This window comes from Methanolacinia paynteri, from assembly GCF_000784355.1.
GTDB classification, from domain to species: domain Archaea; phylum Halobacteriota; class Methanomicrobia; order Methanomicrobiales; family Methanomicrobiaceae; genus Methanolacinia; species Methanolacinia paynteri.
This window is the reverse complement of sequence record NZ_KN360940.1, coordinates 61243-114540: the sequence shown is the minus strand read 5'-3', so window position 1 is coordinate 114540 and position 53298 is coordinate 61243. Positions and strand designations below refer to the sequence as shown.

General features: G+C 44.0%; 47 protein-coding genes. 22 read left to right on the top strand and 25 right to left on the bottom strand.

The window, feature by feature from the left end:
- Nucleotides 1-228: 228 nt before the first annotated feature.
- Nucleotides 229-459 (top strand): hypothetical protein, encoded by a 231-nt coding sequence (locus tag METPAY_RS11515; protein ID WP_048152697.1) that lies wholly within the window; start codon nt 229-231, stop codon nt 457-459.
- 67 nt (nt 460-526) lie between these two features.
- Here the strand turns inward: METPAY_RS11515 and METPAY_RS11510 are convergent, their stop codons facing one another.
- Nucleotides 527-844, bottom strand: a complete 318-nt coding sequence (locus METPAY_RS11510) for a hypothetical protein (RefSeq protein WP_048152696.1) — start codon at nt 842-844, stop codon at nt 527-529.
- A gap of 303 nt (nt 845-1147) precedes the next feature.
- Here METPAY_RS11510 and METPAY_RS11505 point away from each other — a divergent pair, with 303 nt between their 5' ends.
- Nucleotides 1148-2269, top strand: a complete 1122-nt coding sequence (locus METPAY_RS11505; protein ID WP_048152695.1) for an ORC1-type DNA replication protein — start codon at nt 1148-1150, stop codon at nt 2267-2269.
- Between the two features lie 41 nt (nt 2270-2310).
- On the opposite strand, the gene brxL is transcribed toward METPAY_RS11505, so the two are convergent.
- Genes brxL through METPAY_RS11470 form a run of 7 tightly spaced genes read right to left on the bottom strand, consistent with a single transcriptional unit; the run spans nt 2311 to nt 16297 of the window.
- Nucleotides 2311-4347, bottom strand: coding sequence for a protease Lon-related BREX system protein BrxL (gene brxL / locus METPAY_RS11500; RefSeq protein WP_084600852.1), 2037 nt, complete (start codon nt 4345-4347; stop codon nt 2311-2313).
- Between the two features lie 15 nt (nt 4348-4362).
- Complete coding sequence (pglZ, locus tag METPAY_RS11495; protein ID WP_052418796.1) at nt 4363-6987, bottom strand: BREX-1 system phosphatase PglZ type A; 2625 nt, start codon at nt 6985-6987, stop codon at nt 4363-4365.
- 55 nt (nt 6988-7042) lie between these two features.
- Entirely contained in the window at nt 7043-8707 is a 1665-nt protein-coding gene (gene pglX, locus METPAY_RS11490) for a BREX-1 system adenine-specific DNA-methyltransferase PglX (protein WP_048152691.1), read from the bottom strand.
- On the bottom strand, nt 8704-10149 hold the full coding sequence (locus METPAY_RS11485) for an AlbA family DNA-binding domain-containing protein (RefSeq protein ID WP_048152689.1): 1446 nt from the start codon (nt 10147-10149) through the stop codon (nt 8704-8706). Before METPAY_RS11485 ends, pglX (METPAY_RS11490) begins: the two co-directional genes overlap by 4 nt.
- Complete coding sequence (gene pglX / locus METPAY_RS11480; protein WP_048152687.1) at nt 10146-11996, bottom strand: BREX-1 system adenine-specific DNA-methyltransferase PglX; 1851 nt, start codon at nt 11994-11996, stop codon at nt 10146-10148. The genes METPAY_RS11485 and pglX (METPAY_RS11480) overlap by 4 nt, the downstream gene beginning before the upstream one ends.
- A 2-nt stretch (nt 11997-11998) precedes the next feature.
- A complete protein-coding gene (gene brxC, locus METPAY_RS11475; protein WP_048152685.1) occupies nt 11999-15538 on the bottom strand; it encodes a BREX system P-loop protein BrxC in 3540 nt (1179 codons plus the stop codon).
- Nucleotides 15539-15553: 15 nt separating this feature from the next.
- Complete coding sequence (locus METPAY_RS11470) at nt 15554-16297, bottom strand: DUF1788 domain-containing protein (protein WP_245611645.1); 744 nt, start codon at nt 16295-16297, stop codon at nt 15554-15556.
- Here METPAY_RS11470 and METPAY_RS11465 point away from each other — a divergent pair.
- Both METPAY_RS11465 and METPAY_RS11460 read left to right on the top strand, forming a co-directional pair.
- Nucleotides 16275-16730, top strand: a complete 456-nt coding sequence (locus METPAY_RS11465) for an EVE domain-containing protein (RefSeq protein WP_048152773.1) — start codon at nt 16275-16277, stop codon at nt 16728-16730. The two genes, METPAY_RS11470 and METPAY_RS11465, sit on opposite strands and share 23 nt — an antisense overlap.
- A 68-nt stretch (nt 16731-16798) precedes the next feature.
- Nucleotides 16799-17662, top strand: a complete 864-nt coding sequence (locus tag METPAY_RS11460; protein ID WP_245611639.1) for a DUF5655 domain-containing protein — start codon at nt 16799-16801, stop codon at nt 17660-17662.
- A gap of 17 nt (nt 17663-17679) precedes the next feature.
- Here the strand turns inward: METPAY_RS11460 and METPAY_RS15185 are convergent, their stop codons facing one another.
- Nucleotides 17680-17853, bottom strand: coding sequence for a hypothetical protein (locus METPAY_RS15185; protein WP_169743671.1), 174 nt, complete (start codon nt 17851-17853; stop codon nt 17680-17682).
- A 154-nt stretch (nt 17854-18007) separates the two neighbouring features.
- Between METPAY_RS15185 and METPAY_RS11455 the strand changes: the two genes are divergently transcribed.
- Entirely contained in the window at nt 18008-18250 is a 243-nt protein-coding gene (locus METPAY_RS11455; protein WP_048152683.1) for a hypothetical protein, read from the top strand.
- 337 nt (nt 18251-18587) lie between these two features.
- Here METPAY_RS11455 and METPAY_RS11450 read toward each other — a convergent pair whose 3' ends face one another.
- Nucleotides 18588-19922, bottom strand: coding sequence for an ATP-binding protein (locus tag METPAY_RS11450; RefSeq protein ID WP_048152681.1), 1335 nt, complete (start codon nt 19920-19922; stop codon nt 18588-18590).
- Between the two features lie 89 nt (nt 19923-20011).
- Nucleotides 20012-20185 (bottom strand): hypothetical protein, encoded by a 174-nt coding sequence (locus METPAY_RS15180; protein WP_169743670.1) that lies wholly within the window; start codon nt 20183-20185, stop codon nt 20012-20014.
- A gap of 171 nt (nt 20186-20356) precedes the next feature.
- Between METPAY_RS15180 and METPAY_RS11445 the strand changes: the two genes are divergently transcribed.
- Entirely contained in the window at nt 20357-20599 is a 243-nt protein-coding gene (locus METPAY_RS11445; protein WP_048152679.1) for a hypothetical protein, read from the top strand.
- An 8-nt stretch (nt 20600-20607) separates the two neighbouring features.
- On the opposite strand, the gene METPAY_RS11440 is transcribed toward METPAY_RS11445, so the two are convergent.
- The 6 genes from METPAY_RS11440 to METPAY_RS11420 form a co-directional block, all read right to left on the bottom strand.
- Nucleotides 20608-23433, bottom strand: coding sequence for a hypothetical protein (locus tag METPAY_RS11440; protein ID WP_048152676.1), 2826 nt, complete (start codon nt 23431-23433; stop codon nt 20608-20610).
- Nucleotides 23430-23783, bottom strand: coding sequence for a hypothetical protein (locus tag METPAY_RS11435; protein ID WP_048152675.1), 354 nt, complete (start codon nt 23781-23783; stop codon nt 23430-23432). Before METPAY_RS11435 ends, METPAY_RS11440 begins: the two co-directional genes overlap by 4 nt.
- Nucleotides 23773-24048, bottom strand: a complete 276-nt coding sequence (locus METPAY_RS11430) for a hypothetical protein (RefSeq protein WP_084600850.1) — start codon at nt 24046-24048, stop codon at nt 23773-23775. The genes METPAY_RS11435 and METPAY_RS11430 overlap by 11 nt, the downstream gene beginning before the upstream one ends.
- Nucleotides 24027-24170 carry a hypothetical protein gene (locus tag METPAY_RS15175; protein WP_013329068.1) on the bottom strand — a complete coding sequence of 48 codons (144 nt, stop codon included), beginning with the start codon at nt 24168-24170 and terminating at the stop codon, nt 24027-24029. The genes METPAY_RS11430 and METPAY_RS15175 overlap by 22 nt, the downstream gene beginning before the upstream one ends.
- 166 nt (nt 24171-24336) lie before the next feature.
- On the bottom strand, nt 24337-25485 hold the full coding sequence (locus METPAY_RS11425; protein WP_048152671.1) for a tyrosine-type recombinase/integrase: 1149 nt from the start codon (nt 25483-25485) through the stop codon (nt 24337-24339).
- Between the two features lie 220 nt (nt 25486-25705).
- Nucleotides 25706-26839, bottom strand: a complete 1134-nt coding sequence (locus METPAY_RS11420; protein ID WP_048152669.1) for a hypothetical protein — start codon at nt 26837-26839, stop codon at nt 25706-25708.
- A 402-nt stretch (nt 26840-27241) separates the two neighbouring features.
- Here METPAY_RS11420 and METPAY_RS11415 point away from each other — a divergent pair, with 402 nt between their 5' ends.
- Nucleotides 27242-27667, top strand: coding sequence for a GNAT family N-acetyltransferase (locus METPAY_RS11415; RefSeq protein WP_048152668.1), 426 nt, complete (start codon nt 27242-27244; stop codon nt 27665-27667).
- Nucleotides 27668-27688: 21 nt separating this feature from the next.
- On the opposite strand, the gene METPAY_RS11410 is transcribed toward METPAY_RS11415, so the two are convergent.
- Nucleotides 27689-28135 (bottom strand): GNAT family N-acetyltransferase, encoded by a 447-nt coding sequence (locus METPAY_RS11410; protein ID WP_052418795.1) that lies wholly within the window; start codon nt 28133-28135, stop codon nt 27689-27691.
- A 196-nt stretch (nt 28136-28331) separates the two neighbouring features.
- Here METPAY_RS11410 and METPAY_RS11405 point away from each other — a divergent pair, with 196 nt between their 5' ends.
- The 4 genes from METPAY_RS11405 to METPAY_RS11390 all read left to right on the top strand — a co-directional run bounded on the left by METPAY_RS11405 (nt 28332) and on the right by METPAY_RS11390 (nt 32402).
- Nucleotides 28332-28781 (top strand): hypothetical protein, encoded by a 450-nt coding sequence (locus tag METPAY_RS11405; RefSeq protein ID WP_048152665.1) that lies wholly within the window; start codon nt 28332-28334, stop codon nt 28779-28781.
- A complete protein-coding gene (locus METPAY_RS11400) occupies nt 28778-29884 on the top strand; it encodes a hypothetical protein (RefSeq protein ID WP_048152663.1) in 1107 nt (368 codons plus the stop codon). Before METPAY_RS11405 ends, METPAY_RS11400 begins: the two co-directional genes overlap by 4 nt.
- Before the next feature lie 119 nt (nt 29885-30003).
- Nucleotides 30004-30918, top strand: a complete 915-nt coding sequence (locus METPAY_RS14355) for a hypothetical protein (RefSeq protein WP_157199074.1) — start codon at nt 30004-30006, stop codon at nt 30916-30918.
- Between the two features lie 281 nt (nt 30919-31199).
- Complete coding sequence (locus tag METPAY_RS11390; protein WP_048152661.1) at nt 31200-32402, top strand: MFS transporter; 1203 nt, start codon at nt 31200-31202, stop codon at nt 32400-32402.
- 200 nt (nt 32403-32602) lie between these two features.
- Here METPAY_RS11390 and METPAY_RS11385 read toward each other — a convergent pair whose 3' ends face one another.
- The 3 genes from METPAY_RS11385 to METPAY_RS11370 form a co-directional block, all read right to left on the bottom strand.
- Nucleotides 32603-33613, bottom strand: coding sequence for a cytochrome c biogenesis protein CcdA (locus tag METPAY_RS11385; RefSeq protein ID WP_048152660.1), 1011 nt, complete (start codon nt 33611-33613; stop codon nt 32603-32605).
- 16 nt (nt 33614-33629) lie between these two features.
- On the bottom strand, nt 33630-34463 hold the full coding sequence (locus METPAY_RS11380; protein WP_048152658.1) for a hypothetical protein: 834 nt from the start codon (nt 34461-34463) through the stop codon (nt 33630-33632).
- 366 nt (nt 34464-34829) lie between these two features.
- A complete protein-coding gene (locus METPAY_RS11370; RefSeq protein ID WP_157199073.1) occupies nt 34830-35489 on the bottom strand; it encodes a hypothetical protein in 660 nt (219 codons plus the stop codon).
- Nucleotides 35490-36700: 1211 nt separating this feature from the next.
- On the opposite strand from METPAY_RS11370, the gene METPAY_RS11365 reads away from it, so the two are divergent.
- The 4 genes from METPAY_RS11365 (at nt 36701) to METPAY_RS14350 (ending at nt 39125) form a co-directional block, all read left to right on the top strand.
- Entirely contained in the window at nt 36701-37279 is a 579-nt protein-coding gene (locus tag METPAY_RS11365; RefSeq protein WP_048152652.1) for a TATA-box-binding protein, read from the top strand.
- 39 nt (nt 37280-37318) lie between these two features.
- Nucleotides 37319-37462, top strand: a complete 144-nt coding sequence (locus METPAY_RS15010) for a hypothetical protein (RefSeq protein ID WP_157199072.1) — start codon at nt 37319-37321, stop codon at nt 37460-37462.
- Nucleotides 37463-37718: 256 nt separating this feature from the next.
- Complete coding sequence (locus tag METPAY_RS11360; RefSeq protein ID WP_052418793.1) at nt 37719-38312, top strand: metallophosphoesterase family protein; 594 nt, start codon at nt 37719-37721, stop codon at nt 38310-38312.
- Between the two features lie 108 nt (nt 38313-38420).
- Entirely contained in the window at nt 38421-39125 is a 705-nt protein-coding gene (locus METPAY_RS14350; protein ID WP_052418792.1) for a hypothetical protein, read from the top strand.
- Here the strand turns inward: METPAY_RS14350 and METPAY_RS14345 are convergent.
- Nucleotides 39112-42024 (bottom strand): PAS domain S-box protein, encoded by a 2913-nt coding sequence (locus METPAY_RS14345; RefSeq protein ID WP_052418791.1) that lies wholly within the window; start codon nt 42022-42024, stop codon nt 39112-39114. The two genes, METPAY_RS14350 and METPAY_RS14345, sit on opposite strands and share 14 nt — an antisense overlap.
- A 228-nt stretch (nt 42025-42252) precedes the next feature.
- Nucleotides 42253-44844: a PAS domain S-box protein gene (locus tag METPAY_RS14340; RefSeq protein WP_052418790.1), complete on the bottom strand. Its 2592-nt coding sequence runs from the start codon at nt 44842-44844 to the stop codon at nt 42253-42255.
- A gap of 336 nt (nt 44845-45180) precedes the next feature.
- Here METPAY_RS14340 and METPAY_RS11340 point away from each other — a divergent pair, with 336 nt between their 5' ends.
- The 7 genes from METPAY_RS11340 to METPAY_RS11310 all read left to right on the top strand — a co-directional run bounded on the left by METPAY_RS11340 (nt 45181) and on the right by METPAY_RS11310 (nt 51478).
- On the top strand, nt 45181-45924 hold the full coding sequence (locus tag METPAY_RS11340) for a hypothetical protein (protein ID WP_048152651.1): 744 nt from the start codon (nt 45181-45183) through the stop codon (nt 45922-45924).
- 312 nt (nt 45925-46236) lie between these two features.
- On the top strand, nt 46237-47730 hold the full coding sequence (gene putP, locus METPAY_RS11335) for a sodium/proline symporter PutP (RefSeq protein ID WP_048152649.1): 1494 nt from the start codon (nt 46237-46239) through the stop codon (nt 47728-47730).
- A gap of 269 nt (nt 47731-47999) precedes the next feature.
- Nucleotides 48000-48206, top strand: a complete 207-nt coding sequence (locus tag METPAY_RS11330) for a hypothetical protein (RefSeq protein ID WP_048152647.1) — start codon at nt 48000-48002, stop codon at nt 48204-48206.
- The gene (locus METPAY_RS11325) at nt 48199-49152 is read left to right on the top strand and encodes a hypothetical protein (RefSeq protein WP_052418789.1); all 954 of its coding nucleotides are present in this window, start codon (nt 48199-48201) and stop codon (nt 49150-49152) included. Before METPAY_RS11330 ends, METPAY_RS11325 begins: the two co-directional genes overlap by 8 nt.
- On the top strand, nt 49149-49766 hold the full coding sequence (locus METPAY_RS11320) for a hypothetical protein (protein ID WP_048152645.1): 618 nt from the start codon (nt 49149-49151) through the stop codon (nt 49764-49766). Before METPAY_RS11325 ends, METPAY_RS11320 begins: the two co-directional genes overlap by 4 nt.
- Nucleotides 49767-49988: 222 nt before the next feature.
- Entirely contained in the window at nt 49989-50750 is a 762-nt protein-coding gene (locus METPAY_RS11315; protein ID WP_048152643.1) for a hypothetical protein, read from the top strand.
- 125 nt (nt 50751-50875) lie between these two features.
- Entirely contained in the window at nt 50876-51478 is a 603-nt protein-coding gene (locus METPAY_RS11310; protein ID WP_048152641.1) for a hypothetical protein, read from the top strand.
- A 359-nt stretch (nt 51479-51837) separates the two neighbouring features.
- Here the strand turns inward: METPAY_RS11310 and METPAY_RS11305 are convergent, their stop codons facing one another.
- Both METPAY_RS11305 and METPAY_RS11300 read right to left on the bottom strand, forming a co-directional pair.
- Nucleotides 51838-52392, bottom strand: coding sequence for a flavodoxin family protein (locus METPAY_RS11305; RefSeq protein WP_048152638.1), 555 nt, complete (start codon nt 52390-52392; stop codon nt 51838-51840).
- 69 nt (nt 52393-52461) lie between these two features.
- Nucleotides 52462-53298: aldo/keto reductase (locus tag METPAY_RS11300; protein ID WP_048152636.1), on the bottom strand; the 837-nt coding region annotated here is incomplete at its 5' end.

The window sequence follows — 53298 nt, the reverse complement described above, 5'->3', positions numbered from 1 at the left end:
AACGTCTGCGATGGAGGCTGCAAGCTCACGAGTGGCCGACTTGGTGTTGGTAGTTTCGATGAAATCTGCCATTCGTTTTTTCTCCTGCCTGCCTTTTCCCCGGGTACTGGAACAGGCATTTAATTACTCGTTCTTTTGATAGATTAGCGTGACTGTATCAGATAGTTGATACAGTTCGATTTATCCCTGTTTCTGCCGAATTTATCCGCAGGAGTGAACGAACGCACGATGAAAGAAGAGAAGAGTAACAGGGACATGATCGTCGAGACGAACCGGGATGTGAAGTGGATCTGCAGGACGCTTGAGGAGATGAAGGAGTCCATCGGAGATCATGAGAACCGAATCCGGGATCTTGAAGGTTTTAAGTCGGAGTCGGCAGGTCGTGATCGGCAGATCTCCGCCGGGGTCGGGGCGGGTGCGGGCGGCCTTGTTGCGGTGATAATGAAGTTTCTGCAATGACGGATGTCATTGGGGAACTCTTTGAAATTACGGAGTAATTTCATGGGGTTTTTTGGTGGGTCTTAATTCACTGGTCCTGTGATTTAAACGGAAGCGGCACACTTGCCGAATGGCTCTTCCTTTCAATTTTCTCCTTTAATTTCAATGAATTCCAAAACCCGACAATGGCAGTTATCCAGTAGAACCCGAACATCGCCGCCAGGTAATAATTCGATGAGTAGACACCTTCGAAGAACCAGATCAGGTTTGCGATAATCCAGCATGAGAAGCCGGAAAGTCTTGATGCGGCTTTCTTCCCTGCTACAAGGGCGGCCCCTGATATTCCCAGGATTACAGCGATGGTCTGAAGGGGGTCGATGGCTGCGAGTAGTTCTGTGATTGTCATTGATCAGGCTCCTTAAAAAATTGATTTTTGGTGATCCCTTTAGATTGTGGGTAAGGTGTCCCGGCCGGATTATTGACTGCATTCAGAGAAACAAGTCGGTACGGCATATTGTGAAGACCCGTTGACTCAACAGTTCGGAGTTGTGAGAAATGTCCTATGTTTTTCCCGACCGGGGACGATCAAAGATTGTTTGGATGAATATTTAACCGGGGAGCGGAAGGGGTGAAAGTGAGCGATTTGATAATTTCCACTTTCACCAGGCACAGAATTCATCCTTATACATCATCATAAAAATTCATAATAATGAAGAGAAATTTGCTAATGGGGGACCAGACTCTCTTCAGGGACCCCGATATTTTTGAGATAGATCACGTACCGGAACAGTTTAATTTCAGAGATACGCAGCTCAGCGAACTGGCCTATACCATGCGGCCGGCGATGAAAGGCAGCCGCCCGTTCAACTCCGTCATCCGGGGACTTCCCGGAACAGGGAAGACTACCTCGGTCCGGGTGCTCTTCTCCGAGATCGAACAGACGACAAAGCGGGTCCTGCCGGTATATATCAACTGCAAATACGATCGGACGCGGGTTTCGATCTTCGGTTCAATATTCAACCGGATCTTCGGGCACTATCCGCCGACTACCGGGATTGCGTTCCGGAAGGTCTACAATGAGATAGGAAATTACCTTTCAGAGTCCCGGACGGTTGCGGTCGTATGTCTCGACGATGTAAATTATCTGATGTACGAGAACCGGCTGAATGATATTCTCTATGTGCTGCTCCGTCTTTACGAAGAATTTCCGGGTGCAAGACTCGGGGTGATTGCGGCTGTGAGCAACATGGAGATCGACCTTATGACCAAAGTCGATTCTGCGGTCTGGTCGGTCTTCAGGCCCGTTGATATTTATTTTCCTGCTTACGGCTACGAGGAGGTCCGGGAGATCCTTTTGCAGAGAGTACACCGGGGCCTTTATCCCGGGGTGATCTCCGATGAGGTTCTGGATCTCATTGTTCAAAGGACGGTTGAGGCGGGAGATCTCCGTGTCGGCCTTACGATAATAAAAGAGTCTGTTGCAAATGCGGAGAAGGCGGCAAGGAAGGAAGTCCTTGCAGAGGATGTATCGACATCGGTCTCTGCGAAGGATATCCGGTTACGGGATGCAATCGGGGGCTTGTCTCCGGAGGAGAAAAAATTCCTGGCGGTCCTGGCTGAAGAGGTCCGGGATAGTGAAGAGCTGCCGACTTCCGGAGCTCTCTATGAGATTGTAAATAAACGGCTTTCAATGGGTTATGCCAACTTTCACAAGCGGCTGAATAAGCTGGAGTCGATGGAGATTATTTCCCTGAAGACTCTCCAGGGGAGAGGGCAGACGAGGGAGATTTCATTGAGGTATGAGGTTGAGGAGGTGTTGAAGGTTTTGTGAATTTTTTAACCCAAATTCAGGTTGGATATTCTGGAATTCATCTAAGAAAGCACCAGAGATTTATACACTGCATCCACCGGATCTTCATAGAAGGAGATCTGGAATTTACTGAATAGATCCGGCGGGACTGTTGAAATCTTTCCTGCAGAAGATATAGGTATCAGGACCTTCTTTGCACCAGCATCAAGGCAGACCTGCAGGAGATCAGAAAGATTATCAATCACACTTATAGAGCCGCCGATTGTAAATGTTCCGAGAACTACAATCTGTTCATGTAGCGGTTTTTCCAGGGCGCCGGAGCAGAGACTTATAAATGCGGGGAGTGCAAGCCCGTCGGTCATTCCGACACCTGTCAGATCCTGAACATGAAGCTGATAATCCTTTTCTTTCGTCGAGATGCTCTGGCTTACAGACTTTGCATTTGCCCTGAAGTAATTGAATGCGGTCTGAACAGCTTCTTTTGCCTTTGAATTTGAGCCAAGTCCGGATCTCTCATATTTCCCCGAACCTGCAACTACCTGGAGTTCAAACTTATATACTCCAATCTTGCCTTCATTGTTCCTGTTGACAGAAAATACCTGTCCCGGTTTTCCCATTCCCTCGGGAATTAATTTGCTGCCGCCGCTTTCCGGAACGGTAACGAAGTGTTCGGAGCTTTCTTCGAGATCAATGTATGAAAAGTTGACATCATAGAATTCGATACCTCCGATCTTTTTAAGTTGCTCTTTGACTCTTCTTCGTCCGGTAAGGGCATATTCCAGGATTTCACGTGCATCTTCCTTTGAGGCGCTGTCATCCGGATAGATTATTTTCATAAGACCGGAAAATGTCTTTTTCACTGCGATTACATCTCTCTGGTTGAGATTGTTTCCGAACCTGAAATGTTTGAATATGTGATCTCCGAAAGATCTTTTTCTCATCTCCCGCAGGAACTCTGCAAGGTAGTCTACGATGAAACCGGATCTCTCTGTGAAATGCTCTGGTCTGAATTTCGGGACTTCCCACCCGGGGAGATAATAATGAATTCTGTCGAAAAATGCACTGTCGTTGTTCATTGCGTCGGGGAAAGGAGCGAAGAGGTGTGCGGTTTTCAATAGTGATGAGATGCTCTGGTTTACGTTTCCGACAAATACAATCGAAGCATTTGCATTTATCTGGTCCTTACCTCTTGCAAATGATCCTGATGCCATGTAATCCTTTAAGATCTGGATTCCGTCTTTATCCTTGAACCTGATTCCGGCGACTTCATCAAACGCGACGACATCCCACAATCCGACAAGTCCTACCTGTCTTGAACTGAGGTTGTAGAAGAGGTTTGCCACAGTTGTCTGTCCGCCAGAGATAAGTATTGAATTTGGTGAGATCTCCTTGTAAACATGAGATTTGCCTGTACTCCTCGGTCCGAGTTCGCAGAGGTTGTAATTATTTTCTGCAAGAGGAACCAGTCTCTCAAGAAGGTGCCATTTGACAGAATATTCCAGTTTGTCAGGCTCCATCCCTATTGTTCTTAACAGGACATCGATCCACTCATCCTTCGTAAATTCTTTTCTCCGGTCGATAAGTTCATTGATATCCATATTTGGTATCTGGATGGGTTTTAAACTGGAGATGATGAAGGGGGAGCGGGAGGATTCCGGGGAATATTCCATCTTTACTATGCACCAGATCCCTCCTCCGAGGAGCTTTTCATATTTTTTTACTGTCTCGGGATCAACTTCGATCTCCCTTATGCCGAGTGATGAGAATTCAGCTTCATATACATCTCTTCTTTCATTGAGATGGACGGTGATCTTATCGATGACTGTGTAATAACCGGTCTCCCGTATCCTTGACTTTATCAATTCGGCTTCGTCGGGCCGGACGTAGTTGTCCGATAAGATGCGTTTTACTTTCCTGACCCCTTCTTTGATGAGTTCTTCGTCATCTGTGGCGCAGTTCGAGCCAAGCAGGTACTCAAGGACATATACCGGAACGTTGTTACTGCCTTTGAGCTTCTTTGTGAGGTCTTTTCTTACGACCCGGCCGGGGAAGTACAGGTTGAGTTTTTTGTCCGTTTCCATACCATACTGATCTGTCATCTCTAAAGCCTCCAGTCAAAAATCATCGGTTATCAGAATATCAACTTCAACAACCATATCAAGAACATCGGTGTATTTGGCCTTTATGTCCTCATCGATGGCTTTCAGGATATATATCCCGTTTTTAACATTACTGCCCAATGTAAGTATTGCCTCAAAGATTCTTTCGTTCGGTTCATCCGAGGTCTTATCGGCGATGATGGTTTTTTCGTCACTGACTCTTTCCCCTGTATTGTCATAGAGAGCAATCCTGCATCTCAGCGGTTCGCGTTTGTCTGTCACGTTTTCGGTCTGGAGCAGTCTGATTTTAAACGGGTTGCTGGTTATTTTTTGAATATGTCCGATTGTTGTTATTCCTACCTTTCCATGCCCGATCCCCTTTTTGTCGAGGTCTGATGTGGATCTGTTATGGTTGTAGAGAATAACCGGAATCACTATCTCCTGGAGAGATAAGCCTCCGTGAACAAAGTTTCTTCCTCCTCCCGGGAGTTTGAAACGGAGATCGGCGAATGGAGTATAGAGATAGAGTTGTTCACCTGAATCGGAGGGATAGGTCATCATGAACCTGTGAGTGTTCGGAAGTTCGGTCTGCTGGCTGGTGATTATAAATCTTTTATTTGTTACCAGGATATCTTCTTTGTCAAAACCGGTCGTCTCTACGATATCGGCACTCTCAAGGTTGTCGCGTTTGTAGATGAAGCCGTGATCGGCCGTGATTATTATGTTGTTTACATTCAGGGATCTTCCGAGGCGGTTTACTATTTCGTCGATATCCCGGATGGCAGACTCGGCGGATTCGAAGACTTCATCTTCTGACGCTTTGCTGTCTCCTGTCTCGTCGATTTTGTTGTGGTAGATATAGACAACCTTTTTTCCCTTGATCAGCTCTCTTGCCTCATCTGATTTCAGGTTCCGAAAATCCCTGAAATTGAAGGCTATCGATTCCTTCTCGTAGGACGTAAGGATCTTTTCGCGGTTTTTCAGGCCGTCGGAATCGGTTCCGTCTACGATGACACGATCTTTTCTGTATTCGAGTTTTTTATGTGGGAGCAGGGATGCCATTCCGAGTCTTGTATAGGATGGCAGGCAGCCGGCCATCGTCTTCATCTCAACTGTGCCGTTTGTAGTTATGTTAAGGAGAACTTTCAGTTCGGAGGCAACCTCGTATCTCATGGCGTCTGAGATTATGACTGCGACTTTGTCCCTGTCGTTTCTTTTGATAATCTTTGCAACATGGTTAGTGAAGAAGTCTTCCTGGTTGCCGATGAGCTCTATTCCCCATCTTCCGTCGGGCCGGGCTTCAATGAGACTGCTCCATTTCATAAGTAGCTTTTCGTTTGCGCTCCGGTATTCTCTTTCAACTTTTTCCCGGATACTGTTTTTCAGGATATCTTTCCCGCTTGTTTTGTCATAGTGGGAGTAGAATTTCCGGTAATAGAAGTCGTGGAGATAATAATTTGTGGTATAGTTTATGAAGAGTTCATTGAGGCTGCTTTCCGGGATGTCCCTCTCTTCGATCTCTTCCGAGAGGCGGATGAGCATTATTGCGTATCTGAGTGCAGAGTAGATCTCCCTGAATTCGGTATAGTAATGTTTTGTTTTCCGTGCTTCTATCCATTCGAGGTATTTATCATAATCGCTGCCGCCTTTTGATATTGTGGCGACTATCTTTCTGATTATGCTTTTATCAAAAATGTCCGGCGCTTCCACTTCCAGGTAGCATTCGACTTTCTCTTTGTTGAGAATGGATGTCAGTTCTTTTTCAAGTTTTTTGTCTTCTTCGAGCAGAAGTTTTCGGCAGTATTCGTCGAACAGGGAGGAGTCTTTCGAGTTGTCCATCCAGCCTGAGATGAATATCTCACATTCATTGCTCTGCCTTTTCCGGTTGACGTAAGTTTCGAGCAGCGATCCGAGAGGGAGTGTTGAGTTTCTGTCGATGTGGGTTATCAGAAAGCTCAGGAATAGTTTTCCGAGTGTGGGGTGTTCTCTATAAAATCCGAAGTTTCTTTCTGCGATCTTCCAGAAGGCTTCTTCGAGGTTGTAGCGGGTAACATCCTCCCACATCTTGTTCTCTTCTTCTGAGAGGGAGTCCAGGAGTATGTTTTTTACAATCTCTTTTTCGTCAGGTACGGTCGATCCGGTAATTACTGCAAATATTCCTTTTATGAAGTCTTCTTCTTTCCATCTTTCCTCATAGAATTTTTTAAATGCGGCGACTCTTCTTTTGTTGGCGAAGAACTTCTTGTGCTTATCGAGGAAGTTGTCAAGGCTGTAGCCTTCTATCCCGATCTCTGATTTTATATCGGATATCCGGCTGTTTTCAAATCTTTCCGAGTATAGCTGGATGTCTAAAAGCCAGTTCTCCTGGAATGGTCTTTCGGGTTTTGGGGAGTAGACGAGATAATTCGATTCCGTATCGTCGTGTTCGAGAGTTTTTTTGATCTCGTAGAAGTTATCTCCGAGGATAAGTGTTTTTATGCCTTTTTGCCGGAGGGTCTGAATGATGGCGTGAAGATCTTCTTCTCCGGCGGTCTGTTCACTGTCGTACCAGAAGACAATCTTTCTCTTTTCAAATTCAGATATTCTGCTGAATTTTTCAAGTATTGCGGCGTTTGTCTTCTCCAGGCTTAGTATCGGCATATCTCTTTTCCTTTTACCTGATTTTTGGGTCTGCGTTCATATAAATCCGAAAGTTTCAGATCTCCCTTACAAGTCCTTCGAACTTTTCATAGTTGACTTTGACTCCGTCGTCGAGATCGATCTCTATTAGGGATAATGCCTTGTTGTTGAGGAGTTCGTCGTATTTCTGCATCTCTTCGATCTGCTTTTTGATCTTTGCCAGCCGCGCCTTGTTTCTCTCCGTTTCTTCAGGGAGCACTTTTACCTCTGCGTATAGTTTGGATTCGAGTTCGAGGAGGTAGTCGGTCCTCATCTTGGCAAGGGTGGTCTTATCGTACCTGTGTATGTATATGAGTGCGTTGAATCCCTGGTTCTTTCCGGAGGAGAACATCCAGTATATCGGCCTCTTTTTGTATGTCCTGGCGTGGTCTTTGTAAAAGTCCCTGATGAAGTAGTCCCTGATTGTCTCCTCCGGCGAGGCGCTGCTCTTTCCGGTCAGTGCGGCGGCGATGAAGTCGAGGTTCTTTGAGAGGGTTTCTTTTCCGAATGTAGTCTTCAGGAACTCCATGAACCTTGATACGATATCGTCGGTGAAATACTCGTCGTCGAGGACGGGGATGATGTTGTCGTCGTCCGGCCTGAATGACGGTTCAGGTACCTGTGCGAGATAGTCGTCTTTCTTCTCGCCCTGGTTTGCAAGAATCAGTCCCGGCTTATCGAGCGAGTACCGCCCGAACATGCAGCCGACCGCATACGAGATAAGCTCCTTCACCGTGTCTTTGAGGAGCAGTGCTTCGAGTTCTTCTTCGTTCCTCTTCCCGCCATACCGGTAATGCGGGTTGCATGTGAGTGTTATCTCGGAGAGAGGAACGTCGGGAGTCAGTTCGTCTTCAAGCCCGTATGCTTCAATGAAGATCCTGTTGTTCTCCTCTTCGAGTCTCTGCATCTCAAGGGTCATCTCACGCCAGTGCGACCGGAGTTTTGTGTAGGTCTCCTTTATGGTCGGGGACTTGTATTCGGGGGAGAGAAGGGGAAGCGATTCGAAATCCCATGAGGTCTCGTAGGAGTCCCAGTCTGTTTTTGCGAGATTGATTAGTGAATCAACATTCTTTTCGATCGTATCCCCGGATATAATCATCTTAGAGGGTAATTTCAATGCGTCTCCAACGTTTACTTGCATTGTTGGGTTTATAAGCATCATTGCTTGAAATGATATTTTTGTATTGAGGAATCCCAAAATATTATTATTGGACAATTTTTCGCTTGATAAAATTGTAGGAGACGCGGATGAATATTCAGATTCTTTAATTTTTATTCTGTATGCTGTTTTTCTAGAAGAAATTCCAGACCAAGTTATTCCTATTCGATTCCACGTTGATTGATTACTTAATCCTCCAGATTGTGAATATTTTATTTTTGCATCTTCAGTCCATTTAATTAAGTAATCTAGATTCCCATACCATTTACGTGAGGGACCACCTTTATTATATAACTTCCAGAAATTAGTTGTTCCAATTCTATTTTTGGAGGTTTCCCAAATCATTCTGACATACAATTCATCATTATGTGTTTTACATCTCCCACCAGATTCTGTGAAGTTATATAGCTGATCTTCACAAAACAAACTTCTAAATTTCTCACTAACCCAATAAGCAATCGGGCTCCCGGGGATCTTCCTGAAATCGTCGGCTGAGGCCCGGTAGAAGTTCGGGACCGGATTGTTTGCATTTCCTGAGGTCATGACTGGTTATCCTCCGCTATTTTTGAGATGAGAGACACTCCTTTTTTTGTCAGCCGGTACTTCTGTTTAGGGCTCTTCGGTGAATCCGGCTGTGTCATCTCCACAAGTCCGGCATCTGTTGCAGGCTTCAGGTAATCATACATAAATGTCGGCCGGTGGTTCAGTCCGAGAGCTTCCATCGCCTCTTTTACACTCAGCGGCTCTTCCTTCAGGCAGGCCACCAGGCGTTTTACTTGTTCGGTTACTTGTTCGGTTACTTGTTCGGTTACTTGTTCGGTTGTCCTAATCTCAATGTTTTCTGCCAGAAAAACAGTCACCCTGATCCTCATCCCGATCTCTTCAATCCCGGGTTCGGGCAGGCCGAGCCTTTCCGCCTCATTCAATATCCGGCGAAAACCGCTCCCCCATTGTTCAATCAGGTCGAGCTCACGGAAGACTCTTGCAATGACGCGGTTTCTGATCTTCGATATCCCCTGCTTCACATCCTCGATCGTCATCCCGGGGAGGAGGATACCGGGGTTTTCGATCTCGATCCTGTCGTCGAAGAAAGAGACCCTGATAGGTGCACCCCTCTGCGAATAATCCGTATGGATAACCGCATTGATAACAGCCTCGCGAAGAATTGTCAGGGGAATGCTCCAGACATCCCTGCGTTTGATACCAGAGATATCAGCACCCTTAAAGGCATGCTTCTTCAGAAAAAGCATGACGCTCTCGACCGTAGCAGGAAGATTCTCGTGAATCTCGGTATGGTCGAAGATGTAAGTCTTGTCTTTTCCCATAAACCGCCCGCACTGGACCCATGCATCAGGGAAATAGTAATCCCTCCTCTTACCGTAAAGAAGCATGGAGCCATTCGTCGGAACCAGTTTCCCCTGAACAGGAACCAGGAATTTAAGCGTCAGCAGCTCTTCTTCATTCAGCTCCCTGACTCCTTTGAAGTCATCCTTTGCGGCCTCGATATCCAGGTCATCAGGAGAGAGATCCGGCACAGCGGTCTCATCGAATGAAACCCCGGAAACACTCCGATCCAGTTCTTCGATAAGTTCCCGGTCGGCCTTCCGGTTGGTTGAACCAAGTCTTACATAGACCCCCTCATCCGGTCCTTCCTTCTTCAGAAAATGAGGCCGCCTCCCGCTCGGGTAAACCTCGACGGCAAGAAGAGTCTTGTCATCGATGGAGACAAGTTCGACATCCGGGACCAGCCTCGGCGCGATATTGTCGGCAATAAGGCTGCAAAGCCTCTCCTCCTCGCTCAGCGGATCAGGAATCCCGGTAATATCACGTGACTTGTCCTCCACACCGATGAATATCTTCCCGCCGGCAGTATTTGAAAAAGCAACGATCGTCTTCAGGATATTCTTCGGCGAAGAAAGATCCCGCTTGAATTCAAGGGTCTTTCCCTCCGGCATTTTGATGAGTTCGGAGATCGGGATCGTCATTTTGCCTCCATCTGTGAACTTGTATCATTACCTGATTGAAGAATTGCATCACGGAGTGCTTTTTTCTTTTCCGATTCATTCCTGCCGTCAACAAGACGGACATATGCACCCTGATAATCAGGACGGTGAGCATTTTCTATAACAAAAGCTGTGGTTGAAACGACCTCTCCGCCTATGCTGTCAAATGCTCTGGGGCCGAAATGAGCCATTGTAATTATCGTGTCATTGTCCAATATCTTCTCGCGAAGTTTTTCAAAAGAAGATAAAAACATCCAGCTCTGCATGGTAATCATCGCAACCAACCCGTTATCAATCGAAAGATCCAGGTTCCGCTCGATAAACATCGCAAAGAGATCTGATTTGCTGTCAGGATAATTGTCCTTTGCAAACTTTTTCAGCCCGGCATTAAGCCCCTTGTTTCCTATATACGGCGGGTTGGCGACAACCACATGATAACGGGGCTCAAGATATTCCGCCTGCTCAAGGGCCTGCAGGACCTTTTTGTGTGTCTCGTAGAGGATAAGATCCTCTGAGATTTTTTTATCGTCAAGCATCCGGCGGATATAGGACGGATCGATAGATGCAGGCCGGATCAGGGACCCGAAATTGTCCGCTTCAGTGAACTGAAGAATCGTCTCCTTCAATTCCCGCGAGAAAAGATTGCTCCCGACTGCAGACATATAACCCTCAAGCTCGTCCTCCTCAAAAGATATATTTTCAAGAACGCAGACCTGGGGCTGCACAGGATTGTCAAAGAATCTCCTGTTCCTGTTCTTCGCCTTCATTACGAGAGCAAAGGCCGCAATAGAACCCGCACGCCTGTCGATCTCAATCCCATAGAGATTGTTGCTCAGGATCAGCCCGGGGATCTCCGATTCAAGATATCCCTCCTCCTTGTAGATCTCGTACAAAAGATCAAAGGCATACACAAGAATATGCCCCGACCCGCAGGCAGGATCACATACCCGGATCTCTTCCGGCGAACTAATCCTTAAGAAGCCGGTCTCCCTCTCCACGGGTGCGATATAGTAATCCATCTTCTCAAAAAGACGTGAATTCGGGTGGTTCAGCATCCATAACCTCCCGAGAGAATTTTCAACAAGGTACTGAACAATCCACTTCGGAGTGAAGAGCTGGGTTACAGCCGGGATCTGGTCCGGCGAATATGCCTTCTTCGCCTTCATCAGCCGGCCCTTCTTCTCCGCAATGTAATCCTGGTAGATCCACCCGAGAATCTCAGTCTCCTTCCAGTCGTCCCCGCTGATAATATCATTCAGTTCAACGAGAAGGGAATCGGTATGCAGGAGACGTCCGGGAAATAAAAGTTCGGAATAATCCTGTATCTCCTCGAACATAAAAGGCATCGTCTCATGAAGAAAGTTGCAGAGTCTGAGAATCAGATACCTGTAGAGCTCCTCATCTTTCCCCTCGGATTTCAGATCGAGGATATAATCGCGATCTACCTTCATAAAAGAAATATTCTGTGCTTTTGTAAGGAGATCAGGTTCCTTTTTCTCTTCAGAATCCGAAGAAAAAATTCTCACCGGCATATACCCGTTCGCCTCCATAAACCGGATGGCCACAAACCTGTTAAACCATGTATAGGTTATCTCCCCGATAACCCTCTCATACCCCTTTTTGGAGATCTCTTCGACGAGGACCTTCCTCTGTTTGCCAATGCTTTTACTATATACCTTTCCGCCGATGATAACAGAGTCATCAAGCTCTTTTTCAACCTCAGTGATCTTTTTCGGGAAAATCCCGAAATGAGCTGCACGTGCCTTCGTCTCTTCAGAAAGCCTTTCCCTGAGAGTATCAGAGAATTCCTGCACCCTCGCTTTATCCATACTCAGATCACCTGGATCTTGTTCTTCTTCAAAAGCTCCTTCAGTCTTCCCTTGATCTCCGCGATATATTCCTCAAGATCTTCCTCGGTCTCGATAGTCTTCTTCGTCCTGAATATTTCTGTTTTGTCAATAATATCGAGGGGGATCTCCGGGACCTTTTCATCGCCGGGTCCGGCCGTCTTCTCCGAGTTTATCATCTCTTCGATCTCCCTGTATGTCCCCTTATAAAGACCCGAAAGATCGCCGATCTTCAATTTGATAAATGAGCAGTCACCAGATCTTCCAACATCATCCGCAAGATAATCAAACGCTTCATCCACGGAACCTCCGATATCGGGATTACTAACAGAAGAATAACTGAATTCACTCCTGAGCCTGGACTTATAGCTTTCAGCCTGATCTTTGAATTCATCCTTCAGTTCTGCAAGAGATTCCGCAAGAGACGACTCGACAATTGCCTCAAGATGGCTAAGATTTTTGATATCCGAATACGGCTCATCCGAAGCAAGAATATTTTCGATCTGCGAAAGGCTTTCTTTCGCCTCTTCTGTCAGGAACCGGGCGTTCCTCTTATATCCCTCGACCTTATCGAGAATTCTCTTGAATATATCCTTTTGACCCCCATCGAAAAATATTAAGGGAAGCTCTGCCTCTGCATTAAGCCTGAAGATCTCATCCTTTTCATCCGAGATCTTTTTCAGGAAAGCCGAAGGATCGGACACAGCCAGGATCTCTTTCAGGAATCCCAGGTAACTCTCGATCTGTTTCCTTCCGGGATACCTGCTCTCCTCCGAATATTTGACAAGATCTTCAGACAGTTTTTCCCTTTTCCCCGCAAAAAGATCCCTTGCCAGATTATATAGATCATTCTCCTTCTCAGGAAGGGCGGTCTTATCAAAGACATCCCTTAAAACCGACTTCACATTGGTTATGATCTCGATACCGGTCTTCTTCCGGATCTCGATAATCACCTTGTCGAAATTTTCTTTCCTTGTCAGATATTTTGTAATCTCTTCCGGATTTAGTGGAGGATACGTCCTCTGGTACCTGAGCCTGATATCCTCTCCCATGAAAAGAGTTGCAACAAGACCAGAGACTGTGTAATTTTTCCATCCGTATGGTTTTCCCATAAAATGATCCCTTAACTCGCTAAAAACGACCGGGATCTTTCTCTCATCCCTGATACTGATGTAACTGAGTATCTCGTTTAAAGCAAGTTCATTTGTCTCAGACCTCCCGAGACCAAACTTTTCGAGATCGTTTGTCTTTAGTAACCTGATAATGTCATTTTCAGATTCGAACTCTTTTGTCACATAATTCGACTTGCTGTAAACATTCTCCACAAGTTTCCCGTATCCTTCTTTTACCCTCTCTCTTGGACCTACGGAACCGAGATCCACCTTTCTCCTGTCGATGAAAACTCTTGCATTCTTAACCCCTTCACAGATCGCCAGAACTGATGAATTCTTTAGTCTCTCTGCCTCCTGTTTCTTTGCCGTAAGGATACCCTGCATTAACTCATCGCTGCGATTTAAACCGTTTCGTTTGAAATATGCATCAATCTGGAGATACTCTTCAATCTGTGATAGAAATTTACTATCTTTCGGAAAGACAAAGAGAAGAGTGTCTTCTGAATCAACATTACTCAGAATTTCACCGGTAAAAGTGCTCTGATCGCTGTCGTCCGGGTACTCATCAGAACGCGGTGTCAGGAATCTGATTGTGAGATCCGCATCAGGAGAAGTCGTCAGTTTATCGTCGACAGACTTGTTGAATTTATAGTCGCCGTATGATTTCTGGCAGATATCATTTGAATTAAATACCTCTTCATATATCTCCTGGACAATTTTGTGCCTTTCGATGTCTATATTTTTAATCTCCCTGTTTATCTCCTGTTCTTCGTTTGTAAGGAAATGGAATGTATCACCCGATTTACTGATCAGTGTCTCTTTCTCAAGCCGGTTTAGGGAGGCAACAACACTCTCCTTAAGGCTGAGTTTGTCTTCATCGACATTTGTAAGTGATAAAACTATAATATTGTCAAGTGTGGGCTGCAATTCATTTACATGCCTTATCATAAAGAGGGTCTTTAGAATGAGGCAATCAAAATCTTCAAGATTATCGTTATCCCCTGCCTGAGTAATTGTTCTTATGATCACTGGGTCAAGGAAACTCTCGATGGTATCATAGAACGAATAAAACGGAATAAGAGTCCCTATATCGGAGTCCCCGTATTTTTCAGCAGACTCCTTGTATGCATTGAGCATCGAGCGTTCGCCTTTGGCAAGATGCTTGCCTGTAAAACCGGTCGTGCGAATCTTTTCGAATACCTTTTGAAGGACATTGAACTGGTACGGAACAAAAGGGTATACTGAGACAAACTCCTCTGAGTCCCTGTATTTCTTCATCTCAGCACTGCCTTGCGAGAATGATATCAGGTTTTTGAGGATAGTCTTCTTCTCTTCAAAATAGAGAGAAAGCATCTCATTGGATTCATCTTTTTTCCTGAGAATTCTCTTTTTTATGACTTCATCCACATTTGCACTGGAAAGACTTATCCTCGTATCAAAACGTGCCTGGATCTTTGAAAAGTCCTGTTTCGTATCCTTTCTTTTTATTCCGTTAAGAGCAGTCTCGATATCTGCCTGCGATGTGACAATTATCCATGCCTTCCCTCTAAGTATAGTCCCGAACTCTTCTGCTACAGTCTGAAGGTTAAGCATCAGATGACTGTTGTCACCGATGTACTGCCCGATCTCGTCGATCAGGAATACTACCTGGTGATCCTTCCCTTTGGAATCACAGTACTTTTTAATGGTTTTTACAAATTTTTCAGGAGTCAGGATGTAGTTCTGGCCGTCTGATTCAAACATTCTTTCAGACGCGTCTCTGCTTTGAAAACCGCATTTTTCCAGGGCGTCAATTATGTCGTCCTGCTCAAAAGAATACTGTTCACGGATCTCCTCCCATCTATTTCCGTTGATTTTTAAAAATTCTTCTTTAAATAAATCGAAGAGGCCCTTGTCTTCGAGGTTTTCTTCCATCTCCGCTATCCAGAAGACATCCCCGAAATATCCTCTCTTTTCATTGAAGACTCTCATCATTATATCTACTATTCTCTCAGAGGTCTCTCCTGATTTGGAATCAATATTGAACAGGATTATATCTTTTGTACCGGTTTTTACCGATTTTTCAATTGTGTTTAGGATACCCGGGTCAGAGATCTTTTGTTCAAAGAATTCAAGTGCGGTTTTCCCTGCAACTTCCCTGTTTTCAAGGAGGTATGATAACGTCTTTAAGAAATGGGATTTACCTGATCCAAAATCTCCTGAGATCCAGACACCTGTTTTATCAGTAGGATTATTTATCGAATTCAGGTATCTTTCAAAAAAAGTATCGATATATTTTAGTGACTCCCTGGTCACGACATATTCATTAAGTTCTGTGAATACATTTTGATCGTCATACTGATCAACCTTAATAACTCCGTTGATCTCTCTTCTGATGTCATTATAAAATAAATCACTGATTTTGGGTTCCATTTCACTGCCTCCCGACTATGCTTCTTCCTCGTTGATTATCCTGAATGCGCGATAGTAATTACCATCCTCAAACTTGCCGAACAGATTTAGTTCTGTGTTGTTGTATACCCCCGGATAAAAGGCTAATAGCGGAGTATTCCCCCAAACCGGCTGCAAATTATTTAAGATCGAGTGCGATCTGATCATGGGCCATGCCTTCCCGATTCCTGTTAAAAAGACGACCTCCACATTACCACAGACACTAAGTCTCCTGGTTATAACTTTCTTTACAGTATCCTGCTTTAATATTATTCTTAATTTTTTTAATAATTCGTCTGAACCCCTTTTCTTTTCAAATTCGATAACTTTTTCAAATTTAATTTTGCTATCGATAATTTCAAGACACAATTCATAAAGGTCGATCTCAATAAAGTTGATTGAATTGGATTTCAATATTTCTTCAATTCTTTTTATTGAGTGGCGGACCAGATGTTCATCTTCGGGTGGGTAATCAAAGATCCAAAATGGAATTTCATTTCCAAGCCCTCTCCCTTCTAAAAAAACATCACTGAGTAATTTATCTTTGAGATGTTCTATCCGTGTCTCGGTGTTCATCCTAATATTTCCTATTGTAGAGAATCTATAATAGTTATACAGATTGGATTTTTTCATTAATTGCTTTAGCCTATTTCTATATGAAACGACAATTGGCATTTCGATGAAAGATATATTACTCCCGGTCCCTAATCTCATTTCAATGACAATATGGATTGCATCCACCAACCGCGACAACTGGAAGATCATCAGGAAGAAAAACATCTGGGGCGTTCCGAAGAGGAATAAGAACAGCATCGAAAGATCAAATCCCGGCGATAAGATCACCATATTCGTCCGCCAGGAGAATGCAGGAGATACGATCCTCCCGTCCGCAATAACAGGCGCCTATGAGATAACATCGAAACCCTTCGAAGATCAGTCAGAAGTCTTCGTCAAACCGCCGACAATGCCAGGGGAAGAAGTATTCCCCTATCGCGTGAAGCTGAAGCCCGTCAAAATATTCGATGAACCTCTGGACTTCAAATCACTCATTCCAAAGCTGGAGTTCATCACCAACAAGAAGCAGTGGACCGGCCACCTGAGAACGGCAATGAGGACCATCCCGGAAGAAGATTATGAATATATCATGAAGGCAGCCGAGACTCCGAGAGGGTGAAATCAATGGGAGATATTCGTATCTTTAGCATGGCCGACGGGAATGCGACCGAACTCAAAGGGCAGTCTATGGCCCTCGAAAAATCTCTTCAAAAATATATCGAGAAAAACCTGGAGTCTCTTCTTGGAATAACATTCCTTGCGAGTGAATATGCGACCGGGAAGACACATGGAGGCCGTATTGATACGCTGGGGATCGATGAGAATGGTTTCCCTGTAATAATCGAATATAAACGAGCCATTAATGAAAATGTTATCAATCAGGGGTTATTCTATCTCGACTGGCTGATGGATCATAAAGGGGAGTTCGAGTTAAAAGTACTGAAAAAGCTGGGAAATGAGTGGCAAGATAAAATAGACTGGAGTAATCCCCGTCTTCTCTGTATAGCTGGTGATTTTACCAAATACGATCTCCATGCAGTGCAGCAGATAAATCGTAACATAGAACTCTTAAGGTATCGTGAATTCGATCCAGATCTTCTCCTCCTCGAATTGGTGAATGCAACCTCTGCGCAAAACGGGGGTGAATCCGAAAGTAAGAAGATCAGCCCGGTGAAAGGGAAGAAACAGATTGTTTATAAGACATTTTCAGAACATCTCGAACAATCCGATGACGATCTGAAAGACAGGTATGAGGAATTACGAGCGTTTATTGAAGCACTCGGTGACGATGTCCAGACAAAAGTTTTAAAGTTCTACGTTGCTTTCAAGCGGATTAAGAATTTTGCATGTGTTACTATTGGATATCAGAAAAAAGAGATCGTTGTATGGATAAAGGTGGACCCCGACTCTGTTGAATTGAAAGAAGGATTTTTACGGGATGTAAGAACTATCGGCCATTATGGTACTGGCGATCTTGAAATATTAATTAGAAATGATGATGATCTTGAAAGAGCAAAATCATTGATAATAAGGAGCTATGAAGGAAATTAACTGCTATATTTTTGAGATTATCTGATCTTTTCGGCAATTAAACGTTTGTTTTGTGGGTCTATTGTGATTTTGACCTGCTCTCCTTCTTCAAATGGAAAGTTTGAATCTCTAGCTAATGCGGATGGTATCGTTAAATATTTTGTTTTTGCATTTCCCTGAGATACAACGCGCCCATTTCCTACGACGGACATACAGTATATTTTGCATGGTAAGTTATATATGCCAGCGGCTCAATACTGTAATACATACTGTAAATTGTGCTGTAAGGTGGGGGACAAAAAATGTTCATACCAAATGTAGAAGAGATCGGCTACGGCCCTGGGTGGGGATATTTTTTAGGTGGTGATGATGGAGTCTATTCCCTCGATCATTGACCCGGATAAAAAACTTCTCTACGAATTTCTAAAGTCATCAATAGCGGAAGTTGCTCAAACCCGTGCCGAGTGGGAAGCTTTGTCCAGAATAGAGGTTCTGAGGGAGATGGCAAGTGAGGAGGCTCTTCTTGCGGGTCTCGCCGTCGAGAGTTATGATTTGGCAATTGCGCTTATGAAAGGGATGAAAGAAGACCACATCCCGGAGGGCGTTTAGGCTGATATTATAACTTCAGCCTATTTCTCGCACCAGTGGTGCGATTTTTTCAGAGCCCCGGGAAGTCTCATAAAATTTTTCATTCTCCGGAGACTCGAAGCTGAGAAACCGGAAATGCCCGGAAACTCCTTTTGAAGATCCCCGGCACTGCAAATGAATCGTGACCACTCGTGATTCCTCGCAAATGGATCGTAAATGGATCGAAATTTGAGATCGTAAGCAAGGCGTAATAATGGTTTGATAAGTTTTTGATAAGTATTTTATGAGTTTTTTATAAATTTTTCAAGGTGTAATCGGATCGCAAATGGATCGTAAATGGATCGCAAACCGATCACGGTTATTGCTTATAAACGGTTGATTTACCTACACCGGTCCGTTTGAGAACTCCTGATGATACAAGCTCTTTTAGATCCCTTATTGCCGTAGTCCTTGAGACAGAATTCAATTCCTGATAAGTTTTATTTGAAATTTCACCATTTTCAATAACGTATTCTACGGCTCTTTTCTGTCGATCGTTTAGGGCCTGACTTTTCATGATTTGCTCAAGGTCGAAACTCTTCCTGAAGTAAACAGAAAAGCCTCCCATCTCCTCTTTAAACTCAGGGGGTAGTAATCCGGCATCCGAAAATGCAGAACACATCCTCTCTATCCCCGTGCCCCATGCCTCAATGAAATCCGATTTGTACATCACATCCGCTATTAGCGGGTTGCGCGGAATTGATGAATGGAGTTTTACAATGTCGTCGATCGTAACGCCCAGGGGAAGGCCGCCGGGATTGTGAAACCAGATATAATCGTCGAAGATTTTAATCTGTGTCTGCCTGTTGGACATAAAATAATCCCGGTGAACAACCGAATTGAGCAAAGCTTCCCTTATTGCATTAAGAGGGTAATCCCAGATCTCTTTTCTTTTGAAGGAGTCTCCTGATATCTCGTACCTGACGTTGATGAATCCTTTTATCGCTTCTTCAGCTCCCTCCAGCTGGCGGAATAGATTTCCGCCGGCCAGTTTGTCCCCGATAATTATGTCTTCTTCTTTGAAACGGCCTATTCGGACAAGAGCGTTTGTGAAATACTTTTGGGGATTTTTGCCGAAAAGGATAATTGCACCGTTTGTCAGTTTTCCGTTATGCAGAAGATTCAAGTGCTCTAATATTTCAGTAACAGATTCACTGGCTGCAGAGGGAGGCATTCGTCCGCTGTCTAAGCCAAGCTTTACAAAAGATTTCACTGTCTGTTCATCGATTTCATCAGGATTAAAATCTCCTTGAATATTGTCCCACTGGGTTGTCCTTAGGAAATAACGCTTTAATTCTTCTGCCTGCATTCCACGGGTTGTATTTCCGACTCTTGAATAGTATTTACCATCATAGGAAACAGGGTTTGGGCTTTTGGAGACCTCGATCTTAAGAATTTTTTTTCCTTCGACTGCATGAGATGTAATTACAGGATGGATCAGAAGTTTATTTGCAATAGTGTCTGTTATTTCTTTTATTTTTTTATTGGAGCAGTTAAAACCGACAATAGCCTTGTCGTCTGCAACACCGACCAGCACGACTCCCCCGTTTGTATTTGAGAACGCAGAGAGAGTTTTGTACATCGCTGCGTTGTCCGATTCTTTATATTCAACCTGCCGGTTTTCGGTATCCGATAGTATTGCGTCTAAGTCCATTGTCTAAACCAGGGTTTACGATTGATTACTATAACTTATTGAATTGTTTATCATTTTTTTAGGTATATTTTTTCCTGCCATTTTTGAGATCATCTAATCTTCTCGACAATTAAGCGTTTGTTTTGTGGGTCTATTGTGATTTTGACCTGCTCTCCTTCTTCAAACGGGAAATTAGAATCCATTACTAATTTTGCAGGAACAGAAAGGTATTTGGTGTTAGTTTTTCCAGCAGATGTAATCTTTCCATTTCCGACGAGTACCATAATACATAGTGATTTACACAGGTGATTATTTATAGATACAATCCAAACAAAGCATTATACAAGTGTTAATCACACGTGTTAAAAGGAGAGAACAAAAATGTTCATGCCAAATGTGGAAGAGATCAAAGAGATCGACGGTGGCCCCAAGCGGGGATATTGTTTCAGGTGGTGATGATGGAGTATATTCCCTCGATCATTGATCCGGATAAAAAATTTATCTTCGAATTCCTAAAGTCATCAATAGCGGAAGTTGCTCAAACCCGTGCCGAGTGGGAAGCTTTGTCCAGAATTGAGGTTCTGAGGGAGATGGCAACTGAGGAGACTCTTCTTGTGGGCCTTGCCGTTGAGAGTTATGATTTGGCAGTTGTGTTTATGAAAGGGATGAAAGAAGACCACATCCATGAAGGGGTTTAGGTTTTTTATCACCTCACCCCCCCTTCCCTCAAATCCTCTCTCAACAGTCTCCCAAAACATACTTCGCAGATATTCGTCTGAAGCTCCTTAGAAGAAAAAACGGCCCGACCTTCACCGCAGAGATCACACTTCCCGAGCTCCTTGTTCACTCTTTCAAAATCGCGGTGGTCGAGAACGCCTGGGAGTGGCCGGAACTTTGCAGCACTTTTCCCTTTGCGGATGTTATTGTAACTCGTTTGCAACAAAAAAGAAGGGCACTGCTTTAGTGAAGTCTCAATCGGGCCTGAAGATGTGTTCCGATTGATTTTGTTTGCAACATCGCCAATTTCACACGGAGACACACACCCGGAAGGGTGACCCGTGTCCGCCTTCTGTGTTCCTGCGGATGTACGCAAAATACTATCTGTACATGTACTAGTACCTATATTATTATCTTCTTTTAAAGATCCGGAAACATTCTCCGAATTTTGATCTTTGCAGCAACCTTTGCGTACCTGCTGTAAATCTTCAGTAAAGCTGCAAAGGTTTTCAGGGGAATCGGGGGAGTCGTCCCCCCCGTCATCGCCGTCATTATCTCCGTCCTCCGGCGATTCGTCGAGCCATATATCGCCCCCGCCGATCCAGATTTTATACATCTCGAAATCAAAGGTGTAATGGTTCTCACGTCTCCGGACACAGTAGCCGTCCTCGTCGAGCGTCACCGTCGTATCGATACATGTCAGGGCCGGGCACTTTTCAAGAAGGCCCGCGTAACTCGTTCCCCTGGAGTTGTATCCGTGAAACATCCGGTATGTCTGGTAATATGAAAGGCCGGTGAGTTCCTGGATATTCCGGATGTTAAAGGATGTCATCCCCGTTTTTGCAACCGTAGATAATGCGGCCGCCTCATTCCTCGTGAGTTTTGTCTCCTGGCCCCCGGTGTCACCGTTAATTCTGGTGTAGAGGTTCTTTCCGGAATTGAAGTCTTCCCTTGTAGCGATGATGCTTCCGTCTTCATTTTTCTTCCTCTGGCAGAAGTTCAGCCTGGCGTGGCATTTGATGAGGTCGAAGAGCATCGCCGGGTTCCGCCTGTTGGACGAGGCGAGGAACTGGATGCGGGTCGCAAACGGGATCGCAACATTCAGGCAGTCTTCCTTGAGGATATCCCACATGGCCCGGCAGATTTCTGCCGCGGACTCGTTCGGTTTGATCTCCCCGGCCTCGACCTTCTTCATGTGCTCAAGGACGGCCCGGTCCTGGTCGGAGGAGTCGTCGATCCAGACGGTGAGCATCCGGTTCATTACCTGGTCGTCGCCGATGTTCTCGACCTTTACGAGCCACCAGACGCACCGCTCCGGAATTTTGCAGACCCGGAGCTGCCGGTCGGTTGTAAGCGTCCGGTGTTCGATCTGTTCCCGGAAGTTTGCGGTCGCCGACTTAAGGAGCTCCTGGATGTCTTCGGACATCGTCACGTCGTCGAAGAGCAGCACTGTCCCCGGCCGGAGTGAGTCGAAGTAGAAGAGGGCCTTGTTCGAGACCGTCCCCTTGAGTCGGTACTCTTCAGGCAGAAGACGGAGCATCGTATTGCAGGCGTGTGTCTTTCCCTTCCCGGAGTTTCCGGAGATCGAGACGTGCAGGCCCTTCGTGTTCAGGACCGACTGGGAGACGACCGACATTATCAGGCACTCGGCGACGATCCTGTCTCCGACATGCTCGATGTTGAATGTGTCGAGCATGAAGGCGATCGGGTCGCCGGTCCGGAGGATCTCGATGGCCTTTGTTCTCTCCGGTGACTCTTCGCTCTCCGGGGAAGTGGGGGCCGGCTGTTCCGATCTTTTCTTCGCCCGTTCCTTTTTGCTTTTCTTGATCTCGTACATCGCCCGGAGTTCGGCCCATCTCTGTTTTCCGCCGCCGCAGGAATTGTGGTGGCAGCCGGCAGAGATCGCCCCGTTGTCGAACTGTATCGCGAAGGCCCCGTCCTTATGGGCCGAGGAGAAAGGGCAGTCTTCGAGGACGAAGAGGGTTCCGCCCTGCCACGGCCTTTCACTCGCAACCGCGATCCCGTGTTCGGAGAGCCACCGGGAGAGGTCGATTGCTTTCTCTCCGTTCTTCGCCGGCGGCTTCGGTTCGTCTTTCGGGAGGAGGGTTGCAAGCCTCCGGAGGTTTTCGGCTGCAACTGTCTCAATCTCTTCCGGGGCATCAAGGATCTTCGCCATCCGGTGCGGCCGGTGCGGGGTGTCGTCGCCCTTGCAGGAAATTGTCCCGTAGAGTTTCCAGATACGGGCCGCGTTGTAGTTCGCCGCATCGACCATGACCGAATCATCGGAGAAGAGGGCGTCGAGTGTGTTCAGGCAGTCTTTGATAAGAGCGGTTGCGTCGTCGTCGTTCGGAAGCTCGATTGAATAAAGAAGATGGGCCCCGTTCCCTGAGTCAGCGAGGACCTGCCGGGGGAACCCGATAGTTTCCAGAAACCCGGCGATCTTCTCTGCCTTCGAGATGGCTGCTTCGTGTTCCTCATCAGTCGATGAAACACCGCTCGGCCGGACCGGGTCGAGGTCCACCGGGAGCCACCGCCGGCGGACGATATCGGCGTCCGCAGTCGTCGCGTCCTTTCGCCCGAGCTTCATCTTCACGCGGTTGGCCCTCCGCGAGAGAAGGGCCGGGTTGACTTCGTTGAGTGTTACGTAGACACCGTGGACATCTGAAAGACGGTTGATCTGATCTGCCTTCTCCGCGAGTGCGGCGTAGTCGTCGAAGTACCCGCTGTGGGTGTTGTAATCGGCGAGTGCCCGAAGCTCGACAATTCCTCCCTTGGGAAAGAGAATTGAGAGGGCCTTTTCGATCTCTCTGGTCATTTTCTTCCCTCGGGTGAATCGTATTCAAGGGGGAAGAGTGGTGCGGATACAGCCTCTCCCCTTGCGACTCTCTGCAGGGAGATGAGCGGGAGGATGTAGTGACCGTTTGTGGTGAAGAAGGTCACCGCCTTTCCTCCGGCATTCATCGCGGCGTGGCCCTCGATGGATAGTAAGCTTTCAGTGATCCCTCCTTCCCCGGTTCTGCAAACCGATTTCGAGATCGGGACGACACGGCCGTAGAAGATGAGACTCTTCACGTCCTCTGTCGTGATGAAGAGGCGCATTCCTCCTGCTTCGATCCGGAGCGAGTTGTCACCGCATATGGAGATCTTTCCTGGTTCAGGATTCATTGGCCTCTTCCTCCTTTGCGGACGCAGTCAGCCTGATAAGGTAGTTGTGGCCTCGGGTTCTCCGTATATTAACTTCGATGATCGAATCTCCGAATTCATGGATCTCCTGTGAGAGTGTCTGTGGCAGGAGATAGAGGGGGACTGGCCCGGCCGATTTGCTTAAGTTTTCAGAGGTTGAAGAGTTGTTGGCAGTTCCTGGATTATTTGTGTTAGCCCACAATTTGCCCCCCTGGGGGCTGCCGTCTATCTGTTCTGTGCCTGGCACGTTTCGCCTCCGGGCGTATTGTCGATGAGTTTTGCTTTTCCTTCGGCGATCCATTTCTCCCATACGAGTCTTGCAATCGGGTCCGGTAAGTGTTCGAGTGTTTGTTTATCGATTTCTTCCATGTTTTTTTACCTGGTGCGATTTTAGCACCAGATAAGGATAGGGATGAGCGTGTTATAAAGTTGAAGAGTGCCAAGTGGAAGAAAAAATCAGAAAAGATTGGTTGATGCAAGGGAGGGGGATTCGGTCCGCCTGTTTAAAAAAAGAAAAAGTTTCTAAAATGTCAATTTAGGACAAGCCCCTTTCGGCCATCAGGTCTTTTTTTAGCCTATCAAAAAGCTCTTCGTATTCGCTACTCTCTTTGGCTTTTTGGTTTTTAGTTTCGATCTCCATCGCGGCCTCTTCTGTCAGGGCCATTGAGCACGCTACGCAGTAGAGTGCACCATGTGGATTCATTGTCTTGCACCGGGGGCAGCGGCATGGTTCAAGTGCATTATCAGCGGGGTCGGATTCATCATCGATGATGCCTGCGTTTTCAAGAAGCTTGCGCTCCACATCCGCACCAGAGAGGTGGATGTAGACTTCAGGCATGGAACTGTTCTTCTCCCATCCTGCTACTATGCGGAGCTCCATTTCGGAGAGTCCCTTCTTGTTGCCGTTACTCTTTGTGAGATCGGTGAGTCTTGCATGACGGATTGCATGTGGGTGAACTCTCTTTTTTATCCCGGCGTCCTTTGAGAATTTTTTAAACTTATTCTCAACAGTTCTTGAGTTCAGCCTTCTTTGAGTTTTGCCATAGCATCTGCTTGTAACGAAGAGTGGTGCGTCGGAGTCGTTTCTGTAAGGGTGCATGTTGACCCAGTTCTGAAGTTCGGGAACGGAGCTTATCAGCCTGAGTCTCCTCATCCCGGTCTTGCCGGTGACTATGGCAACGGCCCCGTATCTGTCGAACTGGATGTGGCCGATGTTCAGGTTGAGAATTTCAGAGATCCTTGCACCGGTGTCCCACAGGATCATGATGAGTGCCCGGTCCCTGGGTTTTTCACAAACTTCGACCATCTTTATGATGTCGCTTCTTGTTATGAGCCGGTCGACGGGGAGATGATTCCTGGGCCTCTTTGATTTAATATTTTTGAAGAGTTCCTTTTCGTTTTCAGGTACGAGCCACCTGAAGAAGAGCTTGAGGTCGAGCATGTCCCCCTGAACCGTGAAGGGACTAACTTTTTCACATCTTAGGAGGTAATAATTTTCAATGTCTTCCTGGGTGGTTTCTTTTGCATCTTTGAAGTCCAGCCAGATTAAAAACGTATAGATCCGCCAGAGTTTGGTTTTGATGGTCTGCGGAGAATTTTGTATTAGTTTTAAATGTCTGCTGAACTGTTCAAGGTATTTTTTGTTTGTCGAGTCGAGTTTGTTTAGCTTGCCTATTACGTCCATGACTTATCATCCTCCTTGGCCGTTTTTTAATGTAAACAGTGCCAAGTGTATGTAATAGGTTCAGGGCCTAGTCATGTAGATGTTCGAGGGTTCGAATCCCTTCCCTCGCATTTTTTGTTTCTTATTATCCTGATTTAGTAATGAGCTTAATTATTTTTAATCAGAGAAATGGATTATAATTGTAAAAAGTTTATAATTTAACTACAATCCTTTGAATTACTCAATTTTGGATATCTTCTTTTTCTTCAGTCAGTTGATCTTCAATGGCTAAATAAACCATCTCTTCACATCTAATATTTAGTAGTGGAATCGGAATTGTGAATATCCCTCCTGCTGTAGTATATTTAGGAGGCTGAATTTTTAACTTTGAAACTTTTTTTATGGTACTTTCAATATTTAATTCCGGAGAAATTCCTAGTTGATAGCGATCAATACTATATTTTAAAATAAGTAATTCCTCTAATTTTTGATTTATTATTCTAATATATTTTGAAGATATAAAGATTTCAATCAGTATTACAAATATAAATAACACATAGAAAACCACAATCCATGATAATGGCATAGAAGGAATGATTTCTAAGTGCTCAATTAAGAGTGATGAGAATTGTGAACCATTAGTTATTTCAACAAATGGTGGAATTTTAGAATTAATTCCATATAATATAATCGTTACAGCAAAAATAAAAATTATGGCTGAATAGATTGCCATTTTCGGTAAATATTCTTTAAAATTTCTCTTTTTAAGAAGGGATGATTGTTTGAAATATAGAATAATATACGAAATTAATATTAGCATCAGGAGCAACGAAATCCAAGAATTATTTTGAAAAGAAGGAGTGATATCTTTTGAAGATGTGAAATAAACGTATGGTAATATACAACTTAATAAAAATATAAAACTCGTATTAATAAAAGTTGAGTAGTAAAGATCTATAATTTCAATGAAAACAGAATTGTAATATTTTAGGATATATTTTTTCTTTGCTGAGGCGTCAATGTCTTTACATATTATCTTACTTTCACATAGTTCACATTTTATATTATTGTCGTTTAATGAATTTTCTTTCTTGAATCCTCCTTTATAGATAAAATAATACATTAAAATTGAAAAGAACACAATTGTTCCTATTAAAATAATTACCATCCAAACACCATACTCAAACCATTTGTAGAAAAAAGTGTCAGCAGGAATGAATACAAATAATCCAATTAATGCAAAAAATAAAAGAATAAAATTGATATTGTCTTTTTTATATAGGGAAATCTGATTATTCGCATTGTCTATTTCAAACTCAATAATACGATAGATTTTTTCAACCTTATTTGATTTTTCACTCTTGTCGTTAGGCATTATATTTCTATTAATGATTAAAACATTTAAATTCTAATAAGCACTCTGCAGCCTTTTACTAATGCCTTATGACTAAAAACCTCTCCGAAAGCCTCTCCCGAATAACCGCCCAAAAAGCCGTGCGATTCAGCTCCTATCTCCTTTTTGTTTTGAGTGATAAGCTTCCATAATTTTGAATCTCATCACTTGTGATTTCCAGTGTTCTGAAATGCTGTTAGCCTGGAAAGCGTTCATTGTTCTGAAAAGTTGTGTGATGAGGGACAATGTACATAAAAATCGTTGAGGTCGACCTCCGAATGCAGACGGCAAAGGAGACAGGGAGAAAGGAAAGAATTCGGTTTGGTTATGAGCGAAAAAAAATTTTACACGCGAGAAAATGCCATTAAATAATTGAGATGTTATATGCCTGAAATTGTTTTTAATGAAAAAAAGAAGGACCTTCCAATTGATCAGTTACGTTTTCTGTTCATGTCTGCAGGATGGAGTAAGGGCACTGAAACACAGGAAATGATTTCAAATTTTAATCTGCCTTTTATCAATTCGACTCTCGTTATTTCAGCATGGCATGAAGACAGGTTGGTGGGAGTTGTCAGGGTACTTTCTGACAAAATAATCAGATCGGTCATTTACGATCTGGTTGTTGATCCGGAATTCCAGTGCAGAGGAATTGGAAGAGAATTGCTGGAACGATGTATTCGGACTTTTCCTAAAACCGAGTGGATAGTTCAGACTAATGATGAAAATGTAAAGTATTATCTAAAAAATGGTTTTTTAAGTTATACGGGAAATGTTCTCTTCATACCTTCAGCATGGGACCCTGAATATTAGATAAATTTTGAAAATCGGGATTTATGGATGCAATACATATATTTGATTAGGATAACCAAATTCTTCGATGTATTCACCTGCAATGAATCCGAATTTCTCATATAGTGCTCTTGGTGCAATTCCTTTTTCATCGTTTTCTCTAAATGTCGTAACAATGATATCCTTATTTTGATCTAATTCATTTATTGCTTTTTCAAGTAGTTTTGCCGCAATTCCACATCTTCTATATCCGGGCGAAACACCTAAACAACAAATCATATTATGCTCTCTCGAAAATAGAAGCACTCCGGTTATTTCTTTTCCATTTTTCACGCACAAAGCTCGTGTTTCGTCCATAAACTCCAAAACCGTTTCTTTGTGCTCATCTAATTTCTCTTTTGTTTCCAACCCCGGATAATTCCAGCTTATCTCTTCGACAAGTTTCATCCATTCATCAATATCATTACATTTTCCCCATTCTACCTGCACAAAATACCTCCGGCAAATTCCTGATCAATATCCTCATCCTGCTAAATAAATCCAGCCCTGTCATTTCCGTTTCTTCCTGCGCCTCCCCCCAAAAAAAAGCAGTGCATTAATAAGCACACTAACCTCAAAAAGTTTCAGGAATCATACCAAAAAAGAACTCAATATTTTTATATTGTAAATGTTGATATATTTACTTATGTTCCTCCCCACGAACGAGAAACAATTTGTGTTCTGGAAGATGCGTCGCAGCGGGATGCAGAATATTTCCATTGCAAACGAGCTGGGCATCACAAGGCAGGGAGTATCCCAGGCCCTCCGCACGATGGACAGGAAGATAGATGCATCACTCAGGGAGATGGCGCAGGCGAACCGGATCCAGATCAAAAATATCGATGCAGAACGTGGCATCCTGTCCGGATGGTCGGTCCCGTTCCGGACCAGTGCCTATATATTTGTCTCGGAGAAGCACGGCATGCAGGTCTGGTACGAGCATGAAGGCGACTGCGGGTCCTGTGACGAGTACACGAAGTGCATCGAGTTTATCTGGGATCTTGCATCTGAGCTGGGGATTTCGATCGAAAAGGTCCAGGACCCGACAGAGATGGCAGATGAACTTCTCGCAAAGATCCGGGAGGATCAGGTATGACCTGCGAACCTGAAATTACCGAACACCGGTTCGGCCTGTGCCCGAAGCAGCCAGTGGTCTGCACCTCGCAGACGGATTTTGAAGATAAGCACGAACCGGTTTATGTTGGGAGCCCGGATGGCGGAGGCGGGATATCCGGATCTGTCCGAAGAGGAATAGGAGCGGCCCTGTCGGGGATGAAGACACTGAACCAGAACAGGCAGCTCCTCTGGTTTGCGGCTCTCGCCGGGCTTGTGCTGGCCGGGAATACAATCGGCCAGTCTTCACGTTACTTCATCCTCTGGAACACTGACTTGCAGCTTGGTATAATGAATAAAGTCCTGGTGTTTTTTATTGAGTTTGCAACAATGTTCTGCCTGGTGTTCCTGCTGGCCGGCCTCTTCCTGAGCATCCCGCAAAAGAAAGGAGTCTCGTCTTCGTTTTTTGCCGGGCTTGCAGGAGCGAAAAAATACCTGAAGCCAATCTTCCTGTGGTCTTTTATTCTGGCATTCGCAGGTATGCTTCTCGTCGAGATTTTTACTTTACGGTCACTGCTTTGGTGGCCGCATGAGCTCTCTAAATTCAATTTATTCGGGTATTTCTATAATTTCCTTTTCAGCACGCTCAGCCAGTTCCCCTTCAACCTCTCTCTCCGGTGGGACCTCTTTACCGAGATCCCGGGTTATGGAGGACGATCGGTTTTGTTCTGGATATATCCGGGGTTAGTGGACACCCTGATCATTTCGGCGATCAACCTGCTCCTTCTGATCCTGACCCTGTTTGTCGTGCCGCTGATTGTTCTTGAACAAAAGACACTCCGTGAGGCTGTTGCGGGATCGTTTGCCCTGATGAAAAAGATCCGTGTTGAGGCAGCTGCCTGTGTTGTCTTCATTGGAGTTCTAGTATTCGGCGTGTTTCTTGTATACATGCTCGTTGAAGCGGCACATGGTATGCTCGCACCACTGGAGGTCATCAGTTATAGACCCTCTGCTACATGGACTGCCATCGGTATCTTCTATGATTTCATACTATTCAGCGTTGCGTTTGTTATGGCGACAGTCGGAGGAATTGCAGTGCTGGATCTTTATAATTCTGCAAAGAGCAGGCAGGAATATAGATCTTAGAACCGGAATACTGCCTATAATCTTTTTCCTGCCCGTATCATGGAGGGGCTTATAGCGGAACATAAAATCACAAATATCATAGGAAACAATTTATATTGTAAATATTGATATATTTACATATGATACTACATGGTAGTAGACAAAAGTTTGCGATGAGAACGGCAATCCTTCTTGTTCTCATCGTCGGGACGGTAGTCGTCCCTGTTTTAGGCGCAGCAACAGATACGGGGGTCACCATCTCTGCAGATGGCGACCAGTCCTATTATCTTGGAGAAAAAGTGGTCCTGCGAGGCCAGGGTTCAGGTGCAGATTCCGTGTACCTTTTCCTGACAGGTCCTAACCTCCCGGCGGGAGGTGTCAACCTTGAATCGCCGGACGATGCAGTGTTCAACGGAGACCCGGACTCATTTACGGTTGTGGAAACAGGACCTAATAACACCTGGGAATATTCGTTTTACACTGCCAATCTTAACCTTGATGCAGGGTCTTATACTCTCTATGTCGTGAGCAGCCCCACGGCGAAGAACCGGTTCGATAACTCGACGAACTATAACATGACCAGTATTATACTCAAAAAACCCTTCATCACCGCGGAGATCTCTCCTGCAAATGTTGTAAAAGGGCAGCCTTTTTCGATTACAGGGTTTGCGGAAGGAGTTCCTACTGAAGTTCAGATCTGGATCTTCGGCGACTCTTATTTCAATACGACAAAGGTACCGGTAAACATCGATGCATCGTTTACGTTTGATGCCGATGCGGCAATGTCCGCAGAACTCCCGGAAGGTCAGAATTATCTCGTCGTTGAACACCCGATGATGGACGATCAGTTCGACTTCGTTGTCGCCGGGGATTATGTTCGCAACGTGAAACAGAACAACGGTATAAATGTCTTCAAAATCTTCGGTTACGGAAGACTGGACGGCGTAGATGCTGCTGATGCACTCGTTGATGCATTCAACAGCCAGGAGGCAAGCGGCGGATCATATAACAGTGATACTTATACCATAATTCCGTTCCGGGTTTCAGTTTATTGAAATCACTGGAAAGGAGTATAATCAAAGAACAGGTGAAAAGTTGTGGCATATCAAAACATACCACATCCGGGAAAACGATCCGGAAATACCTGTCAGGGGCATTTACAATACTTAGTAATGCCTGATCATTCCTCTTTTTTTGTTTCTGTTTTTTCCGCTTCGCTGAAGATACAATGTTACGCATCAATACCGGTCATCATTTTTTATTTTAGGACGACAACGGCGAATATCAATACCTTTTTCGGCTCACTCCGTTAAAATAGATCCTTAAGGTGCGATATATGTCCTCTAATTCTTCCCTGCCCGGCAGGCGGATGGTCTATTTTCTCTTTATGCTCGGATTTTTCGCAATATTCTCGACGACAATATCCAAAAATCCCGTGCTCCCGCTCTTTTCGCAGGCCTTGGGCGCCGGGGATGCCGTAATCGGCCTGATCGCAGCGGTATCCCCCCTCGCGGGAATTCTCTTTTCATTTCCCGTAGGAGTTATCTCGGATCATCTTGGAAGAAGGAGACTGCTTATCGTATCCGGTCTGGTATTCCTCTCCGCACCATTGCTCTACCTTATCATAAACAATCCGTTCTGGCTGATCCCGATCCGGTTCTTCCACGGGACGGCCACCGCAATCCTCGGCCCGGTTGTCTCAGCGATCATAGCCGAACGTTTTCCGGATAACAAGGGCGAGATGCTCGGGCAGTACTCTTCTGCAACCCTCATCGGCAGAACCCTGGCTCCGGTTGTCGGTGGTTTTGTCATCTCGTTGTTCGTTATGTACCCCGGGCTTATCCCTTACCGGATAGTGTACATAGTCGCGGCACTCGCCGCCCTGCCCGTTCTTATTTTGATTCTCATGTTTAAGGAGGAGAAGCATGGAACTCTCGCCTTCGTACCGTTCTCGTCATTTCGCAGCAGTTTCGTCATGTTCTTCTCGGAACGTAAACTCCGTGCGACGGCATTTGTGGATATGGCAACTTATTTCGCCTTCGGTTCGTTCGAGACGTTCTTCCCGCTCGTTCTTTTATCGCAGGGAATTGGTGCATACCTGATCGGAGCCCTCTTTGCCGTCCAGACTTTGGTCATCGCCGCGACAAAACCGTTCTTCGGCAGGATCGCCGACAGGATCGACAAGAGAATTCAGATTGTCACCGGGCTCCTCGTTCTCGGGATTTCAACTGCCGCCATTCCGTTTGCGTCATCCTTCGCCGTATTCCTTCTCGTGAGTTCACTAATCGGTCTCGGGATCTCGCTCTCCACTGTTGCGACCAGTGCATATATCGCGGATGTCGCAGAAAAGGGGCAGATGGGTGCCTCGATGGGAGCACTCTCATCCGTCATGGACATCGGGCATTCGGCTGGCCCAATCGTAACAGGTGTCATCGTGGCAGGCAGCGGCTATGTTGCAGGATTCTTTTCGAGTCTTTTGATCGCCGTTGTGGTTTGCGGATTCTTTATTCTCTCTGTTCGTGACCGGACCGGAAACTGAAATTAAAGCCGGGGTGACGGAAGCAGATTGTATAACTCACATGCCTTTTGTCCGTCGGCAGAGAAGAGGTGGCAATCATAATATAGATTAATAGTTCAATTTTTGATCGATCTGAGCAAAACTTCCCGTAGTGCCTTTTCGATAATACATAAATGACTTCGGTTTACAGATTTGTAGATTATACTAAGCTTGAATAGTTATTATAAATTAAAAAATATTATCCATATTCCAAATATCAGCAGAAAAATTCCACTGATTATTTGAATTTGTATTCTGTAATTGCGAACTTTCTGAGTCAACGTTGCGCCCCCAATTATACCAATTGCAAGGAATGGAGTAAGAATTCCTCCACAAAACGTAAGGAGTTGTGTTAATGCTGAAATCGAACTGCTATTGAACATTTGCTCAATGAGTACTAATAACATTGGTGCGGAACAAGGAACCTTTACAACTGAGAATAAAAGACCCAGTCCAAAGAGACCAGTCCAACTACCTATATATTGTTTGGATTTATTATGGAAGTATGTATCTATAGAAGATGGTGTTTTAATAATCCCAATAAGATTTAAGCCAAATATTAGAGAAATCAAGCCTGCGATTATGGATAGCCATCTGGTATCATCAAATGATCCAAGAGAAAAAATTATGGCAGTGCCTATTATGATATATGCAGTTATCAGCCCGAAACCAAACATAATTGCCATGCATATTCCTGATTGGACACCCTTACTTTTACTTGCTGTAATGGTGAAAATAAATCCTAATATCGCCATCAAACATGGGGAAAATCCTGCGAATAATCCTAAAGAGTAAGCCACGGGAATACTCAGGTTAGGTTGTATAGTGCTCGTATTGGTATTTTCATTTGATTGTTCAATTTGTAGAGAATTAATTTTTTCTCTAAGGTTTTCCTTTGTTATTTCATTTTTAGGAATTTTAATTTCGTTATTTATCACAATTGCAGGAACTTCGAAAAAACCAAATTTTTTCCATCTATTATAGCCATCCAGTGTACTTGTATCGATCCATTCAATTATTGTATCATTGTATGAATTAGCAAATTCAGCAATAAGAGGATCTGTTTTTTCGCAATCGGGACAATTTTGTTGGTGAAAATATTGGATTGGAATTGTAGATGTATTTGCTGATGCAATTATTATATAGGATGATAAAATACAGAGAATGAGTAAATATTTTTTTTTTTCAATCATAACCAATACTGTTCCATTAATTGTTTCTAACTTCTGTCAATTCTGTTACAATCTGGAAGTCAATAGGAACCTCACGATATATTTTTTCAAAACCAAAAAATCCTTGATAAGATTCTGATAGATCTGCACTTATTACTCTATGATGATTAAATGATGACCTAATTAAAATTCCATTTTCTAGATTAATCCAATTTTCACCTGTGTAATAACCATATTTTTCAGAATTAAGTGTCTCATTTTTAGATACTATGGATTCTTTTATCGAATAATTTACTGTTTGCTTAATTCCAACACAATCAAAATTGCCAGATTCGGTTATAATTACTTTTTTGCCAATAATTTCAAAATCAGAAGTTCCGGTGGCCTCATATTTTATTGTTCCATTTTTCGTTATAGAATCACCAGACTTATCAAATACCGTTGTCCATTCCATGCCTGGTTCAACTGTTTTTTCAGGAAATTCTAACAAATTTGGGAATTCAGGTTGGACTTCTGGAATAATTGGTGTTTTTGAATTAATATCTATAATTTTCCCCTGATCTGTTCTTTGGATGATATAACTATTTTCAACTTCTGCTGAACTAGCTGTGGTTAAAACATACTTTTCGTAAATGTCTTCATTTTCTGCCTTATCAACAGACATTTCAAGATTTTTTAATACATTTAGTGATTGCTCTTTTGATGAAATATTTATCTCATAATCATATTCCTGATTATCCTGTATGTCGTATTTTAAGAATGAATCTTGATATGATATAGGACTGTCAGTTGACTGTATACTAATCAAGCCTATGCTTAGAATAAATAGTCCAAATATGGCAATTAATGCTATTTTAGTGTAGATTTTCATAATTAACTTCACCTCTTTTAAGAGAAAAATTCAGAGTAAAAATTAGTAATAATATACCTGATAGTGTAAATACAAGTGCTGTAATTTGATGGTTTACTTTATATGATGAATAACTAAATGCGAAAAAAGCAAAACTGTATGATAAGAAAGAAAGAATTAGTAAATATTTTGATAATTTTTTACGACTTTCAGTGATACCAAAATTAAGCAGTATTATACCAATTCCAACCATTATGATGTATAAAGAATCGATAAAATTTGACATTGCTTCGATAATGCCTCCGGTTACACAGAGAAGCCCCGTAGCCAGAACAATAATGAAAAAAATGGTTTTTCTTTGATAATTCATGATTAATAACACCTAAATCAAGGACATTTATGGTCACAACACCATTGATTTCCAGCCTCACAACAGGCATCTGCGCATGTACAAATTGCTGCAAAACAGGTAAGACTACATGCTCCTACCATGCATAAAGTGCAGGCATATCCATCATCTGAGGCCACTGCTTCCGCCGCACAAAGTCCTGCGCACGTTGCACACCCAACAATACATGCAGCTGCTGAAATAACACACATTGAAATACCCTTGCTATCAGCTAAAGCATCACCCTTTATCAATATTGTAGTAGTAACTCCTGTTTTTTCATTTTTAATGAACAGGATTGATTTCTGATCCTCATCCTTTATTCCATAAACAGCAGCTACTACTGCAAAATCGTCAATATTGCCATCTTGATTTGGTACTTGGGCTTTGAATGCTTCTATATGTTGTGCTGTATATCCTTTTTTCAGTAATTCAAATTCTAATGTTTTGAATTTTTCATTCAGATTCGCTTCATCAATATAACTTATCTGATCCTGTATAGCTAATTCTGTAACTACTGGTTTTGTATCAATGGCATTATTACTGGCACTATAACATGCAGTTCCCGGTTCACAAGCCATTGCAGGAGTTATTCCAACTACTAATAGCAGCATCATAACAAGTAGCAGGCTAGGAATTTTTAAGATAAATTTTTTCATTCTTTTCACCTTCATTCATTTAAAACCGGAAAAAGGAGTTGTTTAGGATTTGAACTATTTTCTGTTGCTTTAAGACTCCTTTTCAATCACGGTTTCGTTTCAGAGATAAAATATCTCCTGACTTACAACAACCGGTATACAAACTTTAATCTGCGTTAATGCTGACAAATGTTAATGCCGGTTGCATTTGTTGGTGGATTATCAGGGAAAGACCTTGATTGAACAATCTGACTTGTAATCCCATCATAAATCCAGCCGGTTAATTTTTCAGGAAAGGTTCGATGGAGAATTTTTCGCTCCACCTAGCCCCCAAGTTAGTCTCTATGGTTAATGCATATATAATGACTTTCACCATACTCTTGAACAAATGATGAGAATTGTCCGAGAAAAATTTATTTCGAGATGATTTTCAATGGTGATGCTAACAGATAAATTAAAACTTTCGTTCTTTGCATTAATACTCCATCAGATGTCTGGAAATTTTTCTTTGCGCTATCGACATTAAAAAAATTTTTGCAGAAATTGCTAAATAATTGATTAATGAGTTTTAAGAGGAAAATTTAGAACTTTTCTCTTATTTTTCAGGAATTTTTTGATATACCTGTTCAAGATCTGAATTTATGACTTTGTAGATACCCAGTGAAAAATTGATCTTTGAAGTTCGATCGTTATGCTATAGATGACGGAGAAAAAATAATGATTTTGATAATGAATCTAAATACAAAAAGTATTCAGTTAAGATTTTGTCTAGTATATAGTTGTTTCAAAATTAATAAATTGTAAAGTAAAACTTAAATAGGACGAAAATAAGGCCAAATTGCCGATTTTAGCATCCACACAGAAGCTCCAGAATCCATTATCTCTTCTCTGTTCGATATAGACATCGTCCAAAAAAAAGAGGGCAAATACGGGCCGTTATATCGATGCAATACTGGCTTTAATCGCTTAAATAACTCCATATTGGCGTTTTCCAAAACGGGTCTTCAAAATGCCCCCTTAAATGCGAAAATAAGCCCAAATTGCCGTTTTTTAGGTATCGCCCATCTCATGAAAATAGGTGTATTCACTTGTCGGTTGGAAAAGTTACTATAAGTTCCATACCGTTTTCAGGGATCATTCACTATTCTTTGTTGTTTCCAATGCAGCCGTAATGATGATATTTCTCATTATCGCCAAAATCAGATATAGATTCCATTACCTATGTTGAAGATATGAAGGAGGATTATAGTTCATTAAGAATTGAAAATATCGTCGCTACGGGATCAATTGCAGACTCCATCGATCCGGAGTTCATTGCAAAGACTCTCCCGAACTGCACATTCAACAAAAAAAAGTTCCCGGGAGCGGTTTATCACCTGAAAAATCCTAAAGCCGCTGCTCTTATCTTTGCGTCAGGCAAGGTCGTTCTCACCGGGGTCAGGAACAATGAAGATCTTTCGATAATCCTTCAAACTCTTCAGAACGACCTGAAGGAGGCAGGAGTAACCTGCTTTGATGAACCGCAGATCGCGGTCACCAATATGGTTTGCTCGTATGATCTTGGATATGCACTCAACCTCAACAGAGTTGTAGTAACGTTAATGGACAGTGAAAGTGTAGAATATGAGCCGGAAGTCTTCCCCGGACTTGTTTTACGAATTTTTGAACCAAATATAGTATTTCTTCTCTTCGGGTCAGGAAAGATCATTATAACAGGCGGAAAGAACATTGAGGATGTTAAAAGGAGTGTCGGAATTCTCAGGGAAAAACTCAGTATTGTAGGTCCTAAATCTGTTCCATCTGAAAAATAATGAGATTTATACAAGATAGATTACCGTTATCACTCAATTGTGTATCGTATTACGGTTAAAAATTTGGGAAAGGGATGTGTTGTCAGGTCCGTTACTGTCTATGGTGTTCCACGGGAGGATATGATCGTTCATTTAGTTGATGATGGGGCGGAGTATGATGTCATGGTTGAGATCGGGGAATAATTAGTGATTGTGTGTAGTGGAAAGAAACAGGCCATGCAGATGTTAATGGATTCAAATACCTTAATTAGTGTTTTTGCCTTGAAAAAATCCAATATTTTATTCCTTATATATTCAGTAAATTAAACAAAAACGCAAGTTTGCGAATTTAAGATGGGGTTTTCTCCAGGGTAAATTTTTTTTATTAATTTATCTAAACTTGATTCAGTCTATTTCATACTGGAAACCTTTTTGCCTTGTATAAATAAAAAAATGCTATATGTATCGCTTTCCTCAAAAAATCAGACACTTTTTTTACAAAACATTTATTGGAAACCGAATAATTAAATTTGAAAACCCAATCAAAGTTATTAATGGGGACCGCGTTTGGTTTATCTCTGATATGCACTTTGGCCATAGAAATATTATTAATTGGTGTCGTCCTGAATTTAAAAACATTAAAATTATGCATCAGCGTCTTATTTCGAATTGGAATTATCACATTGGTCACTATGATCGAGTATTTTGTTTGGGCGATTTCGGAGATTTCAGGTATTTCAAAAAATTAAATGGAAAGATCACACTTGCCAAAGGGAATCATGACAATAAACAGTGGAACAAACAATTCATTATACAATATCGGGATATGAAATTTTTAGCCATTCATGATCCAGATAGCCGGGACACAAGATGGTTTGATGGAGATTGGATAATTCATGGACACACACACATCAATTCGCCATTTGTCGATATCTACAGAAAGAGAATAAATGTCAGCGTAGAAGTCATCAATTACACACCTATCAGTATGGAGGAAATTTATACTATTATTCAAGAGAGCAAAAATTACGGAGACAATCGACAATCCCTATGAATTATTCCGTTTTTCCAATTGTATTTTTTCTCAAAAGTTTGTATTATTATTCCGAAAATCCAAAATCAAAACTCAAAAAAGACAGGAGAGACAGATAGAAAAATAATCATGGATCTCATTATCGGCGGAGGCACTTACGGGAAACTGGCACTTGAAAAGATCCGGGACGATGGCAGATTAATCGTGGTAATCGATGAAGATCCCGGCTGCATCGTGCAAAAAGAATTCCGTCTCCCGGAGATCTCCGGGGATGATACCCTCCCGGAAGAGGGATCTGTCTTCATAAAAGGGAGCGTCGAGACCGCCGCCGGGTTCGTCGCGGGATCTTCAGAAAATTCCGGTCCGGGAGAATATATGAAAGCAAGGATCTTTCCGACCGCTCCGGTTCATATCGCAGCAGGGATCATATCCGAACTATGCGGATTCGTTCCCGACCCGGAGAGAGCGGAAGCAGCAGCCGGTTCAATCCCCGAAGAACTCATTGCCGGGAAAAAAGATGCAGATATCTACTGCACCCTGAACAAAAAGGAACCGTGCCTTCCACTTTGTTCTTCGCCGAAGATCTGTCCGGTGACAAAAGAAAGGCGTGATGTACCGTTATGGGAGACTCTTGAAAATTGTCTCTCCGGTGACAGGAAGCCCGGGCTGCCTGCCTCATTCGTAATCGAAAGCCGGCAGCTTTGTCCCGGCCTCGGCTATATCGACTATTCCGATCTAACTGATGTGATAAAAAAAGCGTGCAGGAAGGATTCAGTCCTTGTGGGAACGGCCTGCACCTGTCACGGAGTTGTCACCGCACTTAAGAAGACTTAATCCTGAACTTTCCCCCGGGAACTTTGATCTCGAAGTTCACGCCCTTCCCCGGCTCGCCGTTCTCTTCGATCGTTATTCCCGTGATCGAGAGGATCTCTCTTGAGAGGAACAGCCCGAGTCCGGTATTCTTCCCGAACCCTCTCGTGAAAAGTTTCTTTTTGTCCTCCTCGCTGATGCCGACGCCGTTGTCGCGGTATGATATCGTGACCCCGTCGGCGGTCTCCGAGTATGAGAGCCCGATCGAGGTTATGTGCTCCCCGTGGCGGAGGGAGTTCTCCATAAGATTATAGAAGACCTTCCCTGCGAGAGGATCGGCGAATATCTCCAGCCCTTTCAAAGAATTATCGACAGCGATGCCGTCCATGTCGAGCTGTCTCTCCGCCTCGCCGACGATCTCCCCTGCATCCTGCCATCCCGGCTCCTCGACCCCGATATCCTGGTAATATCTCGTGAACTCGATCTGGTGCTGGATCGCATCCACCGCGTCCTTCTCCTTCAGTATGTACTCCTGGAGAGAAGGATCGGTCTCAAGCTCCTTCGAAAGATCGAGATAACCGTTGATAACCATAATCATGTTCAGAATATCGTGCCTTGTAATAGAAGAGAGCATATTGAGTTTGTTGTTTGCCTCCTTCACCGCCTCCTCCGCACGTTTCCGTTCGGTGATATCGCGGGTGACTGCCAGGATCACCTTCTTTCCCGTGAGAGTGACGATATGGGAGTTGATCTCCAGCGGGATCGCCGTGCCGTCTTTTCTATAGTGTTCGGTCTCGAACCTCACGTGTCCGGCCGAATGGAGTTCGGTCATGATCTCTTCAAACGGCCTGTTGAATTTTCCCGTGCTTAACTTAATCGGACCTATCTTCAGCAGTTCTTCCTTGGTGTAGCCGGACATCCGGCAGGCGACGTCGTTTATGTCGATATAGTTCGCCGGAGACCCGTTCTCCCCTATCGCGATAATCTCTATCGCATCATTTGCATTCTCGAATATGTCCCTAAACTTCTGTTCGCTCTCCCTGAGTGCATCTTCGTCGTTTTTGCGCCGGATCAGCATCCACACGTTCTTCGCGAGCAGGGACAAAACAGAGGTGTCCTGGTCGTCGTAATTCGTCGCCTTGTTTCCCACGCCGATGACGGCGACGATCCTGTTTTCATCAAAGATGGGAACCACAAGCTCTCTTGTCACCGGGACATGCCCTCCGGGGAGCCCTTTCTTTTTTGGCAGGGATTCATAATCGTTGTGGATTACGGGCTTTCGTTCCCGTAAGGCGTCCACCCATACACCCGATTCGGATAAGGGGTACTCCGTCTCCGGTCCATTCGTGACATTGCAGATTTTGAGTGTTCCCGTCGACCACGTGACCGGCCGGATCGTCTCCTCGCCGGGATTGACGAAATGAAAGAATCCGATCCTGCTGTCTGTAAGGCGCTCGGCCACGTCGAGCGTATACTTCATGCTGTCCGCAACGGACATCGTATCGATCAGGTGGTTCAGCTCCACCGATGTCCGGATTGCCTCTTCGGCCAGTTTTCGTTCGTTGATGTCGTAACACGAACCGATGTACCCTGCAAAGCTCCCGTTAAGGTCGTAGAACGGTTTTCCGCTATCGAAAAGCCAGTGGTAGGAGCCGTCGTTGTACCTGAGGCGGTACTCCATCTCGAAGGGTTTGCGTGCCTGAAAAGAGGAGGTGTAGATCTCCACGCAACGATCGAGGTCGTCGGGGTGAATGCCTTCGGTCCACCCGTCGCCCATCTCCTGTTCGGCCGTTCTGCCGGTGAATGCAAGCCATTCTTTATTGAAATAATTGCATTTCGCGTCAGTGCCGGCTCTCCAGATCGGATTAGGGAAATCGTCGAAGAGCTTCAGGAAGTAGTCCCTGGATTTTCGTACCGTCTCTTCGGCAATCTCTTTTTTGATGAGGAGTGCAATCGCCCGGCTCAGTCCCTTCAGGATGGCGTCCATGTCAGGGGAGATCTCGAATTTCGCAAAAAGTGCGAATACGCCCATGACCTCGCTGTCCCGGGGTTTCAACCTGTAGCCTGCAAAAGAGACGAGTCCAAGTTTTCCGGCCCATTCATGGTCCTCGATCTGCGGATCGTTCTGCACGTCGTTTGTGAGAAATGAGATCTCGTCGCCCGAGGCGATCTGTCCTACCTTGTAGGAGCCAAGGGGTATGCGGCGGTGAAGCTTTCCGTTGATACGGGTATACCTGCCAGAACTCGCCTCAAGGTGGAGGCATTTTTCGTGCGAGCGGCATGCATACGGCCCTTCGGTGATTCCCGCGTGAATGCACCCCTTCTCGCAGAGGTCGCCTTCTTCGATAAGCCAGATCCGGCAGAATTCCGCACCGAAGGTTTCGACAACGCCGTCGGTGATGATCTTCAGTTTTCGGTCGAGCGGTGCGGGGGAGAGAACGGACCCGAGAATTCTGTTCACGCCCGCCTGCCAGGACCTGATCTTCTTCTGTTCTTCTTCGGCTATTCCAAGCCTGGTGATATCCTCGAAGACGACTGCGAAATATTCCTTCTCCGGGGAGTATACGGAGATCCTGAGCTTCTTTGAAACAGGTGCAAAGTCGATCTCGAACTTTTCGGGTATACCTGTTTCCGCAACCCTGCCGTAGATCTCGAAAAGTTCCGGGTATCCCTCCATGATGCCCCTGATCGCACTGGTGACCTTCATGCCTGTTATGTTTTTCAGGCCGGTTATCTCCTCGAATGCCGGATTTACGGAGATATAAACCCAGTCGACAGGTTTTCCCTCCCGGTCGTACAGCATCCTGCAATAGGCGAATCCTTCCGGCATCGAGTCGAAGAGGTTGCGGAATTTCTCGCTGTTCTCCCCCGGGCCCTCCTCCGTTTTCTTCCGGCCCGTGTGTCGTTCGTGGCGGTCGTTCATGTTCAAAATCCTCATTCTGCAGGCATTTCGTGTCGCCTAAGTCGTAATGATCTGCAATTTATCACGTATATATATAAAATGTCCGGCAGATTCGGGCAGTTTATGAAAATATGCGGGCGGAAATATCCGGTTTTCATTACGGCACTTTTTGTCCCCGGGAAGAGAGGTGCAGGACCTGTCCCGCCGGTTATTACCCGCTTTCTCCGCGAACTCGTCCTGTGTTCTCCCCTATAATTCTGAATTGATCCTGAATTTCCCTTTAGGAACATGGATCTCGAATCTTGCACCTTTTCCCGGTGTTCCCGTCTCTTCTATAGTAAGGCCGGTGATCGCCAGGATCTCTCTTGACAAAAAGAGGCCGAGCCCTGAGTTCTTGTAATATTCGCGCCTGAAGATCTTCTCCTTTACACCTGCAGGAATCCCCACCCCGTTGTCCTCGCAGACTATGATGAGTTCTTCGGGTGTCTTCAGGGTGTAAAAGGAGATCTCCGTTATTGTCTCCCCGTGTTTGATCGCATTGTCGATTAAGTTGTAGATCACCTTCTCAAAGAGCGGGTCGGCAAATATTTCCACATTCTTAATATTATTTTTATGTTCGATATCACCGAATGATGAGGTTTTTGAGACTTTGTTCACCAGATCCCCGGCATCGAACCAGCCGGGAGCCTGTTCTCCGAGATCTTTATAATACCCCGTGAATGTTATCTGCCTCTTGATTGTCTCGATTGCACCGGAGATCCTTTTGATGTAATCTTCCGCCTTTGTCCCGGGAGGAACCAGCTTATCCATTTCAATCAGTCCCAGGTACCCGGCAGCGCCCGTGATCTGGTTAAGGATGTCGTGGCGGGTGATGCTCGACAACAGGTTGAGCTTCCTGTTTGCCTCCTTCAATGCATCTTCTGATTTCTTGCGCTCGGTTATATCCCTCCCTATACCGAGAACGCCTGTAACATTTCCATTGGAATCGTACACCGGAGTCTTGATCGTCTCAAGGTATACGAGCCGGCCGTCATCGGCAAATGTTATCCATTCGTCGTTTACCGTTGGTTTCCCTGCCTCGACCGCCTGCCTGTCTTTTTCACGGAAGAAATCAGCCTGTTTCTTCTCAAGGAAATCATAGTCCGTTTTGCCCTTAATCTCACTTTCTTTCGCACCGAAGAGGTGCTCGAACTCCGGGTTGCATACGAGGTATACTCCGTTCTCATCCTTGAGCCAGATGAGGTCGGGTATGGTCTGAATAAATGTACGCAGCTGTCCTTCGCTCATTTTAATGGCTTCTTCCGCCTCTCTTCTTCGTGTTATGTCGTCAATGATGACCCTTGCACCTTCGGGGGTATCGCCGTTCAGCACAGGTGAGATATGGAGCCTGAGATAGAGTTTCTTTCCCCATACCGAAGTATATTCAATCTCGAATTCGGGGTAATCCGCACCGCTCTCTATCACATTCCTCAGGGTATCCGCCAGTCGCGATTTTATGATATTTTCCGTCTGCAGGAGATTGATCTCCATAGTCTTCTCAATCGAAGGAGAGCCGAGCATCCTGGGGACCTTGTTGTTCACGTACGTGATTTTGCCGTTCCTGTCGCAGGTGAGAATTCCGATCGGTGCATTGTCTGCAAGGTCGCGGTATCTCATCTCCGAGATTCTCAGTTCCTCTGCGATGAGCTTCCTGTCGGTTATATCCTGGACCTGTACGAGATACCCGGAGATCGAATTCGTGGGGGTCTTCAGGGGTGTTATGAGAACATTTAACCAGATCGTCCCCTTCCGGGATGTTGGGTACAGGTTTAGATCCCTGACCTTCTCGAAATCGAATTCCGATTCGTACCTGACTATCTCTCCTTCGGCGAGCATTTTCTTCTGTTCGTCACCGATGTGGGGATCGCCGAAGATGAAAAAGTTTTTGAGCAAATCTGTGTTTTCCACTCCTAAAAGCTTCAGGCAGGAAGGATTCGCGTGAATTAAATAGCCGTCCTTGTCGTACAGCTCTATTGCAATCGGGGAGTTGTCATATATCACCCTGTATTGCTCTTCGCTCCTCCGGAGTGCCTCTTCCGCTTCTTTTCTCCGGGTGATATCTCTTGCAACCGAGAGGATGTAGTCACTGTTATTGTCGTTCTTTATTAGGTGAGCATTTACTTCGACAGGAAATATAGTCCCGTCGGCCCTCAGGTGTGATGATTCGAACGTGTGATCGCCTTTTCTGTAAAGGGCTTCGATATGCTCTTTTGTCTCTTCCTTACTGTTATCCGGTATAATATTGAAGACAGTGAGACGGCGTAGTTCGTCACGGGTGTAGCCGAGGCTTTCACATGCACTGCTGTTTACTTCAAGAAACCGTCCGGGTGATCCGTTCTTCTGATCGATCTCGTGAAGGAATATGCCATCTCCGGTACTTTCGAAGAGCATATGATAGCGATCCCTGCTCTTCTTCAGTTCTTCGTTCGCTTTATCAAGTTCGTTATTTTTTTCTTCGACCTTCTTCTCGGTCTCTTTTATTCTTTCTATAAGAACGGTTACGAGGGAGGCGATCGCGATAAAGATAAAAGTCCTGACGATGCCGTTTTCCAGTTCCCCGATTCCCGCGAATGCCATCAGCAGGACGAAGTAGGAGAATGAGAGAATTATCGAAAAAATGAGCCCCCGGCGGAGATAAAATATGCAGGCAAGGATGATCGGGATATAGAACAGGTTCTGGAATATTATATATAAGCCGGACGAGAGGGATAGGAGACTGATGACAACTGAGAGAAGGGTTGTGACTATTATCAGCGCAGGAGCGATTCTGCTGTCAAATGCATATTCACCGTCCCTGTTCATTAATTATCCTTACCCTCATGCTGTAATCCGGAACTAACAACCCCCTTTTCTCAAATATTCACTTAAAGATTATTTATAATTATATTTCAATGCATTTTGAATTGTTGAATCTGTAAGTATGTATTATACCTTCCTTATTTCCCCATTGAGAATTGCCAATAATCTTTCTACAAAATTTTTATATAATCTGATTCTCAAGAAATTCTTCGCAAATCAATTATATTCGATATTATGATCATATGTTCCATAATCTGGAATTCTATTAAACATTTTGATTAATCTTAAATTGATTTGTTCCGATAGAAATACGATATACAAATAAAAGGTGGAATGTCCATGGTGACTAATGTTGACACATTACGGCATTTATGCTTGATTAATGAACTTGAAACATCTATTGGTTTTCTTAAAAGAGGAATTGGTGAATTACAGAGTTTGGATCGAGTAAATGATTTTTGTGAAGCTCCAATTTTTTTATTATCTTTTGGTCTTGAAAAATTCCTTAAAAGCATTATGGTTATTGTGTATTGGGAAGACCTTGAGATTCTTGAAAAATATCATAAAAAATGGGTAAAACGTAATGGTCATAATTTAGAGAACCTATTGAAAGCAGTTATTGATATTGTTGAAGAAAAAAAATATTCTTCTAAAAGACCTGTTGGGAAGGAGGATCTTGATTTTATTATTGATAATCCAGATTTAAATCATTTAATCGCCGTTCTTTCAAATTTTTCTCAAGGCGGAAGATATTATAATTTAGATATTATCATGGATAGAAAATCAAAGTTTTCTGATCCAAAAAAAGGTTGGGAAAAAATTGAAAATGAGATATTTTTTAGACGCGAAGATTTGCAAAGAAGGCTCACCGATGATCTCTCATATAATCACATATCAGAAATAATAAAAGAAATCGTTGTAATCCTAGAAACATTTTTACGTGCAATTTCGAGGTTTTTTACTTTAGCAGATATTGGCCCCCTGGGGAAAAAAATGAGTTCAATTGTGTATGATTTTCTTGTGTTAAGTGATGAAGAGATCGGAAAAAGGGATTATAATAATTTTCAAAGACATCCTAAATAATTATGAAATGTTATTAACTAAAAATTGATTTTTTTTATATATCTGATTGGTTGAAATAATGATTTTAGTGATTTTATCTTGTAAAAACCTTTTAAAAATCCATGTAATGTCCAAAAAACCAAGTACTTATGATATATATAGGATTTCCATCGATAATTATCAAGATATTTCGGATGGAACGGCTTTCAGGATAAATGAAGATATGAAATCATCTAAATCACTGTTTTCACCGGGGAAAGAAAATCACGAAGGATAATCCCGGACTTTTCTGAATGCAGGCATTGACAGATATCTTTTTGTACGGAGTGTTTTATGGTTGGCAACGAACTGGAAATACTGGCGGCTTTTGTCGTCTATCTTGGCATAATGGTCACGATCGGTTTTTTGTATTACAAAAAGACGAACAGTGTCAGTGACTATATCCTCGGGGGAAGAGGACTAAACAAGTTTGTAACGGCGCTTAGTGCTGAAGCATCAGATATGAGCGGGTGGCTCCTCATAGGAGTTCCCGGCCTGGCATACCTTTCGGGAATGTCGGTCATATGGATCGCAATCGGGCTTATTATCGGAACATTCCTGAACTGGAAATTCATCGCGAAGAGGCTCAGGGTCTATACCAAAAATGCGAACGACTCCCTTACCCTTCCCGACTTTTTCAAGAACAGGTTCGGCGACAACTCCGATATCATCGGCGCCATCTCGGCTATTTTTATCCTGATCTTCTTCCTGATATATACGTCCGCACAGTTCGTTGCCAGCGGAAAACTGTTCAATACCGTATTCGGGGTAGATTATACGACCGCTCTTCTCATAGGATCGCTGATAGTCGTACTGTATACCTTCACCGGCGGATTCAAGGCTGTGTGCCTGACGGACTTCATCCAGGGCTGCCTGATGTTCTTCGCCCTCCTCATCGTCCCGATCATGGCGCTCGCAATCCTCGGGGGTCCGGGAGAAGCAATTGCAGGAATCGAACAGATCAATCCCGCACTCTTAAACCCGTTCGTCAATCCGGACGGAAGCCCTCTTACGATCATCGCCGTCGTATCCATGCTCGCCTGGGGTCTCGGCTACTTCGGGCAGCCGCACATCCTCGTCAGGTTCATGGCGATCAAAAATCCCGGAGAAATAAAGGAAGCAAGAACAGTCGCGATGGTCTGGGTCATCATATCGCTTTTTGCGGCGGTGGCTATAGGAGTGATCGGGAGAGTGTTCCTCCCGCAGACTCTCGGGGGTTCCGAATCGGAGACTGTCTTCATGATCATGACGGGCGAAGTCTTCTTCTCCTTTTTGGCAGGAATAGTATTCTGCGGAATTCTCGCGGCAATCATGAGCACCGCCTCATCGCAGCTTCTTGTGAGTGCGTCCGCGGTCTCGCAGGATCTGTACAAGACGTATCTCAAATCCGACGCAACTGACAGGCAGCTGATCTGGATAAGCAGGTTCTCTGTTCTTGCGGTCGCGATCTGTGCAATCTTGATTGCGGTTAACCCGGACAGCTTCGTGTTCAACATCGTCTCGTATGCATGGGCGGGCTTCGGTGCGGCGTTTGGTCCGATCGTGATTATGGCGCTCTTCTGGAAGAGAACCACTCTGCAGGGAGCCCTTGCGGGAATCATCGTGGGAGGACTGACTGTCCTCATATGGATGCAGTTCGAATTCTTCGGCCTGTACGAGATTGTTCCCGGTTTCATATTCTCGATGATAGCGATCTACGTGGTAAGTATCCACACTCCTCCGCCCGACGAGGCAATTGTAAAGGTCTTTGAAGAGACGGAAAAAGAGCTGACTGAAAGTCCCGACTGAATAATTTATTCCCCCAAATTTCTATTTCAAAAAACTTCTTTATTCATCACTTTTTGAAAAAAAAATCTATGATATTTATGATTAGAAACACATCCTATAAGGAATTTTTTAGATTTCAAAGGCAATTTATATCAAAGGTTCAAGAATCTGAGATGTTTGTCATCCAAGAAATAGTTAGGTACAATTCACATATAATGGTGATAAAAAAAGTTAAAATATCTGGCATACATGGTATACTTAATAGAAATACATTGAGCTAAGGGAAGAAAATGAAAGAGCATATTTTATTGGAAAAAGCGTCTCGCTATACTTCGTCTGTTGTTGATCCCATTCCGCAAGATTGTACTTTTAAAGAAAAACAAGGTTATTGGATAAAAAACTCAACAGGAGAAATAATGATGCTGAGCGATGATTCATGTAGGCCGCTAACAAAGAAAGAAGACAGAGAAACAGGAGAAGATCAAAAAGGTGAATGATGTTAATCATTTGATCATCTCAAGCACGATTGATTATTCAACGGATTTAATTTGTTGTGAACTTGAAAGGCGTGGTTTGAACTATTTACGAATTAACAGAGATCGTTTTTCGGAATATAAAATACTATACACTCTTCAAAATGATTCGCTCTCCATCAAGCAGGGTGATCAAGTTTTTACTATAACACCAAGGATATTGAAATCTGTTTATTTCCGTGCGCCCGTTTTTCTGCGGAACATGGGAAAACCATACACACTGCAAGAACAACTATCTAAAAGTCAATGGAGTTCGTTTATTCGCAATCTCATTTCATTTGATAATGTGACATGGGTTAATCATCCAGTTTCGATATATGGTGCTGAAAATAAACTTTATCAGCTTAAAATCGCCAGACTATGTGGTTTTCCTGTACCAGAAACATATGTAGGAAATATTCTCCCGGAAAGCATTCAACCAGAACTGATATATATTGTCAAATCTTTGGATACAGCCCTTTTTTACGATAAAGGACAGGAAATGTTTACTTACTCAACAATGATTGATGGTCAGGAATTACTAAATGCTGAAATACAGTCTGCGCCGATAATTGTTCAAGAATATTTACATGATAAGACGGACATTCGCGTCACTGTCATTGGTGATACTATTTTTGCTGTTAGCATAACGAAAAATGGATTTAATATTGAAGGTGACTGGAGGAAAAACGAAAAGGAATCCCTCAAATATTCACCTATTGATTTACCTTTGAATGTTCAAGATCAAATTAAAGAGTTAATGCATAAATTGGGATTGAATTTTGGCGGAATAGACCTTGCATTGGTAGGTGATACCTATTATTTTATTGAGATAAATCCAACAGGGGAATGGGGTTGGTTGATCTTCACTGCAAAACTCCCTATTGATAAGGTCATTGCAGAGTTTCTAGTAACTGGAGGAATGTCATGACCAAAGAATCTTCTGTTAAAAGGGCATATGAAAAAATAAAAAGATGTATAAAACAAATATTTGATGCCGCTTTTCCTTTTATAGACAATTATCTAAAAAATAAAAAATTATCTAAAAAATATCCTCAAAGTATTCTCGACGGCATAGAAAATTCTGATGCAATTGGCATTGATACGCTCAAAGGTCAATATGCCGACACAATGCACACAAAAGATAAATTGGAGGATAAAGCAAAAATAAGCATTATAGGAATTACTATAGCTATTACTTTAATAACTGGGGCATCTGGAATATTAATGGTACTTTATGAAAAGTATCCTTGCTCAATTTTTTCTTGGATAGGATTTTTTCTGTATATCGGTGCTGAGATTTATCTGATTTCAGGAGGGATTCTCGCAATCAAAGTACTGTTTGATGAAAATAAAATTTCTATCATAGAACTCAGTAGTTATGCAGCAGGTGAATCCACTTTACGAGATGATTATGACAAATGTATTTCAAATAATCGTATACAGAATCTGATTCGAAATAATAGCATTTACACCTCGTATGAGTGTATACGAAATGCTCTCATTTGCATTTTTATTGTGTTTTTTATAACAGCTATACCATAAACTATCATATTGAAAAGTACCAGACGGATACATTACGGATTTTATTAATATTTTAAGAATCTTTTCTGCTGCGTGTTAGGGATTGGAGTAAAAATTACTACATTAAGAATATGGAAATTACAATCCAGCAATGACAGTGATAAATTAAATGAAGGTAGTTATAGGGAGATAAGATAATTCAGAAAGTAAATATTCCTGTAAATTAAAAGCCAATTTTGTATAATGCCTGCGAAACCATGGGCTTCGGCTGCCTGGAAGAAACAACGGGAAAAATTACTCGAAAATGCAAAGTGTGCATGGTGCGGAAGCGCTGAGAATTTAATAATTCACCATACCCATAAAACTCGGAATGCAAAAAAGAGCATTGAGCGCCCAATAATAAAAGATCTCATCCGAGAAAAAGTGGACTCTGGAGAGGTTGATAATACAAAGACAATTTTAATTTTTCGCTGTCCCGAATGTGGCTCTTCACAGGAGGTCAAAGGGAGAGTTACGACTACCTGTAAGAACTGCCGGACAAAAGTAATACTTAATCAAGTCGAGAAAAGAGAGGCAACTAAGCCAGACTATTATCTCGGCCGTGATGGCTACAAACAGTTCATTAAGCAATATTCTTTGGAGATTAAAGCACGTGTAGAAGCTAAATCTGGCATGAGCGTTAATGAACCAGATTATATCGATCTCGAATGTGATACAATCGTCCTATGTAATCGATGCCATTTCGCTCTTCATAATGGGATGCATCTTTGTCCCGCCTGTAAACAGAGATATACCAAGTACTCTTTATGCTATTCGTGCCTCCCTGAGGAAGAAAAGAGGAAAATTCATGAGAGAGGACTATATATAAGGGAAATCGAAGAGGAAGATTTGGAAGCAGACAGATGGTTTGCTGAATTTGAGTCTGCATCTCCTGAACGCCGAGAAGAGATGCTCAGGGAAGAAGATGAGAATTACAGTAAAGAAATTGAAATGATGGATTATTGAAAGTAAGTGACTCAGGTTCCATTTAAGGGAGATCATATATACACCCGGCAAAATAATTAGAATAAAAAGGGGGACTTAAGGATTTCATCGATATATTTTAGATCGTATTCCGGGCCGGTTGATCCATGGGGGCGGAAGAGACCGTGATTGAAGTTCTCGTTCTTTTTCTCGGGCCGTCGTTTTTTTCTCTTCTCATTTGGTTCGGGCTGAAAAAAATTTCTTCCCCGGCGATGAAGAAGACCGCCCTTCTGGTTTTGCCCCTCTTGTTTGTTCTCTCGATAATTTTATGGGTGCTCTTTAAACCGCATACCATAGGGCCGTCGCCGTTTATTTTCGCATTTGCCGCGATTTCGATGATCGCATTTGCAGCCGGGTATCCCGTTGCATTGGCGATGAATGTTTTTCCGGGAATATTCAAAGAAAAAGACGAAGGCTTCGTGGCGGCCCTTGCCCCCCTGATCTCGATACCTTTTATCCTTAAACTGCTTATCTCGCCGGAAGTATGGGAGGGTAAACTCTACGGCGATTATTTCTCTATCAAGATCCCACTTGTCGGGTGGGCGATCGATCCATTCACATCCGGATGGGTGCATACGACCGCCGGCGGCAGCCTGTTTCCTATGCTGATATTGTACACCGGTTTTTTTGTCGAGATGACGATGATTATGCTTCTTGTCTTCTGGTGTTTCAGGAAGGCGGCGGGAATTTCGGGTGATGGGTCATCCTAACAGGAGGATTAGAAACGGATGGAATAAGGAGTCAGGACAGTAAAAAATTATCTGAAAATGCTTCGCATTTTCTTATCCTCACATGTGTCCGAGTATTACATACCTTACTATACTTTAATCGGCGACCCCGGCACCGGCGGCAAAGCCGCCGGACGGCCCCTGCCCAGGGGCCTTGCCTTAAGATAGTTCTCTCACGGCACGCTCGGGGACCGGCAAGGGTCCCCTGAGCTGTTGAATTTAGTTTTCGGTACATTCCGCTCCGTACACACCATGAATTTACTACGGCTCGCCGTTCGAGTTCGTCAAAAGTGTTGAAGCTACAATATTTACGCGGATTAGCGGAGAACCAAAAAATGAGTTTATTTTACCAGGGATCTTCCCAGCTGCTCCGCCTCTTTGATCTTGTCGGGATATTTCGCAAGATCGTCAGGCATATAGCACTGGTTCTGCCAGACGAAACCTGCATCGGTAAATCCAAGGAACCCGAAGATGAATTTCAGGTAGTCGTTTACAGGTTTCAGCTGTTCCTCTTCCATTCCGCCGCAGGTAAGTGCAACGGCCATCTTTTTGCCCTTGGGAAAATCTGTGGAAAAGTCCGGTCTTAATAGGGCATACAGCCTGTCGATGAACGGATACGCCTGTGCGTTCAGCCTCGACCAGTAGATCGGGGAGCCGAAGACCAAAGCATCCGCTTCTGCAAGAGTGTCGCATAGATCCTCCATGCTGTCCTGTATGATGCAGCCGCTCCCGTCCTTGCAGCTGTTGCATCCCGTGCAGGGCTGGATGTTTCTCTCGCAGAGCCTTATCAATTCGGTCTCCGCTCCCTCTTCCCGTGCACCGGAGAGTATATGCTCTACAAGCGTCTGGCTGTTCCCGCCTTTTCGCGGGCTTGATGCAATACCGATTATCTTCATAGTTTATAGATAAAACATGCAATAATAAATCCTTTTGTCTCTCCCAACAATTCTACGGACTCAGTATCCTCATTTCTTCTTGAATATCTCTCTTGCCGCTGCAACTCTCTCCTCAAAGCCCGGCCCTTCCATCTCCTCGACGACGCATTTCAGGACTTCGGGGATATCGATATGCTGTGGGCACTTCTCGATACACTGTCCGCATTCGATGCACAGTGATGCATACTGCGGCTCGCCTACGGAGAGAACGCCGCCCATTTGTGAAGCATACATGAATTTTACCTGGTCGGGGTCGTCGGCGAGATTCAGGTTGTTGTAATGCTCGAAACAGAGCGGGATGTTCACTCCCTCCGGGCAGGGCATACAGTACTGGCAGCCGGTGCAGCCGACTTTCATCAGTTCACGGTATTTGCCTTCGACTCTCTTTACAAGCTGCAACTCTTCTTCGGTAAGTGAACCGGGGTATGCCTCGTCCGCGATCCTGAGGTTCTCGCGGATATTTTCATCGTCGTTCATACCCGAAAGAACGACAGTGACCTCGGGATGGTTCCAGATCCAGCGGAGCGCCCATTCGGCCGGTGTCCTCTTTACCGGTGCTTCGTTCCAGATCTCCTCAACGGACTTCGGTATCACTCTTGTCAGGTTCCCCCCGCGAAGCGGCTCCATGATGATAACTGCAAGCCCCTTCGAAGCGGCGTATTCGAGACCGGCCGTTCCCGCCTGGTTCTTCTCGTCGAGGAAGTTGTACTGTATCAGGCAGAAGTCCCAGTCGTAGGCGTCTACTATACGCCTGAAATCCTCAGTGGCACCATGGAATGAGAAACCTGCATTCACAATCCGTCCGTCGGCTTTGGCCTCGTCGAGGAAATCCGTTATCCCCAGTTCTTTTACATTGTCCCACAGGTC

Bases quoted from the DNA above. Each gene is read 5' to 3' on its own strand.
- METPAY_RS11515 (WP_048152697.1), top strand. From the start codon at position 229: ATGAAAGAAGAGAAGAGTAACAGGGACATGATCGTCGAGACGAACCGG.
- METPAY_RS11510 (WP_048152696.1), bottom strand. From the start codon at position 844: ATGACAATCACAGAACTACTCGCAGCCATCGACCCCCTTCAGACCATC.
- METPAY_RS11505 (WP_048152695.1), top strand. From the start codon at position 1,148: ATGAAGAGAAATTTGCTAATGGGGGACCAGACTCTCTTCAGGGACCCC.
- brxL (WP_084600852.1), bottom strand. From the start codon at position 4,347: ATGACAGATCAGTATGGTATGGAAACGGACAAAAAACTCAACCTGTAC.
- pglZ (WP_052418796.1), bottom strand. From the start codon at position 6,987: ATGCCGATACTAAGCCTGGAGAAGACAAACGCCGCAATACTTGAAAAA.
- pglX (WP_048152691.1), bottom strand. From the start codon at position 8,707: ATGACCTCAGGAAATGCAAACAATCCGGTCCCGAACTTCTACCGGGCC.
- METPAY_RS11485 (WP_048152689.1), bottom strand. From the start codon at position 10,149: ATGACGATCCCGATCTCCGAACTCATCAAAATGCCGGAGGGAAAGACC.
- pglX (WP_048152687.1), bottom strand. From the start codon at position 11,996: ATGGATAAAGCGAGGGTGCAGGAATTCTCTGATACTCTCAGGGAAAGG.
- brxC (WP_048152685.1), bottom strand. From the start codon at position 15,538: ATGGAACCCAAAATCAGTGATTTATTTTATAATGACATCAGAAGAGAG.
- METPAY_RS11465 (WP_048152773.1), top strand. From the start codon at position 16,275: ATGACAATATGGATTGCATCCACCAACCGCGACAACTGGAAGATCATC.
- METPAY_RS11460 (WP_245611639.1), top strand. From the start codon at position 16,799: ATGGCCCTCGAAAAATCTCTTCAAAAATATATCGAGAAAAACCTGGAG.
- METPAY_RS15185 (WP_169743671.1), bottom strand. From the start codon at position 17,853: ATGTCCGTCGTAGGAAATGGGCGCGTTGTATCTCAGGGAAATGCAAAA.
- METPAY_RS11455 (WP_048152683.1), top strand. From the start codon at position 18,008: ATGATGGAGTCTATTCCCTCGATCATTGACCCGGATAAAAAACTTCTC.
- METPAY_RS11450 (WP_048152681.1), bottom strand. From the start codon at position 19,922: ATGGACTTAGACGCAATACTATCGGATACCGAAAACCGGCAGGTTGAA.
- METPAY_RS15180 (WP_169743670.1), bottom strand. From the start codon at position 20,185: ATGGTACTCGTCGGAAATGGAAAGATTACATCTGCTGGAAAAACTAAC.
- METPAY_RS11445 (WP_048152679.1), top strand. From the start codon at position 20,357: ATGATGGAGTATATTCCCTCGATCATTGATCCGGATAAAAAATTTATC.
- METPAY_RS11440 (WP_048152676.1), bottom strand. From the start codon at position 23,433: ATGACCAGAGAGATCGAAAAGGCCCTCTCAATTCTCTTTCCCAAGGGA.
- METPAY_RS11435 (WP_048152675.1), bottom strand. From the start codon at position 23,783: ATGAATCCTGAACCAGGAAAGATCTCCATATGCGGTGACAACTCGCTC.
- METPAY_RS15175 (WP_013329068.1), bottom strand. From the start codon at position 24,170: ATGGAAGAAATCGATAAACAAACACTCGAACACTTACCGGACCCGATT.
- METPAY_RS11425 (WP_048152671.1), bottom strand. From the start codon at position 25,485: ATGGACGTAATAGGCAAGCTAAACAAACTCGACTCGACAAACAAAAAA.
- METPAY_RS11420 (WP_048152669.1), bottom strand. From the start codon at position 26,839: ATGCCTAACGACAAGAGTGAAAAATCAAATAAGGTTGAAAAAATCTAT.
- METPAY_RS11415 (WP_048152668.1), top strand. From the start codon at position 27,242: ATGCCTGAAATTGTTTTTAATGAAAAAAAGAAGGACCTTCCAATTGAT.
- METPAY_RS11405 (WP_048152665.1), top strand. From the start codon at position 28,332: ATGTTCCTCCCCACGAACGAGAAACAATTTGTGTTCTGGAAGATGCGT.
- METPAY_RS11400 (WP_048152663.1), top strand. From the start codon at position 28,778: ATGACCTGCGAACCTGAAATTACCGAACACCGGTTCGGCCTGTGCCCG.
- METPAY_RS14355 (WP_157199074.1), top strand. From the start codon at position 30,004: ATGATACTACATGGTAGTAGACAAAAGTTTGCGATGAGAACGGCAATC.
- METPAY_RS11390 (WP_048152661.1), top strand. From the start codon at position 31,200: ATGTCCTCTAATTCTTCCCTGCCCGGCAGGCGGATGGTCTATTTTCTC.
- METPAY_RS11385 (WP_048152660.1), bottom strand. From the start codon at position 33,613: ATGATTGAAAAAAAAAAATATTTACTCATTCTCTGTATTTTATCATCC.
- METPAY_RS11380 (WP_048152658.1), bottom strand. From the start codon at position 34,463: ATGAAAATCTACACTAAAATAGCATTAATTGCCATATTTGGACTATTT.
- METPAY_RS11370 (WP_157199073.1), bottom strand. From the start codon at position 35,489: ATGAAAAAATTTATCTTAAAAATTCCTAGCCTGCTACTTGTTATGATG.
- METPAY_RS11365 (WP_048152652.1), top strand. From the start codon at position 36,701: ATGAAGGAGGATTATAGTTCATTAAGAATTGAAAATATCGTCGCTACG.
- METPAY_RS11360 (WP_052418793.1), top strand. From the start codon at position 37,719: ATGTATCGCTTTCCTCAAAAAATCAGACACTTTTTTTACAAAACATTT.
- METPAY_RS14350 (WP_052418792.1), top strand. From the start codon at position 38,421: ATGGATCTCATTATCGGCGGAGGCACTTACGGGAAACTGGCACTTGAA.
- METPAY_RS14345 (WP_052418791.1), bottom strand. From the start codon at position 42,024: ATGAACGACCGCCACGAACGACACACGGGCCGGAAGAAAACGGAGGAG.
- METPAY_RS14340 (WP_052418790.1), bottom strand. From the start codon at position 44,844: ATGAACAGGGACGGTGAATATGCATTTGACAGCAGAATCGCTCCTGCG.
- METPAY_RS11340 (WP_048152651.1), top strand. From the start codon at position 45,181: ATGGTGACTAATGTTGACACATTACGGCATTTATGCTTGATTAATGAA.
- putP (WP_048152649.1), top strand. From the start codon at position 46,237: ATGGTTGGCAACGAACTGGAAATACTGGCGGCTTTTGTCGTCTATCTT.
- METPAY_RS11330 (WP_048152647.1), top strand. From the start codon at position 48,000: ATGAAAGAGCATATTTTATTGGAAAAAGCGTCTCGCTATACTTCGTCT.
- METPAY_RS11320 (WP_048152645.1), top strand. From the start codon at position 49,149: ATGACCAAAGAATCTTCTGTTAAAAGGGCATATGAAAAAATAAAAAGA.
- METPAY_RS11315 (WP_048152643.1), top strand. From the start codon at position 49,989: ATGCCTGCGAAACCATGGGCTTCGGCTGCCTGGAAGAAACAACGGGAA.
- METPAY_RS11310 (WP_048152641.1), top strand. From the start codon at position 50,876: ATGGGGGCGGAAGAGACCGTGATTGAAGTTCTCGTTCTTTTTCTCGGG.
- METPAY_RS11305 (WP_048152638.1), bottom strand. From the start codon at position 52,392: ATGAAGATAATCGGTATTGCATCAAGCCCGCGAAAAGGCGGGAACAGC.